The 57,671-nt window shown below is 73.2% G+C and carries 42 protein-coding genes; 33 read left to right on the top strand and 9 right to left on the bottom strand.

Annotation, left to right across the window (positions count from 1 at the left end):
* Positions 1-146: 146 nt before the first annotated feature.
* Complete coding sequence (gene gabT, locus ACIQIB_RS31690; RefSeq protein ID WP_363611156.1) at positions 147-1,487, bottom strand: 4-aminobutyrate--2-oxoglutarate transaminase; 1,341 nt, start codon at positions 1,485-1,487, stop codon at positions 147-149.
* Between the two features lie 299 nt (positions 1,488-1,786).
* Here gabT and ACIQIB_RS31685 point away from each other — a divergent pair, with 299 nt between their 5' ends.
* The 3 genes from ACIQIB_RS31685 to ACIQIB_RS31675 all read left to right on the top strand — a co-directional run bounded on the left by ACIQIB_RS31685 (position 1,787) and on the right by ACIQIB_RS31675 (position 7,199).
* Positions 1,787-3,826 carry an ATP-binding protein gene (locus ACIQIB_RS31685; RefSeq protein ID WP_400762177.1) on the top strand — a complete coding sequence of 680 codons (2,040 nt, stop codon included), beginning with the start codon at positions 1,787-1,789 and terminating at the stop codon, positions 3,824-3,826.
* 175 nt (positions 3,827-4,001) lie between these two features.
* Complete coding sequence (locus ACIQIB_RS31680; protein ID WP_363611160.1) at positions 4,002-5,567, top strand: PucR family transcriptional regulator; 1,566 nt, start codon at positions 4,002-4,004, stop codon at positions 5,565-5,567.
* A gap of 189 nt (positions 5,568-5,756) precedes the next feature.
* A complete protein-coding gene (locus ACIQIB_RS31675; RefSeq protein WP_400659083.1) occupies positions 5,757-7,199 on the top strand; it encodes an aldehyde dehydrogenase family protein in 1,443 nt (480 codons plus the stop codon).
* Positions 7,200-7,262: 63 nt separating this feature from the next.
* On the opposite strand, the gene ACIQIB_RS31670 is transcribed toward ACIQIB_RS31675, so the two are convergent.
* Complete coding sequence (locus ACIQIB_RS31670) at positions 7,263-7,928, bottom strand: NAD(P)H-binding protein (RefSeq protein WP_363611164.1); 666 nt, start codon at positions 7,926-7,928, stop codon at positions 7,263-7,265.
* 68 nt (positions 7,929-7,996) lie between these two features.
* On the opposite strand from ACIQIB_RS31670, the gene dxr reads away from it, so the two are divergent.
* From dxr to ACIQIB_RS31645, 5 genes are all read left to right on the top strand, one after another.
* Positions 7,997-9,226 carry a 1-deoxy-D-xylulose-5-phosphate reductoisomerase gene (gene dxr, locus ACIQIB_RS31665; protein WP_400762175.1) on the top strand — a complete coding sequence of 410 codons (1,230 nt, stop codon included), beginning with the start codon at positions 7,997-7,999 and terminating at the stop codon, positions 9,224-9,226.
* A 56-nt stretch (positions 9,227-9,282) separates the two neighbouring features.
* The gene (locus ACIQIB_RS31660; protein WP_400762173.1) at positions 9,283-10,587 is read left to right on the top strand and encodes a M50 family metallopeptidase; all 1,305 of its coding nucleotides are present in this window, start codon (positions 9,283-9,285) and stop codon (positions 10,585-10,587) included.
* A gap of 129 nt (positions 10,588-10,716) precedes the next feature.
* Complete coding sequence (gene ispG / locus ACIQIB_RS31655; protein WP_363611170.1) at positions 10,717-11,877, top strand: flavodoxin-dependent (E)-4-hydroxy-3-methylbut-2-enyl-diphosphate synthase; 1,161 nt, start codon at positions 10,717-10,719, stop codon at positions 11,875-11,877.
* A gap of 148 nt (positions 11,878-12,025) precedes the next feature.
* Positions 12,026-12,901 (top strand): GNAT family N-acetyltransferase, encoded by an 876-nt coding sequence (locus ACIQIB_RS31650; RefSeq protein WP_363611238.1) that lies wholly within the window; start codon positions 12,026-12,028, stop codon positions 12,899-12,901.
* A gap of 43 nt (positions 12,902-12,944) precedes the next feature.
* Positions 12,945-13,514 (top strand): GNAT family N-acetyltransferase, encoded by a 570-nt coding sequence (locus ACIQIB_RS31645; RefSeq protein WP_363611172.1) that lies wholly within the window; start codon positions 12,945-12,947, stop codon positions 13,512-13,514.
* Here the strand turns inward: ACIQIB_RS31645 and ACIQIB_RS31640 are convergent.
* Together ACIQIB_RS31640 and ACIQIB_RS31635 are read right to left on the bottom strand one after the other, a co-directional pair.
* Complete coding sequence (locus tag ACIQIB_RS31640) at positions 13,487-14,410, bottom strand: aminoglycoside phosphotransferase family protein (RefSeq protein ID WP_400659086.1); 924 nt, start codon at positions 14,408-14,410, stop codon at positions 13,487-13,489. The genes ACIQIB_RS31645 and ACIQIB_RS31640 overlap by 28 nt on opposite strands.
* Positions 14,411-14,537: 127 nt before the next feature.
* Positions 14,538-15,671, bottom strand: a complete 1,134-nt coding sequence (locus ACIQIB_RS31635) for a ferritin-like domain-containing protein (RefSeq protein WP_400762192.1) — start codon at positions 15,669-15,671, stop codon at positions 14,538-14,540.
* Between the two features lie 304 nt (positions 15,672-15,975).
* Here ACIQIB_RS31635 and rimP point away from each other — a divergent pair, with 304 nt between their 5' ends.
* The 10 genes from rimP to ACIQIB_RS31585 all read left to right on the top strand — a co-directional run bounded on the left by rimP (position 15,976) and on the right by ACIQIB_RS31585 (position 29,252).
* The gene (rimP, locus tag ACIQIB_RS31630; RefSeq protein WP_400659088.1) at positions 15,976-16,542 is read left to right on the top strand and encodes a ribosome maturation factor RimP; all 567 of its coding nucleotides are present in this window, start codon (positions 15,976-15,978) and stop codon (positions 16,540-16,542) included.
* 54 nt (positions 16,543-16,596) lie between these two features.
* Entirely contained in the window at positions 16,597-17,610 is a 1,014-nt protein-coding gene (nusA, locus tag ACIQIB_RS31625) for a transcription termination factor NusA (RefSeq protein ID WP_363611178.1), read from the top strand.
* Positions 17,611-17,737: 127 nt separating this feature from the next.
* The gene (locus ACIQIB_RS31620; RefSeq protein ID WP_400659091.1) at positions 17,738-17,986 is read left to right on the top strand and encodes a YlxR family protein; all 249 of its coding nucleotides are present in this window, start codon (positions 17,738-17,740) and stop codon (positions 17,984-17,986) included.
* Between the two features lie 247 nt (positions 17,987-18,233).
* Positions 18,234-21,389, top strand: a complete 3,156-nt coding sequence (gene infB / locus ACIQIB_RS31615; RefSeq protein ID WP_400659093.1) for a translation initiation factor IF-2 — start codon at positions 18,234-18,236, stop codon at positions 21,387-21,389.
* A gap of 149 nt (positions 21,390-21,538) precedes the next feature.
* A complete protein-coding gene (locus tag ACIQIB_RS31610) occupies positions 21,539-21,835 on the top strand; it encodes a DUF503 domain-containing protein (protein WP_363611184.1) in 297 nt (98 codons plus the stop codon).
* Between the two features lie 150 nt (positions 21,836-21,985).
* Positions 21,986-22,429, top strand: a complete 444-nt coding sequence (rbfA, locus tag ACIQIB_RS31605) for a 30S ribosome-binding factor RbfA (protein ID WP_363611186.1) — start codon at positions 21,986-21,988, stop codon at positions 22,427-22,429.
* Positions 22,430-22,431: 2 nt separating this feature from the next.
* Positions 22,432-23,538, top strand: coding sequence for a bifunctional oligoribonuclease/PAP phosphatase NrnA (locus tag ACIQIB_RS31600; RefSeq protein WP_400659096.1), 1,107 nt, complete (start codon positions 22,432-22,434; stop codon positions 23,536-23,538).
* Positions 23,539-23,588: 50 nt separating this feature from the next.
* Entirely contained in the window at positions 23,589-24,512 is a 924-nt protein-coding gene (gene truB, locus ACIQIB_RS31595; protein ID WP_363611190.1) for a tRNA pseudouridine(55) synthase TruB, read from the top strand.
* 195 nt (positions 24,513-24,707) lie between these two features.
* Entirely contained in the window at positions 24,708-28,241 is a 3,534-nt protein-coding gene (locus ACIQIB_RS31590) for a serine protease (protein WP_400762171.1), read from the top strand.
* Between the two features lie 66 nt (positions 28,242-28,307).
* On the top strand, positions 28,308-29,252 hold the full coding sequence (locus tag ACIQIB_RS31585) for a bifunctional riboflavin kinase/FAD synthetase (protein ID WP_363611194.1): 945 nt from the start codon (positions 28,308-28,310) through the stop codon (positions 29,250-29,252).
* Positions 29,253-29,336: 84 nt separating this feature from the next.
* Here ACIQIB_RS31585 and ACIQIB_RS31580 read toward each other — a convergent pair whose 3' ends face one another.
* The 3 genes from ACIQIB_RS31580 to eccE all read right to left on the bottom strand — a co-directional run bounded on the left by ACIQIB_RS31580 (position 29,337) and on the right by eccE (position 33,943).
* On the bottom strand, positions 29,337-31,649 hold the full coding sequence (locus ACIQIB_RS31580) for an AAA family ATPase (protein WP_400762169.1): 2,313 nt from the start codon (positions 31,647-31,649) through the stop codon (positions 29,337-29,339).
* Between the two features lie 129 nt (positions 31,650-31,778).
* Positions 31,779-32,546 carry a hypothetical protein gene (locus ACIQIB_RS31575; RefSeq protein WP_400762167.1) on the bottom strand — a complete coding sequence of 256 codons (768 nt, stop codon included), beginning with the start codon at positions 32,544-32,546 and terminating at the stop codon, positions 31,779-31,781.
* Complete coding sequence (gene eccE, locus ACIQIB_RS31570; RefSeq protein WP_400659105.1) at positions 32,546-33,943, bottom strand: type VII secretion protein EccE; 1,398 nt, start codon at positions 33,941-33,943, stop codon at positions 32,546-32,548. Before eccE ends, ACIQIB_RS31575 begins: the two co-directional genes overlap by 1 nt.
* A gap of 169 nt (positions 33,944-34,112) precedes the next feature.
* On the opposite strand from eccE, the gene ACIQIB_RS31565 reads away from it, so the two are divergent.
* From ACIQIB_RS31565 to ACIQIB_RS31540, 6 genes are all read left to right on the top strand, one after another.
* Entirely contained in the window at positions 34,113-35,792 is a 1,680-nt protein-coding gene (locus ACIQIB_RS31565) for a type VII secretion protein EccB (RefSeq protein WP_363611202.1), read from the top strand.
* A 188-nt stretch (positions 35,793-35,980) separates the two neighbouring features.
* Complete coding sequence (locus ACIQIB_RS31560; protein WP_363611204.1) at positions 35,981-36,280, top strand: WXG100 family type VII secretion target; 300 nt, start codon at positions 35,981-35,983, stop codon at positions 36,278-36,280.
* 78 nt (positions 36,281-36,358) lie between these two features.
* Positions 36,359-36,652 (top strand): WXG100 family type VII secretion target, encoded by a 294-nt coding sequence (locus ACIQIB_RS31555; RefSeq protein ID WP_363611207.1) that lies wholly within the window; start codon positions 36,359-36,361, stop codon positions 36,650-36,652.
* A gap of 117 nt (positions 36,653-36,769) precedes the next feature.
* Positions 36,770-38,002, top strand: coding sequence for a type VII secretion-associated serine protease mycosin (gene mycP / locus ACIQIB_RS31550; RefSeq protein ID WP_400659110.1), 1,233 nt, complete (start codon positions 36,770-36,772; stop codon positions 38,000-38,002).
* Between the two features lie 69 nt (positions 38,003-38,071).
* Positions 38,072-38,647, top strand: a complete 576-nt coding sequence (locus tag ACIQIB_RS31545) for a SigE family RNA polymerase sigma factor (protein WP_363611211.1) — start codon at positions 38,072-38,074, stop codon at positions 38,645-38,647.
* A 100-nt stretch (positions 38,648-38,747) separates the two neighbouring features.
* The gene (locus tag ACIQIB_RS31540) at positions 38,748-40,046 is read left to right on the top strand and encodes a hypothetical protein (protein WP_400659113.1); all 1,299 of its coding nucleotides are present in this window, start codon (positions 38,748-38,750) and stop codon (positions 40,044-40,046) included.
* Between the two features lie 75 nt (positions 40,047-40,121).
* On the opposite strand, the gene ACIQIB_RS31535 is transcribed toward ACIQIB_RS31540, so the two are convergent.
* Both ACIQIB_RS31535 and eccCa read right to left on the bottom strand, forming a co-directional pair.
* Positions 40,122-41,537: an APC family permease gene (locus ACIQIB_RS31535; RefSeq protein ID WP_363611215.1), complete on the bottom strand. Its 1,416-nt coding sequence runs from the start codon at positions 41,535-41,537 to the stop codon at positions 40,122-40,124.
* A 495-nt stretch (positions 41,538-42,032) separates the two neighbouring features.
* Complete coding sequence (eccCa, locus tag ACIQIB_RS31530) at positions 42,033-45,980, bottom strand: type VII secretion protein EccCa (RefSeq protein WP_400762164.1); 3,948 nt, start codon at positions 45,978-45,980, stop codon at positions 42,033-42,035.
* 399 nt (positions 45,981-46,379) lie between these two features.
* On the opposite strand from eccCa, the gene eccD reads away from it, so the two are divergent.
* The 9 genes from eccD to ACIQIB_RS31485 all read left to right on the top strand — a co-directional run bounded on the left by eccD (position 46,380) and on the right by ACIQIB_RS31485 (position 57,410).
* On the top strand, positions 46,380-47,837 hold the full coding sequence (gene eccD, locus ACIQIB_RS31525; protein WP_400762162.1) for a type VII secretion integral membrane protein EccD: 1,458 nt from the start codon (positions 46,380-46,382) through the stop codon (positions 47,835-47,837).
* A 162-nt stretch (positions 47,838-47,999) separates the two neighbouring features.
* A complete protein-coding gene (gene rpsO, locus ACIQIB_RS31520; protein ID WP_196952393.1) occupies positions 48,000-48,290 on the top strand; it encodes a 30S ribosomal protein S15 in 291 nt (96 codons plus the stop codon).
* 430 nt (positions 48,291-48,720) lie between these two features.
* A complete protein-coding gene (locus tag ACIQIB_RS31515) occupies positions 48,721-50,928 on the top strand; it encodes a polyribonucleotide nucleotidyltransferase (RefSeq protein ID WP_363611222.1) in 2,208 nt (735 codons plus the stop codon).
* 67 nt (positions 50,929-50,995) lie between these two features.
* Positions 50,996-52,372, top strand: a complete 1,377-nt coding sequence (locus tag ACIQIB_RS31510; protein ID WP_400659120.1) for a M16 family metallopeptidase — start codon at positions 50,996-50,998, stop codon at positions 52,370-52,372.
* A gap of 58 nt (positions 52,373-52,430) precedes the next feature.
* Entirely contained in the window at positions 52,431-53,177 is a 747-nt protein-coding gene (dapB, locus tag ACIQIB_RS31505) for a 4-hydroxy-tetrahydrodipicolinate reductase (RefSeq protein WP_363611226.1), read from the top strand.
* Positions 53,178-53,202: 25 nt separating this feature from the next.
* Entirely contained in the window at positions 53,203-53,664 is a 462-nt protein-coding gene (locus ACIQIB_RS31500) for a hypothetical protein (protein WP_400762160.1), read from the top strand.
* Positions 53,665-53,705: 41 nt separating this feature from the next.
* Positions 53,706-54,440, top strand: a complete 735-nt coding sequence (gene thyX / locus ACIQIB_RS31495; RefSeq protein ID WP_363611230.1) for an FAD-dependent thymidylate synthase — start codon at positions 53,706-53,708, stop codon at positions 54,438-54,440.
* 215 nt (positions 54,441-54,655) lie between these two features.
* Positions 54,656-55,555, top strand: a complete 900-nt coding sequence (gene dapA, locus ACIQIB_RS31490; protein WP_363611232.1) for a 4-hydroxy-tetrahydrodipicolinate synthase — start codon at positions 54,656-54,658, stop codon at positions 55,553-55,555.
* Between the two features lie 169 nt (positions 55,556-55,724).
* Entirely contained in the window at positions 55,725-57,410 is a 1,686-nt protein-coding gene (locus tag ACIQIB_RS31485) for a ribonuclease J (protein WP_363611234.1), read from the top strand.
* The last annotated feature ends 261 nt before the right edge of the window (positions 57,411-57,671 follow it).

The raw sequence follows: 57,671 nt of genomic DNA, 5'->3' as shown, positions 1-57,671 counted from the left end.
ACCGGCTCGAACCCGCTCGAACGGCCGAACGTAACGAACCGGCGGTGCAGACCGAACGGCCCGCGAGGACCAGAGGTCCCCACGGGCCGTTCAGCGCTGTCCGGACATCCCTCCGGCGGGTGTGTCACCTGTCGGGCTCCACCGGCTCAGAGAGCGGCGAAGGCGCCCTCCAGGATGTCCAGGCCCTCGTTGAGGAGGTGCTCCGGGATGACCAGCGGCGGCAGGAAGCGCAGCACGTTGCCGTAGGTGCCGGCGGTCAGCACGACCAGGCCCTCGGCGTGGCAGGCCTTGGCGATGGCCGCAGTGGCCGCCGCGTTCGGCTCCTTGCCACCCGGCTGCACCAGCTCGACGGCGATCATCGCGCCGCGGCCGCGGACCTCGCCGATGATGCCGAACTTCTCCTGCATCTCCCGCAGACGGCCCAGCATGATCTCGCCGATCCGCTGCGCCTTGCCGTTGAGGTCCTGCTCCTTCATGGTCTCGATGGCGCCCAGCGCGGCGGCGCAGGCCACCGGGTTGCCACCGTAGGTGCCGCCCAGGCCGCCGGCGTGCGCGGCGTCCATGATCTCGGCGCGACCGGTCACCGCGGACAGCGGCAGACCGCCGGCGATGCCCTTGGCGGTGGTGATCAGGTCCGGGACGATGCCCTCGTCGTCACAGGCGAACCACTGGCCGGTACGGCAGAAACCGGTCTGGATCTCGTCCGCGACGAAGACGATGCCGTTGGCCTTCGCGAACTCCACGATCGCCGGCAGGAAGCCCTTGGCCGGCTCGATGAAGCCGCCCTCGCCCTGGATCGGCTCGATGATGATCGCGGCGACGTTGTCGGCGCCGATCTGCTTGTTGATGGTCTCGATGACCTGCGCGGCGGCCTCGGCGGCGGCGTTCTCCGCACCGGTCAGCCAGCGGTACGGGTAGGCCACCGGCACCCGGTAGATCTCCGGGGCGAACGGGCCGAAGCCCTGCTTGTACGGCATGTTCTTCGCCGTCAGCCCCATGGTGAGGTTGGTCCGGCCGTGGTAGCCGTGGTCGAACACCACGATGGCGGTGCGCTTGGTGTAGGCGCGGGCGATCTTCACCGCGTTCTCGACCGCCTCGGAGCCCGAGTTGAACAGCGCGGTGCGCTTCTCGTGGTCGCCCGGGGTCAGCTCGTTGAGCTGCTCGGCCACGGCCACGTAGCCCTCGTACGGGGTCACCATGAAGCAGGTGTGGGTGAAGGCGGCCAACTGCTCGGTCGTCCTGGCCACCACGGCCTCGGCGCTGTTGCCGACGTTGGTCACGGCGATGCCGGAACCGAAGTCGATCAGCGAGTTGCCGTCCACGTCCTCCAGGACGCCCCCGTTGGCACGGGACACGTACACCGGCAGGGTGGTGCCGACGCCGGCCGCCACCGCACCCAGCTTGCGGGCCTGCAGCTCCTGCGACTTCGGACCGGGGATCGCGGTGACCAGGCGGCGCTCCTGCGGGAGCGGCGTTGCGGCGCTCATGGGTTTCTCCAGACTTCTCGGCTCGGTGCTTCGCAGGCTACGGCCGCCCTCCCCGGCCGGGCATGCGCCACTCGGTAGCACTCAGCCGTCCGACTTGTCCGAGGCGGCCAGCGCGGGTAGTGCGACGGCCCGGCGGCTTCGCTCCACTACATTGAGCGCGGGCGTGTCGCCGGTGCGGCGGCATGGGTATGGCGGCACCGACGACGTCGGGCCGGGCGGGCGAGGGAGCGGGGCCGTACATGGGACTGGACGGGGCGCGGAGCCACGGCGAGCGGGCGACAGCCCCACCCCCTGCACCCATGCCCCACCAACGCCCCCACCGCCCGACGGGTGCGGCCGGGCCCGCCTTCGACCTCTCCGCCTGGGTCGCGGCCCCGCGGCCGGAGGCCGCCCCCGGCATCTACCGGCAGGGCTACCGGCAGATCGACCCCGACCGGGCGGAGGCCGGCAGGGTTCCGACGTGGCCGTTGCTCCTTCGTGCGGTGCTGAACGCAGTGGTGGGGTGGTTCGCCTACCTGTACGGAACACAGTTGCTGACGTATGTACTCGTCTGGTTCGGGGGGCAGACAGGCATCGGGCCCCTCGCCGAACCGTCTGAGTCCGAGGCCATGCTCACCCTCCTGGTCGTCAATGCGGTCGTCCTCGCCGTCGTGATCAAGGTCTTCGGCCGGATGGGCCGCTGGCCGGAGGTGTGGCGGCGCTACGTGGCGCCGCTGCTGTCGCGCACCGTGACCCAGGAGGCGCCCGCGGCGGACGCCGAGGTGGCGGAGGCGGCGGCCCGGTCGGCCGACCCCTGGGTCGTGCTGCGGGCCGGCGGGGCAGGCGTGGCCGCCGGGCGGCTGGACGGGGAAGCGGTCGGCGACATCGACTACGTGCGGATCCGGCAGGCGTGGGAGTCGGCGCAGGCGGATCCGGTGTTCGTGCTGGCCTTCGTCGCCCAGGTGGCGGCCCGCGGCGCGGCGGCGTTCGCGCACCCCTCCGAGGTGCGGGAGCTGCCGGGGCGGGACGAGCAGCACGATCTGCTGCTGCGTCAGGTCCGGCTCGGTACCACCCAGGACGTGCCGAAGAACCCGCTGACGCACCGCGCCGCCGGCTTCGCGCTGGACCCGGCCGTGCTCGGCACCTCGCTGCTGGCGGTCGGCCCGGCCGGGACGGGGAAGACGGCGCGGCTGGCCCGGCCGGTGGCCGAGGCGCTCTGCCTGCAGGCACTGGCCGGCACGGCGTGCGCGGTGGTGATCGGATCGGCGGAGGCGGACCTCGGGCCGGACGCCTGGTACGACGTGGTGATCGCCCCGGGCGACCCGGGCTCGGCGTACGGCCTGGACCTCTACGGCGCGGCGCGGGATCCGGACGAGGCGGCCGCCCGGCTGGCCGAGGCGCTGCTGCCGGACGAGTTGACGGCCCGCGCGGAGAGCGCCCGGACGGCGCTTCAGCAGGTGGTCGGCCCGTTCCACGCCGCGTACGGCCGCTACCCGGGTGTGCGCGAACTGCGGGCGCTGCTCGGGGGTGAGACGGAGGCGCTGGGCGCCCTGGCGAAGGCGCTCGGGACGGCCGGCCGGCTGGCCCTGTACGAGCGGGACCTGGCCCACCGTGAGCGCCAGCGGGGCCGGGCGGACGATCCGGGGGCGCTGTTGGCGGACCGGTTGGCGCTGCTGGACCGCCCGGCCTTCGAGGGGGCGTTCGCGACCGACGGGACCGGTCGGCCGCCGTTCGCGATGCGGGTGCTGGACCACCCGCTGCGGGTGCGGGTGAAGCTGCCCGAGCGCGGTCACCCGGAGGCGGCGCGGATGCTCTCGCGGCTGGTGGTGGGCCAGTTCGTCCAGGCCGCCGGCGTTCGCGAGGACCGGTCGCTCTTCGCCGGCCTGGTGGTGGACGACGTCTCGGCGGCGCTGGACGCCCACACCGTCCGGGGTCTGCAGCGGATGCGCGGGGCCAACGCGGGCGCCGTGCTGCTGCTGCGGACCCTGGTGGACCTGCCGGAGGCGCTGCGGGCGCCGCTGTTCGGCGCGGTCGGCTGCCGGATGGCGTTCCCGGGGATCGCGCCGTGGGACGGGCGGCTGTTCTCCGAGGCCTGGGGTACGCATCTGGTCCGCGAGACGGCGGTGACGCACACTCCGGACACCTCGGGCGGCCTGCTGCGCCGGGCCGGGCGGCTGGGGCGCAAGGCGTTGTCGGGGACCACGGCGCAGACCGAGTCCGTCACCACCCGGGAGGTGGAGCGGCTGCGCTGGTCGCCGTCGGACCTCGCGCACGCGCTGCCGGCGGGGCACGCGGTGGTGTCGCTGACAGCGGTGTCGGGGGAACAGGTGCCGCCGTTGCTGGTGGACCTGCGGGACTGAACCGGCGGGCCGCGTTCCGCCGGGACGGCGCCCCCAGGTATCGCCTCGGAGGTGGATTCGGCAGTGCCGGTTGTCCGGAGCGTCCATAATGAAGGGGAGAGACCCTCGTCAGACCCTCCGCCCCTCTCCTCGCCCGGCCGCAACGGCGCGGTCGGGTCGTTCCCCCGAAGGTGCCATGCCTCCCACACTCGCCTCCGTCGTCCGCAACACCTCGCTCCATCTGACGGTCCTCGCCGGTGGGGACCATCTGGAACGGCCGGTCCGCTGGGTGCACACCAGCGAGCTGGACGATCCGACGCCGTTCCTCGAGGGTGGTGAGCTGCTGCTCACCACCGGGATCAAGCTGGGCCGCACCGCCGCCCGGCTCCAGGCGTATGTGCACCGGCTGGCCGACGCGGGCGTGGTGGGGCTGGGCCTCGGCGTGGGCCTGTCGCACACGGAGGTGCCGCAGCCGCTGGTGGACGCGGCCGCCCAGCGCGGGCTGCCGCTGCTGCGGGTGCCGGAGCCGACGCCGTTCATCGCGATCAGCAAGGTGGTCTCGGCGGCGCTCGCCGCCGAGCAGTACGAGGCGGTGACGACCAGCTTCGAGGCGCAGGAGGAGCTGACCCGGGCGGCGCTCGGCAAGGACGGCACCACGGCGGTGGTCCGCCGGCTGGCGGCCCGGCTGGGCGGCTGGGCGGCGCTGTACGACGGTTCGGGCGCGCTCTCGGTGGTGGCTCCGGACTGGGCGGCCCGCCGGGCCGGCCGGCTGGCGGCCGAGGTGGACCGGCTGCGCCGCCGTCCGGCGCCGTCGAGCGCCGCGTTGCAGGGCCGTTCGCCGGGGATAGACACGGCGGACGAGGACTACGTGGTGGTCCAGTCGCTGGGCGCGGACCGCCGGGCGAGGGGTTTTCTCGCGGTCGGTACCGAGGACCGGATCACCCCGACCGAGCGGTATGTGCTGAACGCGGCGGTGGCGCTGCTGACCCTGACCCTGGAGCGTTCCCGGGAGCTGCGGCAGGCCGAGGAGCGGATGGGCGCCGCGCTGCTGCGGATGGTGCTGGCGGGCGAGGTGGGGACGGCCCGGCAGGTGGCGGTCGGGCTGTTCGGCGGTCTGCCGGAGGGGACGATACGGGTGATGGTGGCCGGTGCCGCGCAGGGCGTGGACGCCGCGGAGGCGCTCGGGGAGCTGGGCGACCGGGCCGAGCAGGCCGGCGCCCGGGTGGGGGAGAAGCTGCTGGTGGCGCGGGAGGACGGCGCGCACGGGCCGCGGCTGATGGTGCTGGCGCTGGACAACGGCGCGGTGCACCGGGCCTGTCTCGGCGCGGTGGAGGAGCACGAGGGCCTGTCGTTGGGCGTCTCGGCGCCGGCCGGGCTGGAGGAGTCGGGTACCGCTCACGCGCAGGCCGAGCGGGCGCTGGCGGTGGCGCTGCGCGGTGGCCGCCGTTCGGTGGACCACGAGGAGGTCGGCGCGGGTTCGCTGCTGCCCCTGCTCGGCGAGGACGCCGTGACGGCCTTCGCGGAGGGGCTCCTGCGTCCGCTGCGCGAGCACGACCGCACCGCGCGCGGCGACCTGGTGGCCTCGCTGCGGGCCTGGCTGTCCAGACACGGGCAGTGGGACGCGGCCGCCGCCGATCTGGGCGTGCACCGGCACACCCTGCGCTACCGGATGCGGCGGGTCGAGGAGCTGCTCGGCCGTTCGCTGGACGACACCGATGTGCGGATGGAGCTCTGGCTGGCGCTGCGTTCCGGCGAGGAGTGACGGGAGCGACCGGAACGGCGGAAGCGGCGGAAGTCGCGGGAGCGGCGGGCCCGCTGGACGTGGTGGAGTGGCGGCGCCCGCGAACGCTACTCGGTGGCCAATCCGGTCGGCGCGCCGCCGCCCCTACCCTCGGTTCAGGTCCCACGTTCGTGGGGCCCTGAGGACGACGAGGAGAGGGCCGGTACCACGGTGACCACCACGTACGATTTCTGGCTGGCCGGCCGCCGGGCGAGCGGCGACGCGGACTTCGAGGTGTACAACAGCTGGGACGGCCGCCTGGTCGGCAAGGTCGGCATCCCGAGCGAGGCCCAGGTCGAGGAGGCGCTGGACGCCGCCGTCGCCGCGCTGCCGGTGTTCGCCGCGACCCCCGCGCATGTCCGCGCCGCCGCGCTGGACCACGTGGCCAAGCGTCTGGCCGAGCGCACCGAGGAGATCGCCCAGCTGATCACCGCCGAGAACGGCAAGCCGATCAAGTGGGCCCGCGGCGAGCTGGGCCGGGCCGTCTCCGTCTTCCGCTGGGCCGCCGAGGAGGCCCGCCGTACCAACGGCGAGACCATGCGGCTGGACACCGACCCGGGCGGCACCGGCCGCTTCGCGGTGGTGCGCCGCTTCCCGCGCGGTGTGGTGCTGGGCATCGCCCCGTTCAACTTCCCGCTGAACCTGGTCGCCCACAAGGTCGCCCCGGCGATCGCGGTCGGCGCCCCGATCATCCTCAAGCCGGCTCCGGCCACCCCGCTCTCCGCGATGGTGCTGGGCGAGATCCTGGCCGAGACCGATCTGCCGGCCGGCTCCTGGAGCATCCTGCCGGTGCCGAACGACCGGATGCCCGCCCTGGTTCAGGACCCGCGCCTGCCGGTGATCTCCTTCACCGGTTCGGACAAGGTCGGCTACCAGATCATGGACTCGGTGCCGCGCAAGCACACCACCCTGGAGCTCGGCGGCAACGCCGCGGCCGTGGTGCTCGCCGACTGGTCCTCGGAGGAGGACCTGGACTGGGCCGCCGCCCGGATCGCGATGTTCGCCAACTACCAGGGCGGCCAGTCCTGCATCTCGGTGCAGCGGGTGATCGCCGACGCGTCCGTCTACGACGCTCTGGTGGAGAAGGTCGTGGCCAAGGTCAAGGCCCAGGTCACCGGTGACCCGAACGACGAGGCCACCGAGGTCGGCCCGCTGGTGGACGAGAACGCCGCCAAGCGGGTGGAGTCCTGGGTGGACGACGCGGTCGCCAAGGGCGCCAAGGTCCTCACCGGCGGCACCCGCGAGGGCGCGACCTACGCCCCGACCGTGCTGGCCGAGCTGCCGGCCGACGCGATCCTGGCGAAGTCCGAGGTGTTCGGCCCGGTCCTGTCGCTGCACCGGGTGGAGGGCACCGACGAGGCCTTCGCCGCCGTCAACGACTCCGCCTTCGGCCTGCAGGCCGGCGTGTTCACCCATGACCTGCAGACCGCCTTCCGCGCCCACCGGGAGCTGGAGGTCGGCGGCGTGATCATCGGTGACGCCCCCTCCTACCGCGCCGACCAGATGCCGTACGGCGGCGTCAAGGACTCCGGCGTCGGCCGCGAGGGCGTCAAGTACGCGATGGACGACTACACGGTGGAGAAGGTCCTGGTCCTCACCGGCCTCGACCTCTGATCCGGCCGTAGCAGGGGCCCGGCACCGCGCGCGGTGCCGGGCCCCCGGCGTGTCGTGGCGGCCTCAGCCGCGCCCGGTCACGGCCGCGACGGCCTCGGCCACGGTGGTGTCGCCCGAGACCAGTTCCAGCGTCCGCCCGGCCGTGCCCGGTTCGTGTAGCAGCGCCGCCAGCACGGCGGCCACGTCGGCCCGGTCCACCGCGCCGCGCCCGGCCGAGGGGGCGAGCCGGACCAGGCCAGTGCCCGGGCCGTCGGTGAGCCGGCCGGGGCGCAGCACCGTCCAGTCCAGCGTGGTGCGGGCCCGGACGGCGTCGTCGGCCGCGCCCTTGGCCCGCAGGTAGGTCTCGAAGACCGGGTCGGCGGGGTAGCGGGCCGCGGCGTCGGCGCCCGTCGAGGAGATGATCAGGTAGCGCCGGACGCCGGCGAGTTCGGCGGCGTCGGCGAGCAGGACGGCCGCGTCGCGGTCGACGGTGTTCTTCCGGGCGGCGCCGCTGCCCGGACCGGCTCCGGCGGCGAAGACCACCGCGTCGGCGCCGGTGAGCAGCCGGGCGAGCTCGGGGGCGGTGGCGGCCTCCAGGTCGAGCGTCAGCGGCTCGGCGCCGGCGTCCACCAGGTCCCCGGCCTGTTCGGGCCGGCGGATGATCCCGGCGGGCCGGTCGCCGCGCTCGGCGAGCAGCCGCTCCAGCTTGAGCGCGATCTGTCCGTGGCCCCCCGCGATGACGGTACGCATGGCTCCGACGGTAGCCGGGGGGTGTCCCGGCGTCCTGTGGAGGCCGCCGGGCAGGACACAATGGGCGCATGACTTCGCTTGCCCACCCGCAGCTGCGTTTCACGCCGACCGTGCAGGACCCGTCCGCTCCCCGGGAGCTGGTGATCCTCGGTTCCACCGGGTCGATCGGCACCCAGGCCATCGACGTGGTGCTCCGCAACCCGGACCGGTTCTCCGTGGTCGCCCTGTCGGCGGCCGGCGGCCGGGTGGAGCTGCTCGCCGAGCAGGCCCTGCGGCTGGGCGTGCACACGGTGGCGGTCGCCGACCCGGCCGCCGAGCCGGCGCTGCGCGAGGCGCTGGCCGCCAGGGCCGGCGGCTGTGCGCTGCCCGCCGTGCTGGCCGGTCCGGACGCGGCGACCGAGCTGGCCGGGATGGAGTGCCACTCGGTGCTGAACGGCATCACCGGCTCGATCGGGCTGCGTCCCACGCTGGCCGCCCTGGCGGCGGGCAGGGTGCTGGTGCTGGCCAACAAGGAGTCGCTGATCGTCGGCGGCCCGCTGGTGAAGGCGGTGGCGAAGCCGGGGCAGATCGTGCCGGTGGACTCGGAGCACGCCGCGCTGTTCCAGGTGCTGGCCGGCGGTACCCGGGCCGAGGTCCGCAAGCTGGTGGTCACCGCGAGCGGCGGCCCGTTCCGCCGGCGGACCCGCGAGCAGCTGGCAGGCGTCACCCCGGCGGACGCGCTGGCGCACCCGACCTGGGCGATGGGCCCGGTGGTCACGGTCAACTCGGCCACCCTGGTGAACAAGGGGCTGGAGGTGATCGAGGCGCACCTGCTGTACGACGTGCCGTTCGACCGGATCGAGGTCGTGGTCCATCCGCAGTCGGTGGTGCACTCGATGGTGGAGTTCACCGACGGTTCCACCCTGGCGCAGGCCAGTCCGCCTGACATGCGGATGCCGATCGCGCTGGGGCTGGGCTGGCCGGACCGGGTGCCGGACGCGGCGCCGGGCTGCGACTGGACCAAGGCCGCCACCTGGGAGTTCTTCCCGCTGGACAACGAGGCCTTCCCGGCGGTGGAGCTGGCCCGCGAGGTGGGCTCGCTGGGCGGTACCGTGCCGGCCGTTTTCAACGCCGCCAACGAGGAGTGCGTGGACGCGTTCCTGAACGGCCGCCTCGCTTTCACGGGAATCGTGGACACTGTTGCCAAGGTCGTGGCCGAACACGGCACCCCGGCGTCGGGAACTTCTCCGACCGTCGAGGACGTCCTGCACGCGGAGGACTGGGCCCGGGCCCGGGCCCGCGAGCTGGCGGCCGGCTGACGACGGCGCACGACCCCTGACGACGACGAGCGGAGCGGCATGACGGAGGACCAGCGGTGGCAACGGTTTTGACGGTGGTCGGCATCCTGGTCTTCGCGGTCGGGCTGCTCTTCTCGATCGCCTGGCACGAGCTCGGCCACCTCTCGACGGCGAAGCTGTTCGGCATCAGGGTGCCGCAGTACATGGTCGGCTTCGGCCCGACCATCTGGTCCCGGCGCAGGGGTGACACCGAGTACGGCATCAAGGCGATCCCGCTGGGCGGGTACATCCGCATGATCGGGATGTTCCCGCCCGGCGAGGACGGGCGGATCACCCAGCGCAGCAGCTCGCCCTGGCGGACGATGATCGAGGACGCCCGGGAGGCCTCCTACGAGGAGCTCCAGGAGGGTGACGAGCAGCGGCTCTTCTACACCCGCAAGCCGTGGAAGCGCGTCATCGTGATGTTCGCGGGCCCGTTCATGAACCTGATCCTGGCTTTCGGGCTGTTCCTGACGGTGATGATGGGCTTCGGCGTCACGATGGCGGTGCCCACCATCCGCACCGTCTCGGAGTGCGTCGTCAAGGCCGGCCAGCCCACCGACGAGTGTCCCGCGGACGCCCTGCCGGCCCCGGCGTTCAAGGCCGGGCTGAAGCCGGGGGACAAGGTCCTCTCCTTCGACGGGGACCGGATCGGCAGCTACGACCAGCTCCAGGCGGACATCCGCAGGTCGGCCGGGAAGACCGTGCCGATCGTGGTGGAGCGCGGCGGGCAGCAGCTCACCCTCACCCCGACCATCGCCGTCAACGACGTCCAGAAGTACGACGCCAACAACATCCCGCTCAAGGGCCAGACCGTGCAGGCCGGCTTCCTCGGCTTCACGCCGAGCAGCGGGGTCGTCCGGCTGGGCTTCGGCCAGTCTCTCGACCGGATGTACGACATGGCCGAGGGCGGGGTGAAGTCGCTGGTCGCCCTGCCCGGCAAGATCCCGGGCCTCTGGCATTCGGTGGTGGACGGTAGCCCGCGGGACGCCGACTCGCCGATCGGCATGGTCGGCGCGGCCCGGGTCAGCGGTGAGGTCTTCTCGCTCGAGATCCCCGGCAGCCAGCGGATCGCCACCTTCGTGAACCTGCTGGCCGGCATCAACCTGTCGCTCTTCCTGTTCAACATGCTGCCGCTGCTGCCGCTGGACGGCGGTCACATCGCCGGCGCGGTCTGGGAGTCGATCCGCCGGCGCACCGCGCGTCTGTTCAAGCGGCCGGACCCGGGCCCCTTCGACGTCGCCCGGCTGATGCCGCTGGCGTACGTGGTGGCCAGCGTCTTCATCGGCTTCACCCTGCTGGTGCTGGTCGCCGACCTGGTCAACCCGGTCAAGATCAGCTAGCCGGCGGGTGTGCCCGGCCCCGGCCGGGTGCCGTACCGTTGGAGGCCGGGTACGCGGACATCGGCGTGCCCGGCCCGGCTGTCCCTACCCGCCGGACCGACGACCTCAACCCCGGGGAACCCTGCGCACATGACCGCGATCTCGCTCGGTATTCCGTCCCTGCCGCTCAAGCCGCTCGCCCGGCGCCGTGTCTCCCGGCAGATCATGGTCGGCAACGTACCGGTCGGCGGCGACGCCCCCGTGTCGGTGCAGTCCATGACCACCACGGTGACCTCGGACATCAACGCCACGCTGCAGCAGATCGCGCAGCTGACCGCCTCCGGCTGTCAGATCGTGCGGGTCGCCGTCCCCTCCCAGGACGACGCGGACGCGCTGCCGATCATCGCGAAGAAGTCCCAGATCCCGGTCATCGCCGACATCCACTTCCAGCCGAAGTACGTCTTCGCCGCGATCGACGCCGGCTGCGCCGCGGTCCGCGTGAACCCGGGCAACATCAAGGCCTTCGACGACAAGGTCGGCGAGATCGCCAAGGCCGCCAGGGCCGCCGGGACGCCGATCCGGATCGGCGTCAACGCGGGCTCGCTCGACAAGCGCCTGCTGGAGAAGTACGGCCGGGCCACCCCCGAGGCGCTGGTGGAGTCCGCGCTCTGGGAGTGCTCGCTGTTCGAGGAGCACGACTTCCGTGACATCAAGATCTCGGTCAAGCACAACGACCCGGTCGTGATGATCAACGCCTACCGCCAGCTCGCCGCCGCCTGCGACTACCCGCTGCACCTCGGCGTGACCGAGGCCGGTCCGTCCTTCCAGGGCACCATCAAGTCCGCGGTCGCCTTCGGCGCGCTGCTCGCCGAGGGCATCGGCGACACCATCCGGGTCTCGCTCTCGGCCCCGCCGGCCGAGGAGATCAAGGTCGGCAACCAGATCCTGGAGTCCCTCGGTCTGCGTCAGCGCGGCCTGGAGATCGTCTCCTGCCCGTCCTGCGGCCGCGCCCAGGTCGACGTCTACAAGCTCGCAGAGGAGGTCACCGCCGGCCTGGAGGGCATGGAGGTGCCGCTGCGCGTCGCGGTCATGGGCTGCGTCGTCAACGGTCCCGGCGAGGCCCGTGAGGCCGACCTCGGGGTCGCCTCGGGCAACGGCAAGGGCCAGATCTTCGTCAAGGGCGAGGTCATCAAGACCGTCCCCGAGTCGAAGATCGTCGAGACGCTGATCGAGGAGGCTCTCAAGCTCGCCGAGCAGATGCAGGCCGACGGCGTCGAGGCGGGTGCTCCGACCGTCGTCGCGGGCGAGTGACCACGCGGGTGGTTTGATCGCGGTGTTTTCCGAAGGCGGGGCCGTCCGTGCGCGGACGGCCCCGCGGCCGTAGCCGGGTGGGGCCACGGGATAGGGTGCGGCCAGAGTCGTCTAGTGAGGTGCTGTCTCGATGCTCGATCGAGGTGCGATGCTCCCCAGCTCGTTCCAGGCCGCCCGGGCCCTGGCGACCACCCGCGTCCTGGAGGCACCCGACCTCGCGGACACCCTGGAGGTGCTCCGCCGGGACCCGGTCGCCAACGCCTTCGTCGCCACCCGGGTCGAGGCGGTCGGTCTCGATCCCTGGCGGCTCGGCGGCGAGATGTGGGGCTGGTACGACGAGCGCGGTGAGCTGGACGCGCTCTGCTACGCCGGGGCCAACCTGGTCCTGGTGAACGCCGGGCCGCAGGCCGTCCAGGCCTTCGCCGAACGCGCCCGCCGGCAGGGCCGCCGCTGCTCCTCGATCGTGGGCCCGGCCGGGCCCACCGCCGCCCTCTGGGCACTGCTGGAACGCAGTTGGGGCCCGCCCCGCGAGATCCGGGCCCACCAGCCACTGCTCGCCACCGCGGTGCCGTCGGCCGAGATCGACCCCGACCCGCTGGTGCGGCGGGTGCGGCGGAACGAGATCGAGACGCTGATGCCGGCCTGTGTGGCGATGTTCACCGAGGAGGTCGGGGTCTCCCCGCTGGCCGGCGACGGCGGGCTGCTCTACCAGGCCCGGATCGCCGAACTCGTCTCCGCCGGGCGCTCGTTCGCCCGGATCACCGAGGACGGCAGGGTGGTGTTCAAGGCCGAGGTCGGGGCCGTCACGGAGGGCGCCTGCCAGATCCAGGGCGTCTGGGTGGCCCCCGAGTACCGCGGTCAGGGCCTGTCCGAGACGGGCATGGCGGCCGTGCTGGACATCGCCCTGCGCGAGGTCGCCCCGGTGGTCTCGCTGTACGTCAACGACTACAACCTGCGGGCCCGGGCGGCCTATCGGCGGGTGGGCTTCCGCGAGGTCGGCGCCTTCATGAGCGTCCTGTTCTGACCTCCGCCCGCGGGCGGGCCGGACGGGTAGTAACGTCCGGGGCATGGATCAGCTGACCGGGGTGACGATCGAGGCCATCGACCTTGCGACGTGGGCGCCGCAGGCCCTCGATGTCCAGGCGGTGGCGTTCGGGCTGACGCCCGAGGAGGTCGCGGTACGGCTGCACATCGTCGGGCGGCACGCCCAGCAGCCCGGGGTGATCGCGCTCGGCGCGCTGAGCGGCGGCCGGCTGGTCGGCTTCGGGTACGGGATGCCCAACCACCGCGAGCACTGGTGGAGCAGCGTGATCGAGCCCTACCTGGAGGCGCGCGGGTACGGCGACTGGCTGGACGACGTCTTCGCGGTCACCGAACTGCACGTGCTGCCCGAGTTCCAGGGGCAGGGGATCGGCTCCGGTCTGATCCGGACGCTCTGCGAGCGGTCCGGGCGGCCGCGCAGCATCCTCTCCGCGATCGACGCCGAGACGCCCGCCCGCCGCCTCTACCGCTCGCTCGGCTACCGGGACCTCGCCCGCGCGGTGCACTTCCCGAACACCGACCGGCTGTACGCGGTGATGGGCGCCCCGCTGCCGTTGCGCGGGCCGGGTCAGAGCACTCCGGCGAACTCCAGGTAGAGCTCGGCGTCCTCCCGGCGGCCCGCCGCCAGGGCGCGCAGGCCGAGGTCGGCCGCGCGGAACAGCGTCCAGCCGCGCAGCCGGTCCTGTTCCACCTCCAGGGCGTCGGAGAGCTGACGCAGCCGGCGGCGGGCCGCGGCGGCCGCGCCCGGGGAGCCGATCAGGGTGTCCGCCCGGTCCAGGGCCAGCCGGGCCAGGTCGTAGGCGCGTTCGCCGACCAGTGGGCGGGGATCGATCGCCAGCCAGGGCGCGCGGTCGGCGGCGAGCACATTGCCGTGGTGGAAGTCGCCGTGCAGCAGGAACATCTCGTCGGTGGAGGCGAGCAGTCCCTCGGCGGTCTCCAGGGCCTCGGCCACCAGGGCGGCGGCCTCGGCCGCGCCGGGCAGTTCGCGGTGGCGGCGCAGGCCGTCGGAGCCGACGGCCACCCGGCCGGCCAGGCTCTGGTAGGGGTGGCTCTTGGGCGCCGGCGTCCAGAGCCGGCGCAGCAGGCTGGTGGCCTCCAGCATCGCCTTCGGCTCGGCCAGCGAGCGCAGCGGGATCTCGCCGTGCAGCCGCTCCAGCAGCAGCATCCCCTCGGCGGGGTCGGCGTCCAGCAGCAGGACGGCGCCGCGGCCGGCCCAGTGGGTGAGGGCGGCGTGCTCCTGGGCGGTCTCCGGGGTGAGCAGGCCGGCCTTGAGGACGGCGGGGGTGAGGTCGTCGCGTCGGACGTACCCGATCAGGCTCAGCGCGCCCCCGGGGTCGAGCACCCGCTCCAGGGTGAGGTTCCAGCGGGCCAGATGGGTGGCCACGTGCGCGGGCAGCCCGGCCAGCCAGCGCCGCCCCGCTTCACCCTCGCCCTCGCCGACGCTGTGCGTCAGCCAGGCGGGGACGGTGATCTGCCCTGGTGCTGCCGACATGCTGGCCTTCCGGTTGGCGCTTCCCCCGTGGTACTACCCGTCCATTGTCGGCCATATCTGCGAAACCGCAGGTCAGCGACGCGAAGGGGATGAGCGGGGGAAGCCCGGCGGGCGGCGGGACCGCAGGTCAGGCGGTCGGTGTCGGGGTCGTGCCGGGGCCGGTGGTGCCAGGGGTGCCGGTGGTGCCGGGGGTGGGGACGGCCGGGTCGGGGAGGCCGGGGAAGGGGGTGGCGGCGGCGCCCCAGCGCCGGGCACGCAGGGCGCTGTCGCGCAGGGAGCCGGCGGCGGTGGCGCGCTGGGGGCCGGTGGTGGCGGCGACCAGGTCGGCGTAGACGGCCGCGAGGCGGGTCTCGATATGGGCGGCGAGCCGGCCCGCGCCCGCCGCGTCGGTGACGGCGAACGGCAGCTGGTACCCGGCGGCCGCGGCGCTCGGGGTGACGCCGACCCCGCCGAGCACCCGCTGCCAGGCGTCCCGCCGGGCCTGGTGGGCGGCCAGGGCGGTCCGGGCGTCGGCGCGCTGCTGGTCGTCGGGGAGCCGGGCGCCGACCACGCCGTAGCCGTAGACGGCGGCGTGTTCGGAGCTCAGCGCGCGCTGGAGGGCGGTGACGGCCTCCGGGCTCAGCCCCGCCCCACTGGCGGCCGCCGGGGGCGAGGCCGGCCCCGACGGGGAGGACGGGGCGGTGGTGGGAGCGGCGGACGGTACGGGCGGTGGCGGGGCCGGGGTGGTCGGCGGGGCGTCGTCGCCGAGGGCGACGGCGTGCAGGACCCCGGCGGCGGAGACGGAGGCGAGCAGCCGGGCCAGCTGGGGCGAGGCGGCGCCGAGGTCGGCGAGCCGGGCCTGCGCGGTCTGCCGTTCGAGCGAGGCGAGCGCGGCCTCGGTACCGACGGCCGAGGTCGGTGCCGTGGACGGGGACAGCGACAGGGACGCGGACGCGGAGGAGGCGGCGGTACCGGGGGAGACCGAAGCCGTCGGCAGCCCGGCGGCCAGCGCGGCCCGGTGCTGGACCACCTCGGCCCGCAGCGGCTGGAGCTGCGCGGCCTGCCCGGCACCCGGACCGGCCAGCAGGGCGTCGTACCCGGCGAGCAGGGTGTCGGTGTCGGTGACGGCGCGCAGCCGGACCGGCTCGTCCGGGTCGGGGCGGCGGCGGTCGCCCGGCCCGCCGCCGTCGCCGTCGTGGGAGCCGGTGCAGGCGGTGAGCGCGCCGCCCGCGGTGAGGAGCAGCCCAAGGGCCAGGAAGGTCCGTCGGCTGGGCGGCTGCATCGTCGTCACTCCGGGGCGTGTACGGGAGGACGGCCTGCCCGCCTGCCCTCGTTGGCGTGAATGATTACAGAATCCTCACGTAGCCGGGCACGGATTCGATCACACCGCGTCCCGGCCCGCCGGTGTGACCTTGCTCGCAGTGGGTGTCGCGCGGGCGGCCGTGCGCTGCCCGGAATCGGTGGTTGGCGGCTTCACCGGATAGGCTTTGGGCCGAGCTGCCGCGACCCGGTCTGCGCCCGACCGGCGCCAGGGGACGCGGAGCGACCTTCTGACAACAGCAGACGCGGCCGAGGAGTCCACCCGGATGAGCACCACCCACACCGACCGGCTGCGCGCGTTGCTGGAGCCGCTGGCCGCTCAGTCGGGCCTGGACCTGGAGGACGTCAAGGTCACCCAGACGGGCAGCCGCCGCCAGGTGCAGATCGACGTGGACGCCGACGGCGGCGTGGACCTGGACGCCATCGCCGAGTTCAGCCGCGTGGTCGGCGAGGCCCTGGACGAGTCCGACGTGATGGGCTCCGGCGCGTATGTGCTGGAGGTCGGTTCGCCGGGCGCGGAGCGTCCGCTCACCGAGCCCCGCCACTGGCGCCGGGCCGAGGGCCGGCTGGCCAGGATCCACCTGTCCGACGGCGGCGAGATCGTCGCCCGGGTGCTGGAGGCGGACGAGGACGGCGCGCTGGTCGAGGTCCAGCCGGTGAAGGGCCGGGGCCGGGCCAAGGAGCGCCGTCTGGAGTACGCCGAGGTGGCGCGGGCCCGCGTCCAGGTGGAGTTCAACCGCAAGGACGAGCAGCTCCTCGACGAGGCCGAGGACTTCGCGGACGCCTCGGCGGACGACGACGCCCCCGAGGAGGGGGACGACGGTGCGGAGTGACGACCTGCGCACCGACCGCACCATGTACGTGACGAAAGACGAGGAGGCGTAGCCGTGGACATCGACATGAGCGCCCTGCGCACGCTGGTTAACGAGAAGAACATCCCCTTCGACCTGCTGGTCGAGTCCATCGAGTCCGCCCTCCTCACCGCGTACCACCGCACCGAGGGCTCGCGCCGCCGCGCCCGGGTCGAGCTGGACCGCAAGTCGGGCCATGTCACCGTGTGGGCGACCGAGGACCCGGCCGAGCTGGAGGAGGGCGTCGAGCCGAAGGAGTTCGACGACACCCCGAGCGGCTTCGGCCGGATCGCGTCCAGCATCGGCATCCAGGTGATGATGCAGCGTCTGCGCGACGCCGCCGACGACCAGACGTTCGGCGAGTACGCGGGCAAGGAGGGCGACATCGTCACCGGTGTCGTCCAGCAGGGCAACGACCCGAAGAACGTGCTGGTGGACATCGGCAAGCTGGAGGCCATCCTGCCGCCGCAGGAGCAGGTCCCGGGCGAGGACTACCGGCACGGCACCCGTCTGAAGTGCTACGTGGTGGCGGTGCGGCGCGGTGTCCGCGGCGCCTCGGTGACGCTCTCGCGCACCCACCCCAGCCTGGTGAAGAAGCTGTTCGCGCTGGAGGTCCCGGAGATCGCGGACGGCAGCGTGGAGATCGCGGCGATCGCCCGTGAGGCCGGTCACCGCACCAAGATCGCGGTCTGGTCGCGCCGGGCCGGGCTGAACGCCAAGGGCGCCTGCATCGGCCCGATGGGCAGCCGGGTGCGCGCGGTGATGGGCGAGCTGCACGGCGAGAAGATCGACATCGTGGACTGGTCGGAGGACCCGCGGGAGATGGTCGCCGCCGCGCTGTCCCCCGCACGGGTGACCAGTGTGGAGATCGTCGACTTCGCCCAGCGCTCCGCACGGGTGATCGTGCCGGACTACCAGCTGTCGCTGGCGATCGGCAAGGAGGGGCAGAACGCCCGCCTGGCCGCCCGCCTCACCGGCTGGCGGATCGACATCCGCCCGGACACCGAGGGGCAGCCGGAGAACGGCGGCCGGGAATCCTCGGACCAGTAGTCAGCGTCGTCACAGGCCCCCCGCCGGTCCTTCCCGGATCGGCGGGGCGGCGCCATGTCCCTTCGGAGGGGTAGACTTGCCTTCGTCTGGCCGGACGCATGTCCGAGCACGCCCGGAACGCACCTGCGTGGGCTGCCGCAAGCGAGCGGCCAAGCACCAGCTGTTGCGTGTCACGGCGGTTGAGGGCGTCTGCGTCCCCGACCCCCGTGGCGCACTGCCGGGCCGGGGCGCGTACCTGCACCCCGAACCGGCCTGCCTCGACCTCGCGGTCCGCCGTCGGGCGTTCCCCCGGGCCTTCCGGCTCCAGGGCACGCTCGACACGGAGCGGCTCCGCGAGTACATCGAGGAGCGGGCAGGCGACACCCCGGGGCCCTGAGTCCACTCAGGCCCGCCCGGTGGGCACCTTCCGCTACGGCCGCCGCTCTGCGGCGGAGAACCACCGCAACAAGCACAGCGCTCGGGCAGCCGCGCGCCGTGCCACCAGTCAGGTACCTCGCGATGTGGAAGTAGGTCGAGATTGCGATGAGCACTCGATGAGTACGCGATGAGTACGCGATGGGTACGCCCATGAAGTAGCGACGGTCCGGCGGACGAGACACCCCGGACTCATAGACAGGAGTGAAGTGGCTAAGGTCCGGGTTTACGAACTCGCCAAGGAGCTTGGCTTGGAGAGCAAGGCCGTCATGGCCAAGCTCACCGAGCTCGGCGAGTTTGTCCGTTCGGCGTCCTCGACGATCGAGGCGCCGGTCGTACGCAAGTTGACTGACGCGCTGGGAGTGGCCCCCACCGGTGGCGGTTCCGCTGCCAAGCCGGGCCCGCGCAAGCCCGCGGCGCCCCAGCCCGCCGGTGGCTCCGCCGCCGGCGCGGCCGCACCCAAGCCGGGTGCCCCGACCCCGGGTCCGCGCCCTGCCGCGACCCCGGGCCCCCGTCCCACCCCGGCCGCCGCGGCTCCCGCCGCCCCGGCCGCGCCCGCCGCGACCCCGCGTCCCGCCGCGGCGCCGACCCCGGGCCCGCGCCCGGCGGCTCGCCCCGCCGCTGCCGCGCCCGCGGCCCCGGCTGCTCCGGCGGCCGAGTTCTCCTCGCCGGCTCCGGCCGGCGACGCCCCCGCCGCGCGTCCGGCCGCCCAGGCCCCGCGTCCGGCGGCCGGTCCTGCCGCCGGTGGCGCCCGTCCGGGCCCGCGTCCGGCCGGTCCGCGTCCGGGCAACAACCCGTTCACCTCGGGCAGTGCCACCGGTATGGCCCGCCCCGGCGAGCGTCGTCAGGGTGCGCCCGGTGCCCGCCCGGGTGCCCCGGGTGCGCAGGGCGGCGACCGTCCGGCGCGTCCGGGTGGCGACCGTCCGCGTCCGGCCGGTGCCCCCGGCGCGCAGGGTGGCGACCGTCCGCGTCCGGGCGGTGACCGTCCGCGTCCGGCCGGTGCCCCCGGTGCCGGTGCCCCCCGTCCGGGTGGCGACCGTCCGCGTCCGGCCGGTGCCCCCGGCGCCGGTGCCCCCCGTCCCGGTGGTGCCCCGCGTCCCGACGGCATGCCCCGTCCGGCCGGTCCGCGCCCTGGCGGCCCGACCCCGTCCGGCATGCCGCGCCCGAACCCGGGCATGATGCCGCAGCGTCCGGCTCCGGGCCCGCGTCCCGGCCCCGGCGGCCGTGGTCCGGGTGGCCCCGGCGGCCGTCCGGGTGCTCCGGGCGGTGCCCGTCCCGGCTTCGCCGGCCGTCCGGCCGGTCCGGGCTCGCGTCCGGCCGGTGGCGGCTTCGGCGGCCCGCGTCCCGGTGGCGGTGCCCCGGGTGGCGGCGGTGGCTTCGGCCCGCGTCCGGGTGGCTTCAGTGGCCGTCCCGGCGGCCCGGGTGCCCGTGGTGGCACGCAGGGCGCCTTCGGTCGTGGCCCGGGCGGTCGCCCGGCTCGCGGTCGCAAGTCGAAGCGGGCGAAGCGCCAGGAGTACGAGGCCATGCAGGCCCCGTCCGTCGGCGGTGTGATGCTGCCCCGCGGCAACGGCCAGACCGTTCGCCTGTCGAGCGGTGCCTCGCTGATGGACTTCGCGGAGAAGATCAACGCCAACCCGGCCGCGCTCGTCTCGGTGATGTTCAACCTCGGTGAGATGGTCACCGCGACCCAGTCGGTCTCCGACGCGACCCTCGAGCTGCTGGCCGGCGAGATGGGCTTCATCCTGGAGATCGTCAGCCGGGACGACGAGGACCGCGAGCTGCTGGAGTCGTTCGACATCGACTTCGGTGCCGACGAGGGCGACGAGGACCAGCTGGCCCCGCGCCCGCCGGTCGTCACCGTCATGGGTCACGTCGACCACGGTAAGACCCGCCTGCTGGACGCCATCCGCAAGTCCAACGTGGTGGCCGGCGAGGCCGGTGGCATCACCCAGCACATCGGTGCCTACCAGGTCGCGACCGTCGTCAACGGCGAAGAGCGTCCGATCACCTTCCTCGACACCCCGGGTCACGAGGCGTTCTCCGCCATGCGTGCCCGTGGTGCCAAGTCCACCGACATCGCGATCCTGGTGGTCGCGGCCAACGACGGTGTCATGCCGCAGACGGTCGAGGCGCTGAACCACGCCAAGGCCGCGGGTGTGCCGATCGTGGTCGCCGTCAACAAGATCGACGTCGAGGGCGCGGACCCGACCAAGGTCCGCGGTCAGCTGACCGAGTTCGGTCTGGTGGCCGAGGAGTACGGCGGCGACACCATGTTCGTCGACATCTCCGCGCGCCAGGGTCTGAACATCGACCAGCTGCTGGAGGCGGTCGTGCTGACCGCCGATGCCTCGCTCGACCTGCGGGCCAACCCGGACCAGGACGCGCAGGGTATTGCGATCGAAGCCCACCTCGACAAGGGCCGCGGCGCCATGGCGACCGTGCTCGTGCAGCGCGGTACCCTCCGCGTCGGTGACTCGATCGTGGTCGGCGACGCCTACGGCCGCGTCCGCGCGATGCTCGACGAGAACGGCAACAACCTCGCCGAGGCGGGCCCGTCCCGTCCGGTGCTGCTGCTCGGTCTGACCTCGGTGCCCCGCGCCGGCGACAGCTTCATCGTCGTCGACGAGGACCGCACCGCCCGTCAGATCGCCGAGAAGCGCTCGGCCCGCGACCGCAACGCCGCCTTCGCGCAGCGTCGGGTCCGGGTGTCCCTGGAGGACCTGGACAAGGCCATCGCCGCCGGCTCCATCGAGCAGCTCAACCTCATCATCAAGGGTGACGTCTCCGGTTCGGTCGAGGCCCTCGAGGACGCCCTCGTCAAGCTGGACGTGGGCGAGGAGGTCGAACTCCGGGTCCTGCACCGCGGTGTGGGTGCCATCACCGAGTCCGACGTGGACCTGGCGATGGGCTCGGACGCCATCATCATCGGCTTCAACGTGCGCGCCGAAGGCCGTGCGCGTACCGCGGCCGACAAGGAAGGCGTGGACGTCCGGTACTACTCGGTCATCTACCAGGCGATCGAGGAGATCGAGTCGGCCCTCAAGGGCAAGCTCAAGCCCGAGTACGAGGAGGTGCGCCTCGGCTCCGCGGAGATCCGCGAGGTGTTCCGCTCCTCCAAGTTCGGCAACATCGCCGGTGTCCTGGTCCGCGAGGGCCTGCTGCGCCGCAACGCCAAGGCCCGCCTCATCCGCGACGGCAAGGTCGTGGCGGAGAGCCTCACCATCGAGGGTCTGCGCCGCTTCAAGGACGACGCGACCGAGGTCCGCGAGGGCTTCGAGGCCGGTGTGACCCTGGGGTCGTTCAACGACATCAAGGTCGACGACGTCATCGAGACGTACGAGATGCGCGAGAAGCCGCGCGCGTAGGCGAGTGGCTGCCGGGGCCGGTCGACGGGTGGTATTTCCGTCGACCGGCCCCGGTCTCGCTGTGTAGGGTCCGGGGTAGTCAGATGTAGCAGTATCAGCCCGGTTCAGGGCTGCCCCCGAGGCCTCCAGGTCGGCGAGACCTGTCATACATGTTCGTGGGAACACTCACCTTCGACCTGCTGCTGGGCGACGTCCACTCGCTCAAGGAGAAGCGTTCGATCGTGCGGCCCATCGTGGCCGAACTGCAGCGCAAGTACAGCGTGTGCGCTGCCGAGACCGGGAACCAGGATCTGCACCGCCGGGCCGAGATCGGTCTGGCGGTGGTGTCCGGCGACGCCGGATACGTCACCGAGATCCTGGACAGCTGTGAGCGGTTGGTCGCCGGCCGCCCCGAAGTCCAGTTGCTCTCCGCCAGGAGGCGCTACCACGGCGACGACGATGACTGAGATCTGTGCGCGGCGGCGGAAGTCGCCGTTCTCACACAGATCAGGACCGAGAGCGCCCACAAGGCTGGGCGCGGGCCGGTACTTTGGGGCGTGGGCCCCGACGGGTGCGCAGCTCACCCGGGTACCGGGCCCACTGCACGAGGAGGCAACGTGACCGACACCGCAAGGGCGCGCAAGCTCGCCGACCGCATCCAGGTGGTCGTCGCCCAGACCCTGGAACGGCGGATCAAGGACCCCCGGCTGGGGTTCGTGACCATCACTGACACCCGGGTGACCGGCGATCTGCGCGAGGCCACCGTCTTCTACACGGTCTACGGCGACGACACCGAGCGCGAGGCCACGGCCGCCGCGCTGGAGAGCGCCAAGGGCGTGCTCCGCTCCGAGGTCGGCAAGCAGACCGGGGTGCGTTTCACCCCGTCGCTGACCTTCGTCGCGGACGCCCTGCCGGAGAACGCCCGGAACATCGACGACCTGCTCGACCGGGCCCGGGCCATCGACGCCGCGGTGCGCACCACCGCGGCGGGCGCGACCTACGCCGGCGGCGCGGACCCGTACAAGGTCCCGGCGTCCGAGCGTGACGACGAGGACGAGTAGTCATGGCGGGTGAGCCGGCGCAGGCCGGTTCGGCGGCAGGAGCGGCAACCACGGGGGCGTCATCCACCAGCACGGTGGAGGGTGCCCTCGCGGTGCTTCCGGGGCCGCGCTCCGAGACGCCCGGGTTCGAGCTGGTCTGGCAGCAGGTGGTCGCCGAGATCCGGCGGGCCCGCTCGATCGACCTGATCTGCCACATCTGCCCGGACGGTGACGCGCTCGGCTCGGCCCTGGCGGCCGCCCTGGCGCTGCGCGGGCTCGGTCACGAGGTGCGGGTGTCGTTCGGCGACGACCCGCAGATCGTGCCGGAGTCGCTGGCCTTCCTGCCCGGCCAGGAGCTGATCGTGCCGGCCTCCGAGGTGCCCGACACCCCGGAGCTGGTGCTCTGCTTCGACGTCGCCGCGGAGAGCCGGCTCGGGCTGCTGCACGGCAAGGCCTTCGCCGCGCCCGTGCTGGTGGTGATCGACCACCACGCCTCGAACCCCGGCTTCGGTACCCATCAGCTGATCGACCCGTCCGCGCCGGCCACCGCCGTCCTGGTGGACGAACTGCTGGGCAGGCTCGGCGTCGAGCTCGACCACGACCTCGCCACCTGCCTCTACACCGGCGTCGCCACCGACACCGGCTCCTTCAAGTACCGGGCCACCACGCCCGCCACCCATGAATTCGCCGCCCGGCTGCTGGCCACCGGGATCCGGCACGACCTGATCTCCCGGCAGCTGTGGGACACCTCCTCCTTCGGCTACCTCAAGGTGCTCGCCGGCGCGCTCGACCGGGCCGTCTACGAGCCCGACGCGGCCGACGGCCTGGGCCTGGTGTGGACCTGGGTGCCGTACCAGGACCTGGTGCTCTTCAGCGTCACCGTCGAGGAGATCGAGGGCCTGATCGACATCCTGCGACGCCCGGCCGAGGCCGAGGTGGCGCTGGTGCTCAAGCAGGACCCGGACGGCACGCTGCGCGGCTCCTCGCGTTCCAAGGGCGCGGTGGACGTCGCCGCCGCCTGCGCGGCGCTCGGCGGCGGCGGGCACACCTACGCGGCCGGGTTCACCGCCCGGGAGGACGTGGCCGCCGTGGTCGAGCGGTTCCGGGGCGCGCTGCGGCCCGTCCGCTGACCACTTCCAGCAGAGCTTTCCTCCAGTAGAGCCTTCACAGAAAAGAACAGATGAAGCGCAAGGGAACCGGCCCCGACGGCCTGGTCATCGTGGACAAGCCGGAGGGCATCACCTCGCACGGGGTGGTCGCCAAACTGCGGTGGCTGGCCGGCACCCGCAAGGTCGGCCACGCCGGCACGCTGGACCCGATGGCCACCGGCGTGCTGGTCATCGGGGTCGAGCGGGCCACCCGGCTGCTCGGCCATCTGATGCTCACCGCCAAGACGTACGAGGCGACCATCAGGCTCGGCCAGACCACCGTCACCGACGACCGGGAGGGCGAGGTCACCGCGTCCGTCCCGGCCGACGGTGTGACCGGGGAGGCCGTCGACGCCGGGATCGCCGCGCTCACCGGCGAGATCATGCAGGTGCCGTCCAAGGTCAGCGCGATCAAGATCGACGGCAGGCGTTCGTACGCGCGGGTGCGCGAGGGCGAGGAGTTCGAGCTGGCGGCCCGGCCGACCACGATCCACTCCTTCACCGTGCACGAGCGGCGGGCGGCCGTCGCCGAGGACGGTACGCCGGTGGTCGACCTGGACGTCACCGTCGAGTGCTCCTCCGGCACCTACATCCGGGCGCTGGCCCGCGATCTCGGCGCCGGGCTCGGCGTCGGCGGTCACCTCACCGCGCTGCGGCGCACCAGGGTCGGCCCGTACGGGGTGGAGTCGGCGCGGACCCTGGAGCAGCTGGAGGAAGGGGTGACCGGCGGTACGGGGCTGGAGGTGCTGCCGATCGGCGCGGCCGCGGCGGCCGCCTTCCCGCGCTGGGACCTCGACGCCGAGCAGGCCGAGCTGCTCTCCCACGGTGCCCGGCTGAAGGCCCCCGGGCTGGGGGTGGACGGACCGGTCGCGGTGTTCGGGCCGGACGACCGCTTCCTGGCCCTGGTGGAGGAGAAGGGCGGGCAGGCGAAGCCGCTCGCCGTCTTCGTGGGCTGACCCGGCGGGGCCGCGCAGCGGGCGGATTCGCGTCCAAGTTCACTCGCACGGGGGAGCGCGCGAGGTGAACGCCGGTGGTGAACGGCGCAGGCGCGGTCGGGCCGCGCCTGCGGCGGGCAGGCTCCCCGGCGGCGAGCAGGTCGCCGTGACGCGTCCGCCCCCGGGCCGCCCGGCCCTGCGGGGAGGGCTGCGCGCATGCCGGGATTCCTGGACGGCGACGAGGTGGCGGACGATCCGGGGCGGTACCTGCTGCGGATCCGCGACCTCGGCGGACGGCTGCACGGGCTGGGGTTCGTCGTCGACCCGCAGGGCACCGTCCTGACCGCGCACGAGAGTGTCGCGGGCCTCGACCGGGTCGTCCTGCACACCCCCGGCGGCCAGACCCGCGTCCTCGGCCCGGAGAGCGTCCTGCCGCTGCCCGGGCACGGGCTCGCCCTGCTGCGCACCGACGCCGTCGGCGGGCTGCCGGTACCGCCACTGCCGGTCGCGGCGGCGGGCGGCGGGCCCGAACCGGTGGTGCCCGGGCTGACCGGGGACGACACGGCGGTGGCCCTGCGCTGCGACGCCCTGGGGGTCACCGCCGCCGGCTACGCCCGGCCGGGCGGCTTCCACCTGCTCGGCGGGGTACTGCTGCTCGATGTGCCGGCCGCCGACGGCGTGCTGGTGCCGGCCGGGGCGCCGGTGCTGGACGCCCGCAGCGGCGCGGTGGTCGGCCTCGCCGCGCCCGCCCTGCGCGGCCCCGGGCGGGCCGGCGCGCTGCCGGCCGTACCCGCGACCGGCGGGCCGGGGGAGCCCGCGCCGGAACTGCTGGCGGCGCTGGCCCGGAACGCGGTCGGCGTCCCGGCGTACGGCACCGCGCTCAACCTCGCCGGGGTGCTGCGGCTGACCGCCGCCCGGCTGGCGGCCGCCGGCGCCGGCCCGGGCCGGGTGGCCGCCCTCGCCGCCGACCGGGTGGACCGTCCGGACGGCCTGGCCGGGGAGGAGCCGTCGGCGACGGTCACCGCCCTGGCCGGCCCGGCCGGCAGCGGCCGCACCACCGAACTCGCCGCGCTCGCCGTCCGCCGTGCCGACGGCGCCCACCCGCTGCCCACGCTCTGGCTGCGCGGCGCCGACCTGCGGGCCGAGGACGCCTCACTCGCCGACGCGGTGGAGCGCGCACTGGCTCTGGCGGCGGCGGAGCTGGGCACCCCGCCGCCGGGACCGGCCGCCGTGGCGGAGCTCTGCACGGCGGCGGGGCGGCCGCTGCTGGTGGTTCTGGACGGTCCCGAGGAGGCCCCGGCCCCGCTCGGCGCCCCCTGGCTGCGGGCAGCGGGGGAGTGGCTGACGGCCTGCGGCGCGCGGTTGCTGACGGCCTGCGGGGAGGAGGCCTGGGAACGGCTTGCGGCGGTCCCGGCAGGCGTCCAAGTGCCGGATGCCTCGGGCGGGTTGGCGGCCGCCTCGGTCGTCCACCCGCTGGGCCCGCTGCCCGCCGAGGCGGCCGACCGGGTGCGGCGGCGGTACGGGGTGCCGCCCGGCCTGCTCTCCCCGGGGGACGCCCGGCACCCGCTGGCCGTCCGGCTGGCCGGGGAGCTGTGGGCGGAGGGCCTGCGCGGCCAGCCGGTGCGCCGGGGCGAGCTGTTCGCGGCCCACCTCGACCTGCGCTGCCTGCGGGTGGCCCAGCGGCTCGCCGAGGACGGTGGCCTCCGCCGCCCGGGCGCCCACCGGCGGGGCAGCGCCCGGCCGCCCGGCCCCGGGCACGGCCGGGTGCGGCGGCTGGCGGCGGCGGTGGCCGGCCGGGTGCACGAGGCGTCCCGGCGGATGCTCGGCGCGGAGCAGGGCGGCCTCGGCCGGGCGGCGTTCGAGGAACTGTTCCCAGCCGCCGGCGGCTGGGCGACGGCGGTGCTGGCGGAGGGCCTGTTCGTGCCCGCCGGTCCCGGCTACCGGCTCGCGCACGGCGAACTGTCCGACTGGCTGCAGGGCCTGCACCTGGACCTGGACGCGGCGCTGCGGCTGCTGCTGGGCGAGGCCGAGGACACCCGGCCGCCGGGCGGCGGCCCGGGCGTCCCCCGGCACCGGATCGGCCCGGTGGTGGCCGCGCTCCGGCGACCGGCCGAGACCTGGGGCGCGCCCGCCCTCGACCCCTGGCTGCACCGGCTCTGGCGGGCCCTGGACCTCCGGCCGCCCGGCAGCGAACCCGGCTGGTGGGCGGGCCGGTTGCTGGCCGCCGGGCTGGCGGCCAGCCCGGACATCACCGAACACCGCGCCCTGCTTGCCCAGTTGGCCGGACGGATCGCCGAACACGCCGCCGCCGCAGGCGGGTTCGAACGGCTGCCGGAGGACGGCCTGGGCCGGTTCGGCCCGGCGTTCTGGACCGGCCTCGGGCTGCCCGCCGGCCTCGAACTGGAGCTGCTGCGCCGGCTGGTCACCGCGGACGGACCCGGGCAGCCGTTCCTGGCCGTGGTGACCGCCCGGCTGCGCACCGACCCGGCCGCCGTGATCCCGCACCTGTGCGGCTGGTTCGACGACCCGCACGGCCTGCCCGCCCGCCCCGGTACCACCCTCGCCGACCTCGCCCACGACCTGCTGTACGCCCACCGCAGCCTCGCGCTGGACGATCTGACGGAGGCCCTCGCCGACGCCGCGCACCCGAGGGCGGACGCGCTGCTCACCGTCCTCGCCGCCGAGGAGCCCTCCGCGCTCTGCCGGGCGGTGGACCGCTGGAGCCACGACCGGCGCCCGGCCCGCCACGTCGCCGCCGCCGTGCACGCCCTGCGCGCCGCCCCGCACGCGCACGGCGCCGCGGAGCGGCTGCTGCGGTTCACCGCGCTGACGCTGCTCGCCCGCGAGGAGGAGCCCGGCCTGCACGGCGCCGCGCTCGCCCTGCTGGTCCGGGACGGCGGAACCAGGGCCGCCCACCTCCCGGCGGCCCTGGCCCGCTACCGGAGCGGCGGTGACCCCTTTCTCACCGCACGTGCGCTGGCCCCGGCGCTGGAGAGCGACCCGGACGCCGTCCTCGCCGCCCTCGCGGACCGGCTGCCCGAGCCCGGCGCGGCGGTCGCCGAAACCCTGCGGGTGCTGGCCGACGCCCGCTCGCCGCTGGCCGTCCGGCGGGGCGCCGAGCTGGCCGCCCGGCTGCTGAGGGAGCGTCCGGCCCTGGCCGGGCCGATCGCGGTGGACTACCTGGGCCGCCGGCTGGAGCGCGGCGCCGCCGGGCCGGTCGCCCGGCTGGAGCTGCGGGTGCTGCTCGGCAGCGCGCTGGCGGCTCCGGCGGCGGCCGTCCGCCGGCCGTTCGCGGAGGTGCTGTCGGCCCCCGTCGCCGAGGCCGGCGCGGACGCCCTGCGGTGCGAACTGCTGGACACCCTGCTGGTCACCGAGGGCGACCCGGTGGTGCTGACCGCCGTCGTGGAGCGGCTGGCCGAGCACTGCGCGGCCGAGCGCCCGGAGCGGGCCCGGGCGGTGCTGGTCCGGGCGGCGGCCGCACTGCCGGCGGCGGACGACCTGCTGGTGCGCTGCGCCGGCCGCTCGGCGGCCTTCGCACTGCTGCTGGCGCGGTGGCCGGACGGCGGCGCCCCGGCCGCGCCCGGCGGGCCCCGGACGGCCAGGATGCGGGGCCTGGTGGCGGCCGGCCGTGACCCGCGGTACGCCGCCGCCGAGGCCGAACGCACAACCGCCCAGCGGTCCGGACAGCCGCCGGTACGCCCAACCCGCATTCCGGTGCCGAACCAGGGGCAGGCGCATGGCACGCTATAGGGGTTCGGGTTTTGAGCGTTTGAGCGTACAGAAGGTACGCGCCGTACGGATCAAGGAGCGGTCAGGGTGCAGCGCTGGCGTGGCCTGGAGGAGATCCCCGCCGACTGGGGGCGCAGCGTCGTCACCATCGGCTCGTTCGACGGTGTGCACCGCGGGCACCAGCTGATCATCAACCGGGCGGTCGGGCGCGCCCGTGAGCTCGGGGTCCGCTCGGTCGTGGTCACCTTCGACCCGCACCCGAGCGAGGTCGTCCGCCCGGGCAGCCACCCGGCGCTGCTCGCCCCGCAGCCGCGCCGGGCCGAGCTGATCGAGGAGCTCGGGGTGGACGCCGTCCTGGTGCTGCCGTTCACCGCCGAGTTCTCGCAGGAGGCCCCGGAGACCTTCGTCCAGCAGGTGCTGGTGGACGCGCTGCACGCGCGCGGTGTCATCGAGGGACCGAACTTCCGTTTCGGGCACCGGGCGGCCGGCGACGTGGCGCTCCTCGCCGAGCTGGGCCGGGCGGCCGGCTTCGACGTCGAGGTCGTCGACCTCCAGGTGCGCGGCACGGCCGGGGACGGCGAGCCGTTCTCGTCCACGCTGACCCGGCGGCTGGTCGCGGCCGGCGACATGGCCGGCGCGGGTGAGGTGCTGGGCCGCCCGCACCGGGTCGAGGGCGTGGTGGTGCGCGGCGCGCAGCGCGGCCGCGAGCTGGGCTACCCGACGGCCAATGTGGAGACGGTGCCGCACAGCGCCGTCCCGGCCGACGGCGTCTACGCGGGCTGGCTGACGGCCGACGGGGAGCGGATGCCCGCCGCGATCTCGGTGGGTACCAACCCGACCTTCGACGGCACCGCCCGCACCGTCGAGGCCTACGCCATCGACCGGGTCGGCCTGGACCTGTACGGGCTGCACGTGGCCGTCGACTTCCTCGCCTATCTGCGCGGGATGGAGAAGTTCGACTCCATCGAGGCGCTGCTGGACCGGATGGCCGACGACGTCAAGCAGGCCCGCGAGCTGACCGACGGGCTCTGACCGACGCGCTTCGGGCGCGGCCCGTCGTACGGGCGCGCACGAGGGCCCGCCGACCGTTCCGTACGGTCGGCGGGCCCTCGTGCGTCACTGCTGCGGCTGCTGGGGCGGCGGCGGGTAGCCGTATCCGGCGGGCGGTGCGGGCGGCGGGGGCTGCCGGTCGTCGGGCCTGGGCCCCTCCGGTCCGGCGGCGGGCCAGGAGGGCGGGTAGCCGTAGCCGACGGGCGGCGGCGGGGGCTGCTGCTGCCAGCCCGGCTGGGGTGGCTGTGCGCCCGGCTGCGGGTAGCCGTAACCGGGCGGGGGCGGCGGGGCCTGGCCCGGCGGCGGGGCCCACGGCGCGCCGGGCGCGGGCGCGCCGCCCTGGTGGCCGCCGGGAGCCTGCTGGTACGGCGGCGGGGCCTGCTGCGGGTAGGGCTGCTGCTGCGGGTCCGGGTAGGGCTGGGCCTGGCCCGGGTAGGGCGCGGTGCCCTGCTGGGCCTGCTGCTGCCAGCCGGCCTGCTGCTGGGCGGCGGCCTGGTGGGCGCGGATGATGTCCTCGCCGACGAGGGTGGCCAGGTCGAAGTAGGCCTCGCGGACCTTGGGCCGCATCATGTCGAGGTTGACCTCGGCGCCGGCCGCCAGGCTCTCGTCGAACGGGACCACGACCACGCCCCGGCACCGGGTCTGGAAGTGCGCGACGATGTCCTCGACCTTGATCATCTTGCTGGTCTCGCGCACCCCGGACACCACCGTGATGCTGCGCTGCACCAGGTCGGCGTAGCCGTGGGCGGAGAGCCAGTCCAGGGTGGTCGAGGCGCTGGAGGCGCCGTCCACGCTCGGCGTCGAGACGATGATCAGCTGGTCGGCCAGGTCCAGCACCCCGCGCATCGCGCTGTAGAGCAGGCCGGTGCCGGAGTCGGTCAGGATGATCGGGTACTGGCGGCCCAGGACGTCGATGACCTGCCGGTAGTCCGAGTCGTTGAAGGTCGTCGAGACGGCCGGGTCGACGTCGTTCGCCAGGATCTCCAGGCCCGAGTTCAGGTCCTGCGAGGTGAACTGACGGATGTCCATGTAACTGCGCAGGTGCGGGATGGCCGTCACCAGGTCGCGGATGGTCGCGCCGGTCTGGCGCTTGACCCGGCGGCCGAGGGTGCCGGCGTCCGGGTTGGCGTCGATCGCGATCACCTTGTCCTGGCGCTCGCTGGCCAGGGTCGCGCCCAGCGCGGTGGTGGTCGTGGTCTTGCCGACGCCGCCCTTGAGGCTGATCACGGCGATCCGGTAGCAGCTCAGCACCGGGGTGCGGATGATCTCCAGCTTGCGGTTGCGCTCGGCCGCGGCGGCCTTGCCGCCGAACTGGAAGCGCGGCTGCTGGCGTTGCTGCTTCGGCTGGCTGCGCAGCAGGCGGTCCGAGGACAGCTCGACGGCGGCGGTGTAGCCGAGCGGCGCGCCGTGCGCGACCTGCTGCGGGGCGGCGGACTGCTGGAACGCGGCGGGCGCCTGCGGGACGCCGGACTGCTGCTGCCACGGCTGGCCCGGGCCCGGCGGCTGGGCCTGCTGGTGCGGGAGCGGCTGCTGGTACGCGGCCGGCTGCGGCCAGCCGCCCTGGCGCGGGTCGACCGGGGCGGCCTGCGGGCCGGGAGCCTGGGGCGCCTGCGGGGCCGCGGCCTGCGGGGTGGCCCAGGCGGGGGCCTGCTGGTCCTGGGGGTGCGGCTGCGGCGGCTGGGCCTGCTGCGGGTAGGCCTGCTGCGGGTACGGCTGCGGGGCGTACGGGTCGGCGTACGGCTGCGCCTGCTGCGGGGCCGGGGGCTGCGCGACGGGCGGTTGGGCGACGGGCGGCTGGGCCGGGCCCGGCTGCTGGTACGCCGCGGGGTCCGTCGGCGGCCAGGGCTGGGCCGGGGCCTGCGGGTGCTCCGGAGCGGGCGGGGGCGCCGGGGCCGGCGCGGGAGCCGTCGGCGTGGCGAACGGGACCTGCTGCGCCTCGACCTGAGGCGCGGGCGCGGGGGCAGGGGCCGGGACCGCCTCCGGCACGGGCACCGGTGCGGGAGCCGGAGCCGGAACAGCGGCGGCCGGCGGCGCGGCGGGACCGTCCGCCGGGAGGACGAACTGCGCGGCCGGCCCGGCCGGTACCGGGGCGGCGGCAGGCGCAGGCGCGGGTGCGGGCACGGGATCCGGGACGGGCACCGCCACCGGCGCGGACGCGGCCTGACCGCCCCCCGCCGCCGGAGCGCCGGCCCCGCCCGGCGGCCCGGGCGCCGGCCCCGGCGCCGTCGGGGCACCGCTCGCGGGCTCGGCCGCCGGAGCCGCCGCGGACTCCGTCTGCACGTACCAGGACGGGGGAGTGTAGTCAGGCGTGTCGGACCAGTCGTCGTCGTCCTCCGCCGCGTTGTCGCCGACGTAGACGCCGTCCCGATCGCTGCTCACCTAGGGCTCCCTCGTGTTCGCCGCCGCTCTTTCGCGGTGCCGTTGCCGCATCAAAGACTAGGCCGTGAGCCACCTTCCGATGAAGGCGGAGTCTCATCCGGTCCGGGCCCGCGACCCCGGCGCGCGGCCTCAGTCCATCCGCCGCGGAGCGCCCAGGACCTGCTGCTCGGCCGGCCCGGGGACGGTCCGCACATACTGACGGCGCATCCGGGTCGCCCAGAGCGTCAGGTCCTCGCCGAGGCCGGGCAGCGCGGTGACGTCCTGCGGGTCGAGCGAGAGCACCCGGCCGATCAGCTCGGCCTCCTGCGGGGAGACCCGCTGCACCCCGACCAGGTCGGCGGAGTTGAGCACCCGGCCCGCGTTGGGCCCCAGGTACGGCAGCAGGGTCAGGGTGGTCTGCCAGGGCGCGGCGGAGAGCCGGCCGCGCGGCGGCCGGGCGCCGAGGTCGCGCACCACCAGCACCGGGGAGGCCACCGAGGCGCCCTGCGGGCCGAGGCGGCCGACCTGGTGGACCGTCACACACGGCTGCCCGCCGCCGGCGGCCTGCGCCATCGGGCCCCACAGCTGCGCGCGGCCGGTCTCGACGGCGACCCGGGCGCCGGTGGCGGCCGCCCGCAACGCGATGACCTGCGCCGTCCAGACCCCGCCGACCAGGACCAGGTCGTACGCGGTGGGCCGGAACAGGCCGAGGACGGCGGGCTGCCCCTGCGGGTCCTCGCCGATCACCACCCCGTCGTCACCGACCGGGAAGGAGAGCGCACCGAGGTCCTCGGCGGTCAGGACGTGCTTCTCCCGGCGCGGGCCGCGCAGCCCGAAGCCGGGCAGGACGCGGGGCCGGACCGGGTGCTGTTCGGCGCCGGGCTGCGGACCGGGGACGGGATAGGTCTGGTACGCCATCAGGAGGTCCCTCCCAGGGGCAGGGTGGCGAGCAGGCCGGGGGCCTGCTCCAGGTCGAGCCGGGACAGGCCGAGGCCGACGCCCTGCGCGCGCGCCTCCACCAGCCGCCCGACCTGGACCACCTCGCTCTCGCTGCGCCCGGTCAGCCGGACGTGCCCGCTGATCGTCACCGAGCCGCCGGTGCCGTGCCCGGCGGTCAGGCTGAAGGTGCTGGCCAGCGCGGGGGTGCCGGTGACCAGGTTGACCAGGTCGGGGGCGGCGATCCGCCCGGGGGCGCCGCCCGGCCGGCTGAGCTGCGGCCACCGGGAGATCCAGTAGGTGCTGTGCCAGCGGTCGTCGATCCGCCAGAACCGGTTGCCCTCCTGGGTCCGGCGGCCGCTGCCGCCGCCGCTCGCCGTGCCCTGTCGTCCGGCCACGGCGAGCGGGTTGGCGCAGGTGGAGATGGAGAGTGCGGCGATCAGCTCGCGTTCGTCCAGCACGGTCGCGTGGAAACCGGCGCTGTTGAGCCGGCCGGCCAGCTGGTCGGTGACCCGTTGGAGGGCCTTGCGGGCGCCCTCCTCGCCACCGCCCCGGGCCCGGACGGCGGTGGCGGCCCGCTCGGGGTCGAGCTTGAGCGCCACCCAGGTCAGCCGCAGTCCGGGGGTGGTGGTGCCGGCCGGGAGCTCCTGGTAGGCGCGGGTGGCCAGCGACTGTTCGGGCAGGTGCGGCGCGGGCGCCGGCTGGGTGTGCTGGACCAGTTGGACCGACTCCAGCGTGATGTCGTCCACCCGCAGGGCCGAGCAGATCACGTCCAGCGGCAGCGGCAGCGCGGTCCGCACCGGGCGCAGCGGCTGGTCCTTGGCCTGGACGAGCAGCACCGAGCTGAGGAAGGTGCCGTCGCCGACCATGCCGGTCTCGCGGCGCACCGGGCGGCCGCCGAGGTCGGTCTCGGTGGCGTGGGTGCAGGTGCGCAGCGCGGGTTCCAGCTCCAGCGCCGGGGCGAGGGCCGGGTCGGTGCCGGCCGGGAGCGTGCTGGTGCGGGCCTGCTTCCGACGGGCCTTCAGGGCGGCGCGCACCCGCAGCGCCTCGGGGATGGTGCGGCCGCGCAGCGGGACGACGGCGAGCACGACCAGCGCCAGCGCGACCGCGCCGAAGGCGCCGGCGACCGGCCTGCTGATCGTCCATCCGACCGCCACGAGCGCCACCGCGACCTCGACCAGCACGAGTTGCTGGAGCCTCAGCCGCCCGCCGAGCAGCCCGGGCCTGGGGTGGACCCGTACCGGGACGGGGGCGCCGGGGCCGTCGGCGGGCGCGGGCGCGGTGGCCGGGCCCGGCTCGCGCTGCGCCCGGTGGCCGGGGCGGCGCGCCCCCCTGCCCGGTGCCGTGCTGCGGCCTCCTGGAGCGGTCTGGCTTGGCATCCCCCGAGTGGCCCTCTCTGATCAGTTGTCGCGGCCCGGCTGGCCGGTTCGCGAACCGTACCCGTACCGTACTCACCGTCTGCTGCCGCATCGTAGAGGGTTCGAGGGTGCTCTCGCCCGGCGGGTGCGGACCACGGGGTATGTCGGTCAGACAGGGGAGACGACGAGCATGGCATCGCGCCGCGACGAGCTGAACGCCTACACCTTCGCGCGCAAGCGCACGGTCGGGGCCTTCCTGCTGCCCGGGGGCGGCGGAAGTGACGAGGACGCGCCGCGTCCGGTCAAGGCGATCCTGCCGAGCGTCGTCGTGGCGGCCCTGGTGGTCGGCGGGTTCGGGGTCTGGGGGGTCTTCAAGCCGAGTGCGCCGGTGAACTGGGACGACGGCAAGAACGTCGTCCAGGGCAAGAGTTCGACCACCCGGTACGTGGTGCTGACCGATCCGGACGGCCGGACCAAGCGGCTCCACCAGGTGCTCAACATGTCCTCGGCGCGGCTGGTGCTGCCGGTGGACGCCAAGGTGGTGGTGGTCGCCGACGAGGTCCTCGACAAGTACCCCAACCACGGTCCGACGATCGGCATCCCGTACGCGCCGGACAAGTTGCCCACCAAGGACAACGCGAGCAGGCCGATGAAGTGGTCGGTCTGCGACCGCCCCGGCTCGGACGACAAGCAGGAGACCGTCAACCAGGCGGTGTTCGTGGCGGCCGGTGCCGAGGCCGCGGCGCTGGAGGCCAAGGACCGGATCCTGGACACCGACCAGGCGCTGCTGGTGCAGCAGAAGGACGAGCAGCAGGTGGCCGCGCAGCCGGGCCCGGGTGAGCCGCCGCTCAAGCAGAGCACCCTGAACATCTACCTGGTGGACGCGCAGGGCCGTAAGCACGCCATCGGTGGCACCCAGACGGAGGACAAGGAGAAGAGGTCGCTGATAACGGCGATCTTCGGACCCAACGCGGAGCCGCAGCGGGTGAAGCGGGAGTGGCTGGACACCCTGGCGACCGGCAGCGCGATCCAGTTCCCGCAGGTAGAGGGGGTGGCCGCGGAGCCGCAGGCGCCCAACTCCTCGGTGGCGCTGGAGAACCAGGCGGACCGCAAGGTCGGTCGGCTGGTGCGTTACGGCGACCGCAACTACGTCGTCGGAAAGACCCAGTTGTTCCTGGTCACGCCGTTCGAGGCGCAGTTGATCCGTCAGAACCCGGCGTATCAGGGCCTCTACAAGTTCGACCAGGACAAGCAGCCGCGGATCGACGAGCTCACCCCGGCCGACCACGCGACGTACGGCAACGGCACCAGGCTGAAGAACCCGGGCGAGGACTGGCCGCTCAGGACGGGCGCGCCGGCCAACAACTGGCAGGCGCCCGCCGGGGCGCGCAAGGTCGTCTGCAGCACCTTCGACGGGGTCGCCGAGGACGGCAAGACGCCCCGGCGCAGCGTCTGGGCGGGGCAGGATTACCCGGCGCAGTACAGCAACGGCGCCGGGTCGGCACATGTGACGCCCGGTCACGGCCTGTTCTACCGCGCGCTGGACAACGGGACCGGCGGCTCCGGCAGCGACTTCCTGATCACCGAGACCGGCCTGCGCTACTCGGTCCCCGCCAACGGCGACGGCGGCAAGGCCGGGACGGCCGCGCAGCCCGGCCAGAGCGGCACGCCCAAGGCGCCGTCGACGGCGCCCAGTACGCCGGCCGCGGCACCGCAGCAGCCGCAGCCGCAGGAGGAGGCCGGCGGCAACCAGGCCCGGCTCGGCTACCAGGGCGTGCAGCCCGTGCCGGTCCCCCGGGAGTGGTCGAACCTGGTGCCGGCCGGACCGGCGCTCAACGCCAGGAGCGCGGCGCAGCAGCAGAACGCCTGACCCGCCCTGCCCGGCAGGGGAATTGGCGGACCCGGTCCGGTGTCATGGTCCGGTAACCGCCGTCCGGCCGGGGTTGGGTGAGCTGCGTGTGCCGACTACAGTGCTGCTGGGCATCACACGGGTGATGCGACGGGCGGGCCGGGAAGGCCCCCCGGACACAATGTCTGTCTCATGGGGGACGGTAGAGCATGGGTCAGTTCAAGACGACCGCTCAGGAGATGCTGGCGTTCGCCAAGCACATGGATCAGGTCATCGGCCAGATCGAGGGCGAGATCCGCGCGTTGGACCAGCTGGTGACCAACATCACCGGCGGGTGGCAGGGCCAGGCGGCCACCGCCTACAAGGGCCTCCAGGCGCAGTTCAACGAGGACGCGGTCGAGCTCAACAAGTCACTGCGGGCGATCAAGAGCGCGATCGAGCTGACGACCAAGCAGTACTCGGCCACCGACGCGGACCAGCAGGCCCAGTTCAGTGCCGGCAAGGTCTGATTCCTCGCTCTGACCGGCCATCCGTCGGAGCGCCCCGGTCGATGACGGGGTGCTCCGGATCCTCGACAAGGAGACATCGTGTCCGACTCGCACATTCTCGTTAACTTCGAAACCGTCAAGCAGGCCGGCGCCGACGTGCGCGCCACCGCGAAGCGGATCGAGAGCCAGCTGGAGGAGCTGAAGAGCGGCGTCAACAAGATCGCCTCCAGCTGGGAGGGCGCGGCCCAGCAGGGCTACCAGGCCCACCAGGCGAAGTGGGACCAGCGCGCCACGCACCTGCAGCAGGTCCTGACCCAGATCGCCGGCTCGCTGGACAAGGCCGCGGACAGCTACAACGCCACCGAGCGGAGCAACGCCGGCCTCTGGGGCTGACGAGGGTCCCGCCCCGGCCGGGGCGGTGAGCGACTCCGCCGCGAGGGGCGGGTGCCCGGCATCCGGGCACCCGCCCCTGGCACGCGATCACGGGTGGACGACATGAGGGGTGGCAGGGTGTCCGGAGTCAGATACCGGAAGGCGGCCGCGACGCTGGCCGCGCTCACGGTGCTGGGCGGTCCGCTGGCCGCCCCGGCGTCCGCCGACGCACCCCAGCCCGGTCTGGCCGCCGCCGGCGACTGCCCCAACCCCGCGCCCAATGTGCAGGTCGTGCCGTGGGCGCTGCAGCGCGTGGTGCTCGACGAGGTCTGGCAGGGCGGGCAGACCACGGGCGCGGGCGTCACCGTCGCGGTGATCGACACCGGGGTGGACGACCAGAACCCGCAGCTGGCCGGCAAGGTCGTCGACGGGGGTTCGCTGCTGAAGGACAAGGAGAAGGGCACCGTCCTCGGCACCGGCAGGGAGGACCCGGTCGGCCACGGCACCAAGGTGGCCGGCATCGTCGCCGCCGCCCGCAGCGACCGGACCGGCTTCGTCGGGCTGGCCCCCGGCGCGACCATCCTGTCGATCCGTCAGAACGACAGCGAGGGCAGCGGCGACGTCTCCACCCTCGTCGAGGCGATCTACAAGGCGCTGCAGGCCGGTGCCAGGGTCATCAACATCTCGCAGGACGTGCGCGGCGCCGGCGGCACGGCCTTCGCCGGCTATCCGGAGCTGAAGGCCGCCATCGACGCCGCCGAGGCGAAGGAGGCCGTGGTCGTCGCCTCGACCGGCAACGACGGCAAGGAGGGCGACACCTATCCCGGGGCCTTCCCGACCGTGCTCGCCGTCGGCGCCTCCGACCGCAACAACGAGCGCGCGGGCTTCTCGCAGTACGGCGAGTTCGTGAAGGTCGCCGCGCCCGGTGTCGACATGCTCTCGACCGTCCCCAAGGGCGGCCAGTGCGTCGACAACGGCACCAGCTTCGCCGCCCCGTACGTGTCCGGGCTCGCCGCGCTGCTGATCGGCGCCCACCCGAAGTGGAAGGCCCGGCAGGTCCGCGCCTGGATCGAGCAGACCGCGCAGCGCACCGAGCACGGCCCGAACCGCTTCATCGGCTGGGGCGTGGTGGACCCGCTGAAGGCCGTCACCAAGGCGCCCGAGGTGGCACCGGAGAAGGCTTCCGAGGACACCCCCGTCGAGCTGGCCGCCGCCCCGATCGTGCCGCGGCCGGTCGGCCTCGGCGAGACCCAGGCCGACCGCGACGGCCGCACCGCGACCTATGTACTGGCCGTCGGAGGCCTGCTCGTCGCGCTGCTCATCGGCGGTGGCGTGGTGCTCAGGGACCGCCGTCGGAGCCCCGGGGACTGACCCGGGAGCCGTTCGAAAACCCATCCGGATCCGTCTGTAACATCCGGCCCCGCTCACCGCATCCAAAAGATGTCAGTGACAGTCGGCGGGGGGACAGGACGGATGCGGCGGATCGGCGCCACACGGCAGGCCAAGGACGCGGAGTTCCTGGAACTCGTGTCGGGCCGGACCGGTCATCTGTACCGCTCGGCCTGCCTGCTGACCAGCGGAGACACCCACCACGCGGAGGACCTCGTCCAGGAGGCCCTCGGCCGGATGTACGTCCTCTGGCGCCGCAGCGCGTGGACCGGCGGACGGGACCGGATCGTCAATCCCGGGGCGTACGCCCACACCGTGATGGTGCGCACCTTTCTCGCCCAGCAGCGCCGCCGCTCCAGCACCGAGCGCCCCACCGGTGACCTCCCCGAACCGGAGGTGCGCGAGGCGGACAGCACGCTGCGGCTGACGCTGCTCGGCGCGCTCGCCCGGCTGCCGGCCAAGGACCGGGCGGTGCTGGTGCTGCGCTACTGGGAGGACCGCAGCGTCGAGGAGACCGCCGAGGTGCTGCGGTGCTCCTCCGGCGCGGTGCGCACCCGTACCTCCCGCGCGCTGTCCCGGCTGCGCGGCCTGCTCGGCGACTCGTTCGCGGAGCTGGCCGCCCGCTGAGCCGACCGGGCCCGTTGAGTCCGTAGATCCCGCTGAGCCCGCTGAGTGCCCGAGCTCCGCCACCGACCGACCCCGTGACCGAAAGAAGCGGTGATCACCCATGTCCGAGCAGGACAGATTCGAAGACGACGTCGTCTACGCCCTCACCCGTACCGGTGAAGGCTTCCGCACCGAGCAGGCCCCGCTGGTCTCCGGCGGCCTGGACCGTGGCCGCCGCCGCTGGCGCCGCCGCTCGGCCGCCGCGGTGGTGAGCGGTACGGCCGCCCTGGCCGTGGTGGCCACCGGCGCGGTGTACCTCTCCGGCTCCGCCGGGAACTCCCCGGCCGGCACGGTGCTCACCGCGGCCGCCGAGCCGGCGGCCGGCAGCGGCACCGGGACCGGAGGCGGTACGGGCTCCGCCTCCCCGACGCCGTCCGGCTCCGCGACCGCCGAACCGCCGGTGATCACCGGGGACGAGGTGCTGGCCACCTTCAAGGCGCTGCTGCCGAAGGGGACGGTGTCCAACGGTTCCGGGCGGGGTACCGACGACAGCAGCGGACCGGGCAACGGCACCTTCGCGGCCGCGGACCTGGTTTTCGACGACGGTCAGGGCAAGTCCTTGATCTCGGTCGCGATTCAGAAGCACCGCAAGGGCCAGTCGCAGCCGCGCACCTGCCCGGCCGACCTCAAGACCGCCCGGCTCGACTCCTGCGCCGTCACCGTCCTGCCGGACGGTTCCCGGCTGCTGCTCAGCCAGGGCTACGAGTACCCCGATCACCGGGCCGACACCAAGCAGTGGCTGGCGCAGCTGGCCGGGCCGGACGGCCGGGAGATCCTGGTGAGCGAGTGGAACTCGCCGCAGGAGAAGGGGGCGCCGGACAGCCGCCGCAATCCGCCGCTCGGCCTCGACCAGCTGAAGTCCGTGGCCACTGACAAGTCCTGGGACCGGATCGTCGCGGCGGTCCAGTACGACGGGGTCGACACCGAGCCGCTGGACACGGGCCTCTCGCTGGAGGACCGCGAGGCCGTCTTCGCCGGGCTGCTGCCCGCCGGGGCGCGCGTGACCGCCCGCGACGGCAGCCAGATCTACGCCACCTTCCAGGTGAGCAGCGGGACCACGACCGGCCCGGTGATCCTGAAGGTCGAGAACTGGTCGAAGCAGGCCGGCGACACGCAGCTGGGGGAGCTGTTCAAGGACGCGACCACGCTGCCCGACGGGACGAAGGTGGTCGAGTACGGCCCTGGTTCCGCCAAGGCGGGCTCGGCCCAGCCGATGGTGGACACCCTCCACCCGGGCGGCCTGCGGGTCATGGTCACCCTCGGTTCCGGCCCCGCCAAGGGCGGTCGGACCGCGGGCGTACTGACCCTCGACCAGCTCAGGGCGATCGCCACCAGTGCGCAGTGGAAGCTCAGGAAGTGACCACGCCGTAGGAGACGGCAGTGCCCCGGGCCAGGGGGAGCCCGGGGCACTGCCGTGTGGGGGAGGGGTGGGGTCTCAGGCCTGCTGCTCGTCCTCGGGGAGGCTGATCACCCAGTGGCTGTCCTGCCGGGGGCGCAGGTAGAACAGCCAGTAGAGGGTGGCGGCGGCGGTGATGCCGCCGGTCCACAGCAGGGGTTCGGTGTCCAGCTGGGTGATGATGTAGACCAGCAGCGCGATCAGCACCACCGGGACGGCCGGCCACAGCGGCATCCGCCAGGCGGCGGCGTGCTTGTGGTGGGCGCGGCGGGAGAGCAGCGCGGCGATCGCGACCAGCAGGTACATCCCGGTGACGGCGACGCCGGTGATGTTGCTGAGCAGCTCGCCCGGGACGAAGCAGAGGGCGGCGCCGGGGAGGCCGACGGCGAGGGTGGCGACCCACGGGGAGCCGAACCGGCCCAGGGTGCCGAAGGCCTTGTTGACCGGCTCGGGCCAGGCCTTGTCACGGGCGGAGGCGAACAGCACCCGGGAGTTCTGGATCACCATGACGATGCCGGCGTTGATGATGGCCAGCGCCACGCAGAGGCTGATGAAGGTGCCGACGGCGGAGTTGCTCCAGGCCGTGACCATGCCGGAGATGTCACCGGAGCTGAGGGTGGCCAGGTCGGGGGCGCCCATGGTGATGGCGGCGACCGGGATCAGGAGGACGGCGGCGGAGATGCCGAGCGTCCACAGCACGGTGCGGGAGACGTTGCGGCGCGGGTTCTCCAGTTCCTCGGAGAGGTAGACCGCGGTGGAGAAGCCCTGGGTGATGAAGAGCGCGATGCCGAGTGCGCCGATGATGGCGCCGATGCTCACCGTGGTGGTGGCGCCGCCCTCGCCGGCGACCACGCCGTGCAGCAGGCTGGGCGCGTCGCCGTTGGCGTGGGCGAAGCCGAGCACCGAGACGACACCGGCGGCGATGACCTCCAGGACCAGGAAGATGCCGGTGATCCAGGCGTTGGCCCGCAGGTCCAGCAGACCGGCCAGGGTGGCGGCCAGCATCACCGCGGCGCCCGCGATCGCCTTGTCGACGTGCAGCACCGGGGCGAGGTAGTCGGCCGTGCCCAGGGCGATCACCGAGGGGACGATCATCACCACGATCAGCGAGAGCACGAAGACCAGCCAGCCGGCCAGTCGCCCGGCCAGGGTGCCGACCATCGCGTACTCGCCGCCGGCGCTGGGGATCAGGGTGCCGAGCTCGGAGTAGCAGAAGGCGACGGCGATACAGAGCACCGAGCCGATCGCGATGGCCAGGGCGGTGGCGCTGCCGATGCTGGAGAACAGCTCCGGGACGATCACGAAGAGCGTGGAGGCCGGGGTGACACAGGACAGCGTGAGCAGGGTGCCGCCCACGACGCCGATCGAGCGCTTGAGCTTCTGGGGGGAGGCGGTTGCGCCCTCGGTCGCCGCAGCGGGGGCTACGGCGAGTGGTGGGCGAAGCGTGTCGGTCATGTGGCTTCCGATCGGCTCTGTGCGGTCCTGGAGAGGGAGCGGTATCGCCTCCGCCGGCTGGCTGCTCTGGGTCCTGGTTCTGAACGCTCCCTGGCCGCCATGGAACCTTGGCCGTATTGATTGCGTCAATGGCGGAATTGCTTCGGAATCCGTTGCGGCAAGCGGCATAAACATGCGATCTGATGATCACTCACGGTCATTGTCATGCATGTCCGACTTGTTACTTTCGCCGCACCGTGCCTGAATCCAAGGTGAACGGAGTGTTGCAAGCGCCCATTCAAAGGCTGGGGTGGGGTGTGGCAGCGACTGCCCAGGCGCCCCTCCCGTGTCCGCCGTCCTCCCAGGTCGCAACGGGAACCGCAGCGACACGCCGTAAAGATCTAGGTAACGTTTCAGTAGCTGGGACGCCGAAGGGGCCGGGCTCCTCCGAACCCGACCCCTTCAATCACCCTCCGTGACCGCCGCGCGAGGCGGCGCGGCGGACGGCGGCCCGTCCTACGCCGACGGCAGCCAGCCCGTCTGCACCATCTGCCCGCTGCTGATCCGGCGCGACACGTACACCCCCCGGCCCGGCGGCAGCGGCTGCGGCTTGACCGTGCCGAGCAGCGCGCCCTCGTCCTTGTTGCCGGACAGGATCACGCCCTGGCCGCCCAGCTCCCGCATCCGCTGCATCACCGGCTCGTACAGCGAGCGTCCGGCGCCGCCCGCGCTGCGCGCGATGACCACCCGCAGGCCGATGTCGCGGGCGAACGGCAGGAACTCGGCCAGCGGCGCCAGCGGGTTGCCCGAGCCGGTCGCCACCAGCTCGTAGTCGTCCACGATCACGAACATGTCCTTGCCGCTGTACCAGCTGCGGTTGCGCAGCTGCTCGGCGGTCACGTCCGGGCCCGGCAGACGGCGTGCGCAGGCCCCGCGCAGCATCTCCACGATGCTGGTCATGGCCGGCTGCGCCGCCGCGTACTCCACCAGGTACTCCGGTGGCACCGCGCCGAGCAGCGCCCGCCGGTAGTCGCCGACCACGATGCCGGCCTGCTCCGGGGTGTACCGCTCGGTGATCTGCTTGACCAGCATCCGCAGCAGCGCGGACTTGCCGGACTCGGTGTCGCCGAAGACGATGAACAGCGGATCGGTCTCGAAGTTGACGAACGCCGGCGCCAGCTCCACCTCGTCCACGCCGAACGCGATCCCGCGCTCCGGGTGCTCGAAGCCCTTCGGCAGCGAGAAGCCGTCCAGCACCGTCGGCAGCATCCGGACCTGCGGCGCGCGCGGGCCGGTCCAGGCCGCGTTGACCGCGGCGACCAGGCCGGCCACCCCCTCCTGGAGGTCGTCCACGGTGTGCGAGCCGTCCAGCCGCGGCAGACCGGACAGGAAGTGCAGCTTGCCCGCGGTCACCCCGCGCCCCGGGACGGCCGGCACGTTCTGCGCCACCCGGCGGTCCACCTCGGACTCCATCGCGTCACCGAGCTTCAGCTCGGTCCGGTTCTGCAGCAGGTCCTTCAGGGCCGGGCGGACCTCGGCGTAGCGGGCCGCCGTGACGATCAGGTGGACGCCGTACCCGAGACCGCGCTGGGCGATGTCCCCGATCACCGGCTCCAGCATCTCGAACTCCTGCTTGAAGGTGTTCCAGCCGTCGATCACCAGGAAGACGTCGCCGAACCGCTCGTCCGGCAGCTGCCCGCCGGCCCGGCGGGCGCGGTAGGTCGCGATGCCGTCGATCCCGGTCGCGCGGAACAGCTCCTCGCGCCGGTTGAGCACCCCGTGCACCTCGCTGATCATCCGGCGGACCTTCTCGCCGTCCAGCCGCCCGGCCACCCCGCCGACGTGCGGCAGGTCCTGCAGCGTCTGGAAGCCGCCGCCGCCGAAGTCCAGCAGGTAGAACTGCGCCTCCAGCGGGGTGTGGGTGAGCGCGAACGCGGCCACCGTGGTCCGCACCACGGTCGACTTGCCCGAACGCGGACCACCCACGATCAGACCGTGGCCGGCCGCCCCCGCGTAGTCCTGGTGCAGCACCTCGCGCCGCTGGTCGCGCGGCTTGTCGACGATGCCGATCGGCACGTTCAGCCGGCCCAGCGCCCCGAACCCGGGCGAGGTCAGACCGCGCTCGGTGGTCGCCTGCAACGGCGGCAGCAGCTCGTCCACGCTCGGCGCCTCGTCCAGCGGCGGCAGCCACACCTGGTGGGCGGCCGGCCCCTGGCCCGCCATCCGCTGCACGAACACGTCCAGCACGGTGTCGACCAGCGCGTCGTCCTGCTCCTCGGTCTCCGGCTCCACCTCCCGCACCAGCGGCTCCGCCACCGGCACCTCGGCCGCGGTGAACCGCACCGGCTGCGCCGTCACCAGCCGGCCGCCGGTGGAGCGCTGCTGCCCCGGGGCGCGGTACGGCCCGGAGACGTACGCGGCCTTGAAGCGGTCCATCACATCGGTGCCGAACTTGAGGTAGCCCACCCCAGGCACCGGCGGCAGGTGGTACGCGTCCGGCACCCCGATCGCCGCCCGGGACTCCGCCGCCGAGAAGGTGCGCAGGCCGATCCGGTACGAGAGATAGGTGTCGAGGCCGCGCAGCTTGCCCTCCTCCAGCCGCTGCGAGGCGAGCAGCAGGTGCACACCCAGCGACCGGCCGATCCGGCCGATCTGGATGAACATGTCGATGAAGTCCGGCTTGGCGGTGAGCAGTTCGGAGAACTCGTCGATGATCAGGACCAGGGACGGCAGCGGGGCCAGCGCCGCGCCCGCCGCGCGGGCCCGCTCGTACTCGTTCAGGTTGGCGTAGTTGCCCGCCGAACGCAGCAGCTCCTGGCGGCGGTTCATCTCGCCCTCGATCGCGTCGCGCATGCGGTCGACCAGGGTGAGTTCGCCCTCCAAGTTGGTGATCACGGCCGAGGTGTGCGGCATGTCCGCCATGCCGGCGAAGGTCGCACCGCCCTTGAAGTCCGCGAGGACGAAGTTCAGCACCTCGGAGGAGTGCGACATCGCCAGGCCCAGCACCAGCGTCCGCAGCAGCTCCGACTTGCCGGAGCCGGTCGCGCCGACGCACAGGCCGTGCGGGCCCATGCCCTCCAGCGCGGCCTCCTTGATGTCCAGGTAGACGTGCTCGCCGCCGGCGCCGACCCCGATCGGTACCCGCAGCCGCTCGTGCTGCGCGCGCGGCCGCCAGCTGCGGGTCACGTCGAACGAGCCCGGGTCGCCAGAGTTCATCAGATCCGTGAAGTCCAGGTTGGACAGCAGCGGCTCGTCGTCGCCCCCGGCCGAGATCCGGTACGGCGCCAACTGCCGGGCCAGGGCCTCGGACTGCCAGGTCGAGAGGGTGTCCGGCCGGCCGGCGTACGTCGCACCCGAGACCGAGCGCAGCACCAGCTCCTCCGGCGTGACGGTGACGATCAGATGGCCGGTCGGCTCGTCCAGATCGCCCGGGACCACCTCGATGATGGTGACCCCGTGCACGCCCTCCGGGCCGGCCAGCAGCGAGTCGGGCGGTACCGAGGCGCCGTCCATCACGACGATGACGTGCGGCTGGTCCGGCGCCGGCGCGGCGTCGCGCACGAAGCGCTGACGGCCGGCCAGTTCGTCCTGGAGCAGGTCCTCCAGCTCACCGAGGCCGGTGGCGATCAGCCGCCGCGAGCCGGCCCCGTCGCCCTCCTTGCGGTGCTGGTTGTGCGGGAGCCACTTGGTCCACTCCCACTCCTCCACCGCGCCCGGCGCCGCGGCCACCGTCACCAGCAGGTCGTCCGGCGAGTGCAGGGTCGTCATCTGGGCGATCATCGCCCGGACGTTGCCGTACACGGTGTCCGGGTCGCCGCAGACCGTGATGTGGTAGAAGGCGCGCAGCGAGACCGCCAACGGCAGGTCCTGCAAGGTCCCGTGGGCCTTCAGGAAGGTGTGCATCGCGGCCGCGGAGAGCGGCTCCAGCTCGTCCATCGGCGCGGTCTGCGGCGCCACCAGCGGCGTGGACAGCTGCACCGGCCCCCGGCCGACCCTGATCTGCGCGAAGTCGGCGTCCCCGGTGCGGCGCTCCCACAGCCGGCGGCCGTCCGCGACGATCGACCAGAGCTGGTCCGGCTCCGGGTTCAGGAACAGCTGCGCGCCGCGCTGCCGTTCGGCGGTGCGGCGGACCTGGCGGCGCATCTGCTGCAGGTACTTGAGGTAGTCGCGCCGCTCGTCGGCGGTGGCCGTCGAACCGCCCTTGCGCGCCCGGACGATCTGCGCCAGCGCCATGCCGACCGTCGAGACGATCATCAGACCGCCCATGATCTTCATAGGGGCCTGCGCGCCGGGCGAGAAGAAGAACACCGCCGAACCGCCCATACCGAGCATCGGCAGAATGCTCATCACCCAGTCCTCGCCGCCCGCCCTGGGCAGTTCGGGCGGGCTGACCAGCTCCACCGGCTCGTCCGGCACCGCGGGCGGATAGGCCCGGGCGGGCCGCTTGACCGTGATCACGCTCATACGCACCCCACCGCACGGCCCAGAACGGTTCGCTCGTTCACTTCGGCATCAGCCCTCACGCAACTGGAAATACGTACGGGTGAGGGCGCCCCGTGTGACGCCGCCCCCGCTTCGCCGACCGCAGGCATCCGGGGAGGAGCGCGGCCCCTGTCCCCGTCGCCGTGCGCAGGGGCCGATCCTACTGGTCACCCCCGGGGCCCGTACCGGCCCTACCCCACCGGCCCTGAGCGGTACCGCGCACGAACGGAGCGGGTAGGGTAACGCCGCGCCAACTCGCGGCCGGAACGAGCCAGTTCCACCGGCCGGCGCCCGCGCAGCAGCCAGACCGACCGCCGCCCGAAGCCGCGGCACCGTCAACAAGGGGGAGCGCCCAGTGCGTCGAGCGATCGAGGGGTGCCCATGAGCACTTCCGCCACGACCGGATTCTGCCGGGTCACCGTCGTCGCCCCGAACAGCCGGATCGACGTCGCCCTGCCCGAGGACGTCCCGCTCGCGGACATCTACCCCGAGGTGCTGCGCCTCTCCGGCCAGACCCAGCCCGACGGCGTCCCGACCGGCTTCCACCTGGTCCGCCGCGACGGCACCGTGCTGGACAGTGGCCTGCCGCTCGCGGCCCAGCAGGTCCGCGACGGCGACCTGCTCAGCCTGCGCCCCTTCGCGGAGTCGCTGCCGCCGGCCGTCTACGACGACGTCGCCGACGCCATCGCCACCGCCGTCGAGGCCGACCGCCGCTTCTGGAGCCCCGAGCTGATGCGGGCCTTCGGCCTGATCGGCGCCGGTGTGCTGCTCGCCCTGCTCGGCTTCGCGCTCTGGTTCTCCGACCTGCGCCACGACATGCACGGCCTGCCCGGCGTCCTCTCCGGCGTCACCGCCGTGGTGCTCACCGCGCTCGCCGGCGTCCGCGCCCGGGTCTACCAGGACGCCTACGCCGCCCTCGCGCTCGGCCTCGGCGCCCTGCCGCACGCCATGATCGGCGGCAGCGGCGTCATCGCCGTCGCCCACCCGTGGGACGGCCCCGGCCGGCTCCAGTTCCTCACCGGCTGCGTCGCCGTCCTGGTGGTCGCCGTCCTGCTGGCCGGACTGCTGCCGGAGAAGGACGCGCTGTTCGTCGCCGCCGCCTTCCTGGCCGCCGCCGGTGCCCTGGCGACCTTCGCCGCCGTCCTGCTGCCCGGCACCCCGGCCGGCCACGTCGCCGCCGTCACCGGCGTGGCCGCCGTCGCCGTGATCGGCTTCCTGCCCGGTCTCTCCGCCCGCTTCGCCCGGCTGCCCGTCGGCTTCAGCGCCCCCGGCCAGACCCGCACCCGCAGCCGCGACTACGACGAGGAGGCCGGCCGCGCGGAGGCCGTCCAGTACGAGCGGATCGCCCACCAGGCCCGCCGCGGCCACGAGGTGCTGGTCGGCCTGGTCGGCGGCTGCGCCGCGGTGATCGTCGGCGCCTGCGCGGTGCTCGGCTTCACCGACGAGCTCTTCCCCCAGCTGCTGGCGCTGGCCCTCGGCCTCGCCACCATGCTGCGCGCCCGCCTGTTCCGCTACACCGCGCAGGTCTTCAGCCTCACCATCGCGGGCCTGCTCGGCCTGTCGCTGCTGATCATCGGGCTGTCGCTGCACACCCCGCTGTTCATCCTGAAGGCCGCCGGCTCCACCGACGTCGACCTGCGCACCATCTGGCTGGCCGCCTCGATCGCGGCCGGCGCCGCCCTGCTCACCGCCATCGCCCTGGTGGTGCCCCGGCTCGGCGTCTCACCCTTCTGGGGACGCATCCTGGACCTGGCCGACAGCCTCACCCTGATGGCCCTGGTGCCGCTCGCCCTGGCCGTCCTCGACATCTACCACCTGGTGCGCGGAGCGACCGGCTGACCGGCCGGGCGAACGGCACTGGTACGCTTGGCCTCCGAGCGCAGCCTTGTACCCGGCCCCAGGCCGGTGGCAGCAGGCGGCGCCCGCGTTACGACACCGAGTTCTTCAAGAGTCCTGTGCCGTAGACCAGGACCGCTCGGTATCACCTGTTAAGGAGTTGCAGTGGCTCTCGCCTCTGACGTCAAGAAGCAGATCATCGCCGAGTTCGGCCAGAAGGAGGGCGACACCGGCTCCCCCGAGGTTCAGGTGGCCATGCTCTCCCGCCGTATCTCGGACCTGACCGAGCACCTCAAGACCCACAAGCACGACCACCACTCGCGCCGCGGCCTGCTGATCCTGGTCGGCCAGCGTCGCCGCCTGCTGCAGTACCTGGCCAAGAAGGACATCGAGCGCTTCCGTACGCTCGTCGACCGCCTGGGCATCCGCCGCGGTGCCGCCGGTGGCGCCCGCTAAGACCGCCGCTCGGGGCGGCTCCCCACACCGGGGAGCCGCCCTTCGCGCGTATGCCGCGGGCCACGGCCCGTGGTCGGAGATAACAACTCGCGCCGACCTCCCCAGGTGGCCGAGGATTGCACCGTAGGGTTGTGGGCATGCCGGGTGATGGCGCCGACGAGCGCCACCCGAGCAGAGACCCGACCCCCCGCGGGCCGAAGGCTTCAAACGGAAGCCGCCCGCATCCGAGAGAGCGTCCAGACGCGGACCGCCCGTCCAGGCCTGGCAGCCGAGAGGCGCCGGTCCTCGGTAGTGGCCGCCGGAAGCCCCGCAGACCGAGCGGGGCCCACCGGAGGCTTCGATCGAAGACCGGCCCGGACTGTCCAGGGCCACCAGCGGGCCATGCGCGGGGACGCTCTCCCGGAGACGTACGAAAGAGGAGATCTTCCAGGTGGAAGAGAACGTGTTCTATGCCGAGGCCGTGATCGACAACGGTTCCTTCGGCACCCGTACCATCCGCTTCGAGACCGGCCGCCTGGCCCGTCAGGCCGCCGGCTCGGCCGTGGCCTACCTCGACGACGACACCATGGTGCTGTCGGCCACCAGCGCGTCGAAGCAGCCGAAGGAGCACTTCGACTTCTTCCCGCTGACCGTGGACGTCGAGGAGCGGATGTACGCCGCGGGCCGGATCCCCGGCTCGTTCTTCCGTCGTGAGGGCCGGCCCTCCGAGGACGCCATCCTCACCTGCCGCCTGATCGACCGCCCGCTGCGCCCGTCCTTCGTCAAGGGCCTGCGCAACGAGGTCCAGGTCGTCTGCACGATCATGGCGCTCAACCCGGACCACCTGTACGACGTGGTGGCCATCAACGCCGCCTCCGCCTCCACCCAGCTGGCGGGCCTGCCGTTCTCCGGCCCGATCGGTGGCGTCCGCGTCGCGCTGATCAAGGGCCAGTGGGTGGCCTTCCCGACCCACAGCGAGCTGGAGTCGGCCGTCTTCGACATGGTCGTCGCCGGTCGCGTCCTGCCGGACGGCGATGTCGCGATCATGATGGTCGAGGCCGAGGCCACCGACAAGACCATCAAGCTGGTCGAGGGCGGCGCCGAGGCGCCCACCGAGGACGTCGTCGCCGCCGGTCTGGACGCCGCCAAGCCGTTCATCAAGGTGCTCTGCGCCGCGCAGGCCCAGCTGGCCGCCCAGGCCGCCAAGCCGACCGGCGAGTTCCCGGTCTTCCTGGACTACCAGGACGACGTGCTCGCCGCGCTGACCTCCGCCGTGAAGGACGAGCTGGCCCAGGCCCTCACCATCCCGGGCAAGCAGGAGCGCAACAACGAGCTGGACCGCGTCAAGGCGCTGGCCGCCGAGAAGCTGCTGCCGGAGTTCGAGGGCCGCGAGAAGGAGATCAGCGCCGCCTACAACGCGCTGACCAAGAAGATCGTCCGCGAGCGCGTCATCAAGGACAAGATCCGCATCGACGGCCGCGGTGTCACCGACATCCGCACCCTGGCCGCCGAGGTCGAGGCCATCCCGCGCGTTCACGGCTCGGCCCTGTTCGAGCGCGGCGAGACCCAGATCCTGGGTGTCACCACGCTGAACATGCTGCGCATGGAGCAGCAGTTGGACACGCTCTCCCCGGAGACGCGCCGCCGCTACATGCACAACTACAACTTCCCGCCGTACTCGGTCGGCGAGACCGGCCGCGTGGGCTCGCCCAAGCGCCGCGAGATCGGCCACGGCGCGCTGGCGGAGCGGGCGATCCTGCCCGTGCTGCCGACCCGCGAGGAGTTCCCCTACGCGATCCGCCAGGTCTCCGAGGCGCTGAGCTCCAACGGCTCCACCTCGATGGGCTCGGTCTGCGCCTCGACCATGTCGCTGCTGAACGCCGGTGTGCCGCTGAAGGCCGCCGTCGCCGGTATCGCCATGGGCCTGATCTCGCAGGAGATCGACGGTGAGACCCACTACGTCGCGCTGACCGACATCCTGGGCGCCGAGGACGCGTACGGCGACATGGACTTCAAGGTCGCCGGTACCCGCAACTTCATCACCGCCCTGCAGCTGGACACCAAGCTCAACGGCATCCCGGCGTCGGTGCTGGCCGCCGCGCTGAAGCAGGCCAAGGACGCGCGTCTGCACATCCTCGACGTGATGAACGAGGCCATCGACGCGCCCGACGAGATGTCGCCGAACGCGCCGCGCATCATCACCATCAAGATCCCGGTGGACAAGATCGGTGAGGTCATCGGCCCCAAGGGCAAGATGATCAACCAGATCCAGGAGGACACCGGCGCGGACATCACCATCGAGGACGACGGCACCATCTACATCGGTGCGGTCGACGGTCCCTCGGCGGAGGCTGCCCGTACGACGATCAACCAGATCGCCAACCCGACCATGCCGGAGGTCGGCGAGCGCTACCTGGGCACCGTGGTCAAGACCACGACGTTCGGCGCGTTCGTCTCGCTCATGCCGGGCAAGGACGGCCTGCTGCACATCTCGCAGATCCGCAAGCTCGCCGGTGGCAAGCGCGTGGAGAACGTCGAGGACGTGCTCGGCGTCGGCGCCAAGGTCCAGGTCGAGATCGCCGAGATCGACCCGCGCGGCAAGCTCTCCCTGATCCCGGTGGTCGAGGGCGAAGAGGACGGCGAGGCCGCTTCCGAGTGAAGCGCCGCTAGTTGACCCCGCGGCCCGCACGCCACGTCGGCGTGCGGGCCGCACCCTGTTGTTGCACATGCTTTCTACGGAGGTACACCCCGTGGCTCAGGCCTCGGCGGCGAAGCAGCGCCCCGGCACCACCCGGACCCTGCTCAAGGGCGTGGACGGCGCCGGCACGGTGCGCCGCACCGTCCTCCCCGGCGGCCTGCGGGTCGTCACCGAAACCCTGCCGACGGTGCGCTCCGCGACCTTCGGCATCTGGGTCGGCGTCGGTTCGCGGGACGAGACCCCGCAGCTCAACGGCGCCACCCACTACCTGGAGCACCTGCTCTTCAAGGGCACCGAGCGGCGCAGCGCGCTGGACATCTCGGCGGCCCTGGACGCGGTCGGCGGCGAGATGAACGCCTTCACCGCGAAGGAGAACACCTGCTACTACGCCCGGGTCCTGGACACCGACCTGCCGCTGGCCATCGACGTGGTCTGCGACATGCTCACCGGTTCGCTGATCCGCCCGGAGGACGTGGAGGCCGAGCGCGGCGTCATCCTCGAGGAGATGGCGATGGCCGAGGACGACCCGGGCGACGTGGTGCACGACCTCTTCGCCAAGGTGATCTTCGGCGACGGCCCGCTGGGCCGCCCGATCCTCGGCACCCAGGAGACCGTCCGGGGGCTGACCCGCGACCAGATCGCCGGCTTCTTCCAGCGCCGCTACCGGCCCGAGCAGCTGGTGGTCTCCGCGGCCGGCAACCTGGACCACCGCAAGGTGGTCCGGCAGGTCGAGCGGGCCTTCGCGCCGATGCTGGCCCGCTCCACGGCCGCGCCCGCCGAGGCCCGGCGCGGGGTCAAGGCGCTGCGGACGGCCGGCCGGATCGAGGTGCTCAACCGCAGCACCGAGCAGGCCCATCTGGTGCTGGGCGTGCCCGGGGTGCCCCGGCACGACGAGCGCCGCTGGGCGATGGGCGTGCTCAACGCGGCCCTCGGCGGCGGGATGAGCTCGCGGCTGTTCCAGGAGGTCCGGGAGAAGCGCGGCCTGGCGTACTCGGTGTACTCGTACTCCTCGTCGTACGCGGACAGCGGCCTGTTCGGCATCTACGCGGGCTGCCAGCCCAAGCGGGTCGAGGAGGTGCTGCGGATCTGCCGCGAGGAGCTCGCCAAGGTGGTCGCCGAGGGCATCACCGAGGAGGAGCTGCAGCGGGCGATCGGGCAGATCTCCGGTTCCACCGTGCTCGGCATGGAGGACACCGGCTCGCTGATGAACCGGATCGGCAAGGCCGAGCTGAGCTACGGCCACCATCTGTCGGTGGACGACATACTGGCGAAGATCGCGGCCGTGACCCTGGACGACGTCCACGCGGTGGCCCGTGATGTGCTGGGCGCGTACCGGCCGTCGCTGGCGCTGATCGGCCCGGTCAGCGACAAGCGGGCCGCCCGGCTCGCCGACCTGCTGGTCTGACCGGCGCCGCCGGTCGTGTTGCTCTTGCTGGTCCCACTGGTCTGAAGGGAAGTTCGTCATGACGCTGCGTGTCGCCGTGATCGGTGCCAGGGGCCGGATCGGCTCGGAGGCCGTCAAGGCCGTCGAGGCCGCCCCGGACATGGAACTGGTCGCCACCCTCGGCCGGGAGTCGAAGCTCTCCGAGCTCACCGACGCCGGTGCGCAGGCCGTGGTCGAGCTGACCCACCCCGACTCGGTGATGGGCAATCTCGACTACTGCCTGCACCACGGCATCCACGTGGTCACCGGCACCACCGGCTGGACGGACGAGCGGCTGGCCACCGTCCGCGGCTGGCTGGACGAGGCACCGGAGCTGGGCCTGCTGATCGCACCGAACTTCTCCATCGGCGCGGTGCTCGGCATGAAGTTCGCCCAGACGGCCGCCAAGTACTTCGAGTCGGTCGAGGTGGTCGAGCTGCACCACGACCGCAAGGCCGACGCGCCCAGCGGCACCGCCACCCGCACCGCCCAGCTGATCGCGGCCGCCCGGGCCGAGGCGGGCCGGCCGCGCCAGCAGGACCCGACCACCCACAGCCTGCCGGGCGCCCGCGGCGCCGACGTGGACGGGGTGCCGGTGCACGCCGTCCGGCTGCGCGGGCTGCTCGCCCACCAGCAGGTGATGTTCGGCGACACCGGCGAGACCCTCACCATCCGGCACGACTCGCTGCACCACAGCAGCTTCATGCCGGGCATCCTGCTCGGGGTGCGCAAGGTGGTGGAGACGCCGGGGCTCACCCTCGGCCTCGAACACTTCCTGGACCTGTGACCGTGATCACCGCTTGGAGCGCCGCATGACCTCGCGTACCGGCTTCTTCGTGCTCGCCGCCGTGCTGCTGCTGGTCGCCCTGATCTGCGTCGGCGAGGGTCTGCAGCTGATCGCCACCGGCAAGCCGCTCGGCATCGGCATCGGGCTCTGCGCCTTCGTCATCCCGCTGATCGGCGTCTGGTTCCTGCGGCAGACCGTCCGCTTCGGCCGGGCCAGTGAGCGGCTCGCCCGGGAGCTGGAGGCCGAGGGCGGCCTGCCGGTGGACGAGCTGCGGCGCACGGCCGGGGGACGGATCGACCGGGCCTCGGCCGACGAGGTGTTCACCCGCCGCCAGGCGGAGGCGGAGGCGGCGCCCGGCGACTGGCGGGTCTGGTTCCGCCTCGCCGTGGCGTACGCCGACGCCGGCGACACCCCGCGCGCCCGCAAGACGATGGCGCACGCCATCCGGCTTCACGGCGCGGCCGGTGCGCCGATCCCCGCGGGCTAGGCTGTCGGCCGGCACGTACCCGAACTCTGGAGGATTCTCGCGTGAGCGACGAAGTGGGCACCGCCCCGCAGTTCCGCAGCGACGTCACGGTGGAACTGGTCCGCAGCGCCGCCGCCGACTCGGACGTCATCTGGGCGGCGCGGGTCTCGACGGCGGGGGAGCAGTCCCTGGAGGCGCTGCAGCAGGACCCGGAGAAGTCCACGGGTCTGATCAACTACCTGATGCGGGACCGGCACGGCACGCCGTTCGAGCACAACTCGATGACCTTCTTCATCAGCGCGCCGATCTTCGTCTTCCGGGAGTTCCACCGCCACCGCAGTGGCTGGTCGTACAACGAGGAGTCCGGCCGCTACCGCGAGCTGCAGCCGGTCTTCTACGTGCCGGGCGAGGAACGCAGGCTGGTCCAGCAGGGCCGGCCGGGCCGCTACGAGTTCGTCGAGGGCACCCCGGAGCAGCACCGGACCGTCACCGGGGCGATGGAGGCGGCGTACCGCGAGGCGTACAGCCGCTACCAGGAGATGCTGGCGGCCGGCGTCGCCCGCGAGGTGGCCCGGGCGGTGCTGCCGGTCGGTCTGTTCTCGTCGATGTACGCGACCTGCAACGCCCGCTCGCTGATGCACTTCCTGTCGCTGCGGACGAAGAAGGAGAACGCCAGCGTGCCGTCCTTCCCGCAGCGCGAGATCGAGATGGTCGCCGAGCGGATGGAGGAGCAGTGGGCACGGCTCATGCCGCTCACCCATGCGGCCTTTGAGAAGCACGGCCGAGTCGCCCCCTGAGCTGGGACGACAGGCATATGGACGGCTTGTACAGAATGTCTGGATTGCGGCTTTTCTAGCCGCTCCCTACGCTCGTGACACGGATTCCGGTGCTGCTTGAACCCCCGAGCATGCAGCACCGGGATCCCATTCTCCCGCCGCCCTGAGTGCTACACCTGTCCGAACCCTGGACCGGCATGGGTACCGCCCCACCGCCTACGAGTAGCTTTGGACGCATGGCTCCGACCTCCACCCCCCAGACGCCTTTCGGCCGGGTCCTGACCGCGATGGTGACTCCGTTCACCGCCGACGGCGGTCTCGACCTCGACGGCGCCCAGCGCCTCGCCGCGCACCTCGTCGACTCCGGCAACGACGGACTCGTCGTCAACGGCACCACCGGTGAGTCCCCGACCACCAGCGACGCCGAGAAGGCCCAGCTCGTCCGCGCCGTGGTGGAGGCCGTGGGGGACCGGGCCCACGTGGTGGCCGGTGTCGGCACCAACGACACCCACCACAGCGCGGAGCTGGCCCGCCAGGCCGAGGCCGCCGGAGCGCACGGCCTGCTGGTCGTCACGCCGTACTACAGCAAGCCCCCGCAGGAGGGTCTGTACCGGCACACCACGCACATCGCCGACGCCACCGGCCTGCCGGTCATGCTCTACGACATCCCCGGTCGCAGCGGCGTCGCGCTCGGCCACGAGACGCTGGTCCGGCTCGGTGAGCACCCGCGGATCGTCGCCAACAAGGACGCCAAGGGCGACCTCGGCGCCGCTGCCTGGGCCATCGCCCGTTCCGACCTTGCCTGGTACTCCGGGGACGACGTCCTCAACCTGCCGCTGCTGTCCGTCGGAGCCGTCGGTGTGGTCAGCGTGGTCGGGCATGTCGTCGCCGGCGAGCTGCGCAGCATGATCGAGGCCTTCCTGGGCGGCGATGTGGCCAAGGCCACGGCGATCCACCAGGGCCTGCTCCCGGTCTTCAGCGGTATGTTCCGCACGCAGGGTGTCATCCTCACCAAGGCCGCGCTGGAGCTCCAGGGCCTGCCGGCCGGGCCGCTGCGGCTGCCGCTGGTGGGGGCGACCGCCGAGGAGATCGTGCGATTGAAGAAGGATCTCGCCGCCGGCGGGGTACACCTGTAACAGACACAGACGTGCGCGCCCCGGCTCGCCGGACCTCTCGGGGTCTGCCGCTGAACCGGACGAAGGCGTGAGAGCACCGACCCAGTAGGAAACCGACACTGAGTACACACGCCATATGTCTCCAGGGGGAGGACCCCGGGCATATGGCGTGCGTTGTGAGGAGAGTCTTTTGAGCCACCCGCACCCCGAACTCGGCGCGCCCCCCGCACTCAAGGAGGGCGCCCTCCGCATCACTCCGCTCGGCGGCCTCGGCGAGATCGGCCGCAACATGACGGTCTTCGAATACGGGGACCGCATTCTCATCGTCGACTGCGGTGTCCTCTTCCCCGAGGACGAGCAGCCCGGCGTCGACCTGATCCTGCCGGACTTCAGCTACATCCGGGACCGTCTCGACAAGATCGACGGCATCGTCCTGACCCACGGGCACGAGGACCACATCGGTGCCGTCCCGTTCCTGCTCCGGGAGAACCCGGACATCCCGCTGATCGGTTCGAAGCTGACCCTCGCCCTGATCGAGGCCAAGCTCACCGAGCACCGCATCCGGCCGTACGTGCTGGAGGTGAAGGAGGGCCAGCGCGAGCGCATCGGCCCGTTCGACTGCGAGTTCATCGCGGTCAACCACTCCATCCCGGACGCGCTGGCCGTCGCCGTGCGGACGCCGGCCGGCATGGTCGTCGCCACCGGTGACTTCAAGATGGACCAACTGCCGCTCGACGGCCGCCTCACCGACCTGCCGACCTTCGCCAAGCTGGCCGAGGAGGGCATGGACCTGCTGCTGGTGGACTCCACCAACGCCGAGGTCCCCGGCTTCATCCCGCACGAGCGCGACATCTCGGTCGCGCTGCGAAACGTTTTCGCGAACGCGGACAAGCGCATCATCGTCGCCTCCTTCGCCAGCCACGTGCACCGCATCCAGCAGGTGCTGGACGCCGCGCACGAGTACAAGCGCAAGGTGGCCTTCGTCGGCCGCTCGATGGTCCGCAACATGGGCATCGCGCGGGAGCTCGGTTACCTGAAGGTGCCGGGCAACCTGATCGTCGACGTGAAGACCCTGGACGACCTGCCGGACAAGGAGGTCGTGCTGGTGTGCACCGGCTCGCAGGGCGAGCCGATGGCCGCGCTGTCCCGGATGGCCAACCGCGACCACCAGATCCGCATCGTCGAGGGCGACACCGTCGTCCTGGCCTCGTCGCTGATCCCGGGCAACGAGAACGCCGTGTACCGGGTGATCAACGGCCTGACCCGCTGGGGCGCCAAGGTCGTGCACAAGGGCAACGCCAAGGTGCACGTCTCGGGCCACGCCTCGGCCGGCGAGCTGCTGTACTTCTTCAACATCTGCAAGCCGCGGAACCTGATGCCGGTCCACGGCGAATGGCGCCACCTGCGGGCCGCGGCCGACCTCGGCATGGCGACCGGTGTGCCGCGCAACCGCACGGTCATCGCCGAGGACGGTGTCTGCGTCGACCTGGAGGGCGGCGTCGCCCGGATCGTCGGCAAGGTGCAGGCCGGCTACGTCTACGTGGACGGTTCCTCGGTCGGTGACATCACCGAGGCCTCGCTCAAGGACCGCAGGATCCTCGGAGAGGAGGGCTTCATCTCCGTCTTCGTGGTGGTCGACTCCGCCAACGGCAAGATGGTGAGCGGCCCGACCATCCAGGCCCGCGGCTCCGGTATCGACGACAACGCGTTCGGCCCGGTCGTCGCCAAGCTCCAGGAGGCCCTGGAGCGTTCGGCCGGCGACGGCGTCCTGGAGGTCCGCCAGGTCCAGCAGCTGGTCCGCCGGACCATCGGCAAGTGGGTGGCGGACAACTACCGCCGCCGGCCGATGATCCTGCCGGTCGTGGTCGAGGTCTGACCCCTCCACTGCCCGGTTTGACGTGGGGCGGCCCGGTGCGTAACGTTCTCCGGGTTGCCCCACGGGACGGCCGGAAGCTTTCGAATGGAATTCGGGAGCGGAAAGCGGACCGAGAAACTCTGATAGAGTTCGGGAGCGCCGAAAGGCGAAAGCCAATCAGATAAACGAAACTCCGGAAAACGGAGCGGAAAACATCTGATAAGCTGAGAACACGAAAGAACGAAGCGCCCGGAGGGCCCGCTGGAAGGCGGCCTGAAGGAA

It is taken from the genome of Kitasatospora sp. NPDC092286 (assembly GCF_044755565.1).
Taxonomy (GTDB): domain Bacteria; phylum Actinomycetota; class Actinomycetes; order Streptomycetales; family Streptomycetaceae; genus Kitasatospora.
This window is presented reverse-complemented; position numbering and strand designations above follow the sequence as displayed.

Excerpts from the sequence above, each read along its gene's own strand:
- ACIQIB_RS31565 (WP_363611202.1), top strand. The coding sequence starts at position 34,113 with ATGGCATCGCGCCGCGACGAGCTGAACGCCTACACCTTCGCGCGCAAG.
- rimP (WP_400659088.1), top strand. The coding sequence starts at position 15,976 with ATGAGCACCACCCACACCGACCGGCTGCGCGCGTTGCTGGAGCCGCTG.
- ACIQIB_RS31610 (WP_363611184.1), top strand. The coding sequence starts at position 21,539 with ATGTTCGTGGGAACACTCACCTTCGACCTGCTGCTGGGCGACGTCCAC.
- eccE (WP_400659105.1), bottom strand. The coding sequence starts at position 33,943 with ATGCCAAGCCAGACCGCTCCAGGAGGCCGCAGCACGGCACCGGGCAGG.
- eccCa (WP_400762164.1), bottom strand. The coding sequence starts at position 45,980 with ATGAGCGTGATCACGGTCAAGCGGCCCGCCCGGGCCTATCCGCCCGCG.
- ACIQIB_RS31645 (WP_363611172.1), top strand. The coding sequence starts at position 12,945 with ATGGATCAGCTGACCGGGGTGACGATCGAGGCCATCGACCTTGCGACG.
- ACIQIB_RS31680 (WP_363611160.1), top strand. The coding sequence starts at position 4,002 with ATGCCTCCCACACTCGCCTCCGTCGTCCGCAACACCTCGCTCCATCTG.
- ACIQIB_RS31635 (WP_400762192.1), bottom strand. The coding sequence starts at position 15,671 with ATGCAGCCGCCCAGCCGACGGACCTTCCTGGCCCTTGGGCTGCTCCTC.
- ACIQIB_RS31685 (WP_400762177.1), top strand. The coding sequence starts at position 1,787 with ATGCCCCACCAACGCCCCCACCGCCCGACGGGTGCGGCCGGGCCCGCC.
- ACIQIB_RS31640 (WP_400659086.1), bottom strand. The coding sequence starts at position 14,410 with ATGTCGGCAGCACCAGGGCAGATCACCGTCCCCGCCTGGCTGACGCAC.
- ACIQIB_RS31540 (WP_400659113.1), top strand. The coding sequence starts at position 38,748 with ATGTCCGAGCAGGACAGATTCGAAGACGACGTCGTCTACGCCCTCACC.
- ACIQIB_RS31600 (WP_400659096.1), top strand. The coding sequence starts at position 22,432 with ATGGCGGGTGAGCCGGCGCAGGCCGGTTCGGCGGCAGGAGCGGCAACC.
- ACIQIB_RS31545 (WP_363611211.1), top strand. The coding sequence starts at position 38,072 with ATGTCAGTGACAGTCGGCGGGGGGACAGGACGGATGCGGCGGATCGGC.
- ispG (WP_363611170.1), top strand. The coding sequence starts at position 10,717 with ATGACCGCGATCTCGCTCGGTATTCCGTCCCTGCCGCTCAAGCCGCTC.
- ACIQIB_RS31510 (WP_400659120.1), top strand. The coding sequence starts at position 50,996 with ATGCTTTCTACGGAGGTACACCCCGTGGCTCAGGCCTCGGCGGCGAAG.
- ACIQIB_RS31560 (WP_363611204.1), top strand. The coding sequence starts at position 35,981 with ATGGGTCAGTTCAAGACGACCGCTCAGGAGATGCTGGCGTTCGCCAAG.
- eccD (WP_400762162.1), top strand. The coding sequence starts at position 46,380 with ATGAGCACTTCCGCCACGACCGGATTCTGCCGGGTCACCGTCGTCGCC.
- dapB (WP_363611226.1), top strand. The coding sequence starts at position 52,431 with ATGACGCTGCGTGTCGCCGTGATCGGTGCCAGGGGCCGGATCGGCTCG.
- ACIQIB_RS31590 (WP_400762171.1), top strand. The coding sequence starts at position 24,708 with ATGCCGGGATTCCTGGACGGCGACGAGGTGGCGGACGATCCGGGGCGG.
- ACIQIB_RS31650 (WP_363611238.1), top strand. The coding sequence starts at position 12,026 with ATGCTCCCCAGCTCGTTCCAGGCCGCCCGGGCCCTGGCGACCACCCGC.
- ACIQIB_RS31670 (WP_363611164.1), bottom strand. The coding sequence starts at position 7,928 with ATGCGTACCGTCATCGCGGGGGGCCACGGACAGATCGCGCTCAAGCTG.
- gabT (WP_363611156.1), bottom strand. The coding sequence starts at position 1,487 with ATGAGCGCCGCAACGCCGCTCCCGCAGGAGCGCCGCCTGGTCACCGCG.
- dapA (WP_363611232.1), top strand. The coding sequence starts at position 54,656 with ATGGCTCCGACCTCCACCCCCCAGACGCCTTTCGGCCGGGTCCTGACC.
- ACIQIB_RS31535 (WP_363611215.1), bottom strand. The coding sequence starts at position 41,537 with ATGACCGACACGCTTCGCCCACCACTCGCCGTAGCCCCCGCTGCGGCG.
- truB (WP_363611190.1), top strand. The coding sequence starts at position 23,589 with ATGAAGCGCAAGGGAACCGGCCCCGACGGCCTGGTCATCGTGGACAAG.
- ACIQIB_RS31500 (WP_400762160.1), top strand. The coding sequence starts at position 53,203 with ATGACCTCGCGTACCGGCTTCTTCGTGCTCGCCGCCGTGCTGCTGCTG.
- dxr (WP_400762175.1), top strand. The coding sequence starts at position 7,997 with ATGACTTCGCTTGCCCACCCGCAGCTGCGTTTCACGCCGACCGTGCAG.
- ACIQIB_RS31575 (WP_400762167.1), bottom strand. The coding sequence starts at position 32,546 with ATGGCGTACCAGACCTATCCCGTCCCCGGTCCGCAGCCCGGCGCCGAA.